This window comes from Vreelandella stevensii S18214 (assembly GCF_000275725.1).
GTDB classification, from domain to species: Bacteria; Pseudomonadota; Gammaproteobacteria; order Pseudomonadales; family Halomonadaceae; genus Vreelandella; species Vreelandella stevensii.
Map to the genome: position 1 here is coordinate 1 of NZ_AJTS01000045.1, position 47408 is coordinate 47408.

The 47408-nt window shown below is 59.4% G+C and carries 42 protein-coding genes, 1 CRISPR repeat array and 1 riboswitch; of the genes, 19 read left to right on the forward strand and 23 right to left on the reverse strand.

Features of this window, described 5'->3' with window-relative positions:
- The 3 genes from thiM to HSS18214_RS0113465 all read right to left on the reverse strand — a co-directional run.
- Positions 1-684 (reverse strand): hydroxyethylthiazole kinase (gene thiM / locus HSS18214_RS0113455; RefSeq protein WP_016915799.1); only part of this gene is annotated, 684 nt, incomplete at its 3' end.
- A gap of 26 nt (positions 685-710) precedes the next feature.
- Positions 711-802: riboswitch (TPP riboswitch) on the reverse strand.
- A gap of 48 nt (positions 803-850) precedes the next feature.
- On the reverse strand, positions 851-1195 hold the full coding sequence (locus HSS18214_RS0113460; protein ID WP_016915800.1) for a hypothetical protein: 345 nt from the start codon (positions 1193-1195) through the stop codon (positions 851-853).
- A 120-nt stretch (positions 1196-1315) separates the two neighbouring features.
- Complete coding sequence (locus HSS18214_RS0113465; protein ID WP_016915801.1) at positions 1316-1690, reverse strand: DUF2237 family protein; 375 nt, start codon at positions 1688-1690, stop codon at positions 1316-1318.
- A 204-nt stretch (positions 1691-1894) separates the two neighbouring features.
- Here HSS18214_RS0113465 and gloA point away from each other — a divergent pair, with 204 nt between their 5' ends.
- Entirely contained in the window at positions 1895-2428 is a 534-nt protein-coding gene (gene gloA / locus HSS18214_RS0113470; protein WP_016915802.1) for a lactoylglutathione lyase, read from the forward strand.
- Position 2429: 1 nt separating this feature from the next.
- Complete coding sequence (locus tag HSS18214_RS0113475) at positions 2430-2795, forward strand: DUF6164 family protein (RefSeq protein WP_016915803.1); 366 nt, start codon at positions 2430-2432, stop codon at positions 2793-2795.
- Here HSS18214_RS0113475 and HSS18214_RS0113480 read toward each other — a convergent pair.
- Entirely contained in the window at positions 2776-3468 is a 693-nt protein-coding gene (locus HSS18214_RS0113480) for a cupin domain-containing protein (protein ID WP_016915804.1), read from the reverse strand. The genes HSS18214_RS0113475 and HSS18214_RS0113480 overlap by 20 nt on opposite strands.
- Before the next feature lie 139 nt (positions 3469-3607).
- Entirely contained in the window at positions 3608-4792 is a 1185-nt protein-coding gene (gene ampC, locus HSS18214_RS0113485; RefSeq protein ID WP_016915805.1) for a class C beta-lactamase, read from the reverse strand.
- Positions 4793-4940: 148 nt separating this feature from the next.
- Here ampC and HSS18214_RS0113490 point away from each other — a divergent pair, with 148 nt between their 5' ends.
- Entirely contained in the window at positions 4941-5828 is an 888-nt protein-coding gene (locus tag HSS18214_RS0113490) for a LysR family transcriptional regulator (RefSeq protein ID WP_040461200.1), read from the forward strand.
- A gap of 20 nt (positions 5829-5848) precedes the next feature.
- Here the strand turns inward: HSS18214_RS0113490 and HSS18214_RS0113495 are convergent, their stop codons facing one another.
- The 5 genes from HSS18214_RS0113495 to HSS18214_RS0113515 form a co-directional block, all read right to left on the reverse strand.
- Positions 5849-6973: a metal ABC transporter solute-binding protein, Zn/Mn family gene (locus HSS18214_RS0113495; RefSeq protein ID WP_016915807.1), complete on the reverse strand. Its 1125-nt coding sequence runs from the start codon at positions 6971-6973 to the stop codon at positions 5849-5851.
- A 22-nt stretch (positions 6974-6995) separates the two neighbouring features.
- On the reverse strand, positions 6996-7886 hold the full coding sequence (locus HSS18214_RS0113500) for a metal ABC transporter permease (RefSeq protein ID WP_016915808.1): 891 nt from the start codon (positions 7884-7886) through the stop codon (positions 6996-6998).
- Positions 7870-8604 (reverse strand): metal ABC transporter ATP-binding protein, encoded by a 735-nt coding sequence (locus tag HSS18214_RS0113505; protein WP_016915809.1) that lies wholly within the window; start codon positions 8602-8604, stop codon positions 7870-7872. The genes HSS18214_RS0113500 and HSS18214_RS0113505 overlap by 17 nt, the downstream gene beginning before the upstream one ends.
- A complete protein-coding gene (locus tag HSS18214_RS19265; RefSeq protein WP_167385702.1) occupies positions 8601-8750 on the reverse strand; it encodes a hypothetical protein in 150 nt (49 codons plus the stop codon). The genes HSS18214_RS0113505 and HSS18214_RS19265 overlap by 4 nt, the downstream gene beginning before the upstream one ends.
- 158 nt (positions 8751-8908) lie before the next feature.
- Positions 8909-9526 carry a hypothetical protein gene (locus HSS18214_RS0113515; RefSeq protein WP_016915811.1) on the reverse strand — a complete coding sequence of 206 codons (618 nt, stop codon included), beginning with the start codon at positions 9524-9526 and terminating at the stop codon, positions 8909-8911.
- Between the two features lie 212 nt (positions 9527-9738).
- Here HSS18214_RS0113515 and HSS18214_RS0113520 point away from each other — a divergent pair, with 212 nt between their 5' ends.
- Positions 9739-12414, forward strand: coding sequence for a CRISPR-associated helicase/endonuclease Cas3 (locus tag HSS18214_RS0113520; RefSeq protein ID WP_016915812.1), 2676 nt, complete (start codon positions 9739-9741; stop codon positions 12412-12414).
- 5 nt (positions 12415-12419) lie between these two features.
- Here HSS18214_RS0113520 and HSS18214_RS0113525 read toward each other — a convergent pair whose 3' ends face one another.
- Positions 12420-12941, reverse strand: coding sequence for a DUF29 domain-containing protein (locus HSS18214_RS0113525; protein ID WP_229800760.1), 522 nt, complete (start codon positions 12939-12941; stop codon positions 12420-12422).
- Here HSS18214_RS0113525 and casA point away from each other — a divergent pair.
- The 8 genes from casA to HSS18214_RS0113570 all read left to right on the forward strand — a co-directional run bounded on the left by casA (position 12940) and on the right by HSS18214_RS0113570 (position 27427).
- Positions 12940-14640 (forward strand): type I-E CRISPR-associated protein Cse1/CasA, encoded by a 1701-nt coding sequence (casA, locus tag HSS18214_RS0113530; protein WP_016915814.1) that lies wholly within the window; start codon positions 12940-12942, stop codon positions 14638-14640. The genes HSS18214_RS0113525 and casA overlap by 2 nt on opposite strands.
- Entirely contained in the window at positions 14640-15305 is a 666-nt protein-coding gene (casB, locus tag HSS18214_RS0113535) for a type I-E CRISPR-associated protein Cse2/CasB (RefSeq protein ID WP_016915815.1), read from the forward strand. The genes casA and casB overlap by 1 nt, the downstream gene beginning before the upstream one ends.
- Before the next feature lie 60 nt (positions 15306-15365).
- The gene (gene cas7e / locus HSS18214_RS0113540) at positions 15366-16457 is read left to right on the forward strand and encodes a type I-E CRISPR-associated protein Cas7/Cse4/CasC (RefSeq protein ID WP_016915816.1); all 1092 of its coding nucleotides are present in this window, start codon (positions 15366-15368) and stop codon (positions 16455-16457) included.
- A 9-nt stretch (positions 16458-16466) separates the two neighbouring features.
- Positions 16467-17216, forward strand: a complete 750-nt coding sequence (gene cas5e, locus HSS18214_RS0113545; RefSeq protein ID WP_016915817.1) for a type I-E CRISPR-associated protein Cas5/CasD — start codon at positions 16467-16469, stop codon at positions 17214-17216.
- Positions 17216-17905, forward strand: a complete 690-nt coding sequence (gene cas6e / locus HSS18214_RS0113550; RefSeq protein ID WP_016915818.1) for a type I-E CRISPR-associated protein Cas6/Cse3/CasE — start codon at positions 17216-17218, stop codon at positions 17903-17905. Before cas5e ends, cas6e begins: the two co-directional genes overlap by 1 nt.
- A gap of 8 nt (positions 17906-17913) precedes the next feature.
- Entirely contained in the window at positions 17914-18834 is a 921-nt protein-coding gene (cas1e, locus tag HSS18214_RS0113555; RefSeq protein WP_016915819.1) for a type I-E CRISPR-associated endonuclease Cas1e, read from the forward strand.
- Positions 18835-19128 carry a type I-E CRISPR-associated endoribonuclease Cas2e gene (gene cas2e, locus HSS18214_RS0113560; protein ID WP_016915820.1) on the forward strand — a complete coding sequence of 98 codons (294 nt, stop codon included), beginning with the start codon at positions 18835-18837 and terminating at the stop codon, positions 19126-19128. It begins immediately after the preceding gene.
- A gap of 110 nt (positions 19129-19238) precedes the next feature.
- Positions 19239-26166: direct repeats of the CRISPR family, unit length 29 nt; unit sequence CCGATCCCCGCACGAGCGGGGATGAACCG.
- A 98-nt stretch (positions 26167-26264) separates the two neighbouring features.
- Positions 26265-27427, forward strand: a protein-coding gene (locus tag HSS18214_RS0113570) for an IS3 family transposase (protein WP_156808521.1) whose coding sequence is annotated in 2 segments (ribosomal slippage) — positions 26265-26520 and positions 26520-27427 — 1164 coding nt in all. Because the reading frame shifts where the segments join, the coding sequence is not laid out codon by codon here.
- 659 nt (positions 27428-28086) lie between these two features.
- Here the strand turns inward: HSS18214_RS0113570 and HSS18214_RS0113575 are convergent.
- Positions 28087-28404, reverse strand: a complete 318-nt coding sequence (locus tag HSS18214_RS0113575) for a hypothetical protein (RefSeq protein ID WP_016915823.1) — start codon at positions 28402-28404, stop codon at positions 28087-28089.
- Positions 28405-28543: 139 nt separating this feature from the next.
- Between HSS18214_RS0113575 and HSS18214_RS0113580 the strand changes: the two genes are divergently transcribed.
- On the forward strand, positions 28544-30163 hold the full coding sequence (locus HSS18214_RS0113580; RefSeq protein WP_016915824.1) for a sensor domain-containing diguanylate cyclase: 1620 nt from the start codon (positions 28544-28546) through the stop codon (positions 30161-30163).
- Here the strand turns inward: HSS18214_RS0113580 and HSS18214_RS0113585 are convergent.
- A complete protein-coding gene (locus HSS18214_RS0113585; protein WP_237718627.1) occupies positions 30133-31071 on the reverse strand; it encodes an alpha/beta hydrolase in 939 nt (312 codons plus the stop codon). The genes HSS18214_RS0113580 and HSS18214_RS0113585 overlap by 31 nt on opposite strands.
- A 126-nt stretch (positions 31072-31197) precedes the next feature.
- On the opposite strand from HSS18214_RS0113585, the gene HSS18214_RS0113590 reads away from it, so the two are divergent.
- Positions 31198-32223, forward strand: coding sequence for an acyltransferase family protein (locus HSS18214_RS0113590; RefSeq protein ID WP_016915826.1), 1026 nt, complete (start codon positions 31198-31200; stop codon positions 32221-32223).
- A gap of 92 nt (positions 32224-32315) precedes the next feature.
- On the opposite strand, the gene HSS18214_RS0113595 is transcribed toward HSS18214_RS0113590, so the two are convergent.
- On the reverse strand, positions 32316-32933 hold the full coding sequence (locus HSS18214_RS0113595) for a hypothetical protein (RefSeq protein WP_016915827.1): 618 nt from the start codon (positions 32931-32933) through the stop codon (positions 32316-32318).
- Between the two features lie 588 nt (positions 32934-33521).
- Between HSS18214_RS0113595 and glnA the strand changes: the two genes are divergently transcribed.
- From glnA to ntrC, 4 genes are all read left to right on the forward strand, one after another.
- Entirely contained in the window at positions 33522-34928 is a 1407-nt protein-coding gene (gene glnA, locus HSS18214_RS0113600) for a glutamate--ammonia ligase (protein ID WP_016915828.1), read from the forward strand.
- A gap of 152 nt (positions 34929-35080) precedes the next feature.
- The gene (locus HSS18214_RS0113605; RefSeq protein WP_016915829.1) at positions 35081-35560 is read left to right on the forward strand and encodes a DUF4124 domain-containing protein; all 480 of its coding nucleotides are present in this window, start codon (positions 35081-35083) and stop codon (positions 35558-35560) included.
- A 186-nt stretch (positions 35561-35746) separates the two neighbouring features.
- Positions 35747-36808, forward strand: coding sequence for a nitrogen regulation protein NR(II) (gene glnL / locus HSS18214_RS0113610; RefSeq protein ID WP_016915830.1), 1062 nt, complete (start codon positions 35747-35749; stop codon positions 36806-36808).
- Positions 36801-38228 (forward strand): nitrogen regulation protein NR(I), encoded by a 1428-nt coding sequence (gene ntrC, locus HSS18214_RS0113615; protein ID WP_016915831.1) that lies wholly within the window; start codon positions 36801-36803, stop codon positions 38226-38228. The genes glnL and ntrC overlap by 8 nt, the downstream gene beginning before the upstream one ends.
- A 113-nt stretch (positions 38229-38341) precedes the next feature.
- Here the strand turns inward: ntrC and HSS18214_RS0113620 are convergent, their stop codons facing one another.
- The 8 genes from HSS18214_RS0113620 to HSS18214_RS0113655 all read right to left on the reverse strand — a co-directional run bounded on the left by HSS18214_RS0113620 (position 38342) and on the right by HSS18214_RS0113655 (position 44975).
- Entirely contained in the window at positions 38342-39310 is a 969-nt protein-coding gene (locus HSS18214_RS0113620; RefSeq protein WP_016915832.1) for a tripartite tricarboxylate transporter substrate binding protein, read from the reverse strand.
- Positions 39311-39357: 47 nt separating this feature from the next.
- Positions 39358-40869 carry a tripartite tricarboxylate transporter permease gene (locus tag HSS18214_RS0113625; protein WP_016915833.1) on the reverse strand — a complete coding sequence of 504 codons (1512 nt, stop codon included), beginning with the start codon at positions 40867-40869 and terminating at the stop codon, positions 39358-39360.
- A gap of 1 nt (position 40870) precedes the next feature.
- On the reverse strand, positions 40871-41287 hold the full coding sequence (locus HSS18214_RS18285; RefSeq protein WP_237718625.1) for a hypothetical protein: 417 nt from the start codon (positions 41285-41287) through the stop codon (positions 40871-40873).
- Between the two features lie 285 nt (positions 41288-41572).
- Positions 41573-43021, reverse strand: coding sequence for an IS66 family transposase (gene tnpC, locus HSS18214_RS0113635; protein WP_016915835.1), 1449 nt, complete (start codon positions 43019-43021; stop codon positions 41573-41575).
- A gap of 141 nt (positions 43022-43162) precedes the next feature.
- Positions 43163-44056 carry a ChaN family lipoprotein gene (locus tag HSS18214_RS0113640; protein WP_237718626.1) on the reverse strand — a complete coding sequence of 298 codons (894 nt, stop codon included), beginning with the start codon at positions 44054-44056 and terminating at the stop codon, positions 43163-43165.
- 3 nt (positions 44057-44059) lie between these two features.
- Entirely contained in the window at positions 44060-44236 is a 177-nt protein-coding gene (locus HSS18214_RS19130; protein WP_016915837.1) for a DUF6435 family protein, read from the reverse strand.
- A 90-nt stretch (positions 44237-44326) separates the two neighbouring features.
- Complete coding sequence (locus HSS18214_RS0113650) at positions 44327-44839, reverse strand: alpha/beta fold hydrolase (RefSeq protein WP_016915838.1); 513 nt, start codon at positions 44837-44839, stop codon at positions 44327-44329.
- Between the two features lie 4 nt (positions 44840-44843).
- On the reverse strand, positions 44844-44975 hold the full coding sequence (locus tag HSS18214_RS0113655) for an entericidin A/B family lipoprotein (RefSeq protein WP_016915839.1): 132 nt from the start codon (positions 44973-44975) through the stop codon (positions 44844-44846).
- Between the two features lie 696 nt (positions 44976-45671).
- Here HSS18214_RS0113655 and HSS18214_RS19695 point away from each other — a divergent pair.
- Positions 45672-45803, forward strand: a complete 132-nt coding sequence (locus HSS18214_RS19695) for a hypothetical protein (protein WP_016915840.1) — start codon at positions 45672-45674, stop codon at positions 45801-45803.
- Positions 45804-45872: 69 nt separating this feature from the next.
- Here HSS18214_RS19695 and HSS18214_RS0113665 read toward each other — a convergent pair whose 3' ends face one another.
- Positions 45873-47318 carry a sodium/glutamate symporter gene (locus HSS18214_RS0113665; RefSeq protein ID WP_016915841.1) on the reverse strand — a complete coding sequence of 482 codons (1446 nt, stop codon included), beginning with the start codon at positions 47316-47318 and terminating at the stop codon, positions 45873-45875.
- Positions 47319-47408 lie beyond the last annotated feature (90 nt).

Below are 47408 nucleotides of genomic sequence, written 5' to 3' on the forward strand. Positions count from 1 at the left end.
GCCTGCCAGATTGAAGTAGGTCAGGGCGCCAAGCGTGGCGGCCAGCGGGGCGTGACGGTTGGCCGCCACGAAACCGGCGACCAGCGCGCTGAGCCCGCAGCCCAGGGTGGTTATCCGTGGCATCAGCGGGTGGCCGCCAGTCAAACGATACAGCGACTGGCCATCGGTGACGATATCGGTGGCCCCGGTCATGGCGACGACACACTGATACCGACGCGCCAGGGTGATGGCCGCCTGGGTGGCATCGTCGGTGCTGACCGTGGCATCCACGCCCCGGCCCTGGTGGGCAAGGCCGCTCAGCGCCATGATTTCCGAGGCATTGGCACGAATCACGCTGGGCTGGTAAGCCAGCAGGGACAGGCAGGTTTGCTGGCGCAGCCGCGTGGCACCTACGGCGACCGGGTCCAGCACCCAGGGCACCGCGTGGGCCTGGGCAGAGTGGGCGGCCAGCTGCATGGCCTCGGCCCAAGGGGCAGAGAGCGTACCGATGTTGATCGAGAGCGCTCCCGCAATGGCGGTAAATTCCGCCACTTCTTCCTGGGCATGCAGCATGGCGGGGGAGGCCCCGGCTGCCAGCAGCAGGTTGGCGGTACTGTTCATGGCAACGTAGTTGGTGATGCAGTGTACCAGCGGGGTCTGGTCACGCAGCGCGAGCAGCGTCTCGCGTGGGCTGGGTAGGGTCATGGCTTCCTCCCGGCAGGGAGGTGGTGAATGAAAGCACCACGACTCCCTACGCCGGTGCTATCCGGTTCAGGTTCAAAGGGTGCTTCTCAGCCGCATCGCGGCGCCCCTGTCGTAGGCGTACTATCCTCGGCCAGGCGGGATGTGTAAAGCCAATGGCGCGGAAAGATCAGCGAAACGCGATGCGCGTGCCGTAGGTCAGCATTTCATCGGGCGTCATGGCGCTGCCCGCGACGCCGATCATTTCGTCGCCGCACTGGTCAGAGAAGGTCAGCACGCCGTGGGTCAGCCCCAGCTGCCCCAGCGCATCGCGAATCTCTCCGGTGCCCAGAAACGTACTGACTTCTCCCTGGGCGTTGCTCAGGTCCGAGACGCCATGAGCATGATGAAAGCGAACCTTGTAGATGCCATCCATCGAGACGACCTCCACGATGGGGGAAAAGCCGTTCTGTAGCGCGTTGGCCAACTGCTTCAACGTCAGGCGATCATCTAGCGTCATTTCAATGTCGGTCATGACACACTCCCAGGCTAACGATACGCTGAATGTACAGCTATAGAGATAGTAGTGTAGAAGAGTTGCATAGAAAATCCACTGCGACCGATGCCGGGGGGAGCGCCCCGTGCGCTGGCAGGCCTAGTGCACTGCATCCAGAGCGTGTTGCTGCAGTTTGATCAGCGGAATGATGTCCAGCGTGCGTGCATTGGTGCCTGACAAAATCACCGGTGGGGCCAGGCCCACCTCTTCAGCCTCTGCCCAGCGGTGGGCACACAGACACCAGCGGTCGCCGGGCTGTAGGCCAGGGAAGCCGTACTCGGGGCGCGGGGTGACCAGGTCATTGCCCTGCGCGCGTGAAAACGCCAGAAACTCCTCGGTGACCATGGCACATACCGAATGAATGCCCACATCGTCGGTACCGACTCGACAAAAGCCATCACGGTAAAACCCCGTCTTGGGTGAGTGACAGCAGGGGGTGAGCGGCTCACCCAGTACATTGAGATCACGTGACATGCGGCCTCCTCAGGCAGGGGCTAGAATTATCGCAGCGCCGCCCTCATACATAAGCCAAGGGTTCGGCGGCGGATTCGATGGGGTTCGCGTTAGCAGCAGCCTAAAGCCTTGTACATGGTACGGGGTTCGTCAAAGTATTTACGTACCAAAGTGCCTGCCTGGTTACCACCATGCAGAGACATCACGCAGCAACAGGAGAGAGTCATGTCGTTTTCAGGTGAACAGCATCCCGGTGTTGCCCCCGCGGCTCCCCAGACCCAAGGGTTTCGGTTGAATCACACCATGCTGCGGGTCAAGGACCCGGAGCGCGCGCTGGCGTTCTATTCCCGCGTATTTGGCATGCAGGTGCTGCGGCGGCTGGATTTCGAAGAGATGCAGTTCTCGCTCTATTTTCTGGCCAACGTGGAAGCCGACGACAAGGTGCCGGAGGACCAGAACGCTCGCACCGCCTGGACCTTCAGCCAGAAGGGCCTGCTGGAGCTGACCCACAACTGGGGCACCGAGACCCAGCAGGACTTTGCCTACCACGACGGCAATGCCGAGCCCCAGGGGTTTGGCCACATCTGCTTCAGCGTGCCGGACCTGGAGGCCGCCCAGGCCTGGTTCGACGAGCACGATGTCACCTTCGTGAAGCGTGCCGACCAAGGCAAGATGAAAGACGTCATTTTCGTCAAGGACGCGGACGGCTACTGGATCGAAGTGATTCAGGCGGATCGCATGGCGGCATTGGGCGGCTAACATGGCACATTTGCTGTTCCGGTTGCGCCACGTGACCGATGAAGAGGCCATGGAAGTGCGCCAACTGCTGGATGAACACGGCTTCGACGTGTATGAGACCCAGGCGGGGTTTTTCCGCCTGGGGGTCGATGCCATCTGGCTGCGCAACCCGGCCCAGCGAGATGACGCCGAGGCGCTGCTGGCGCAGTACCAGGTCGAACGCCAGGCCAGCGCGCGAAAGGCCCACCAGGAGGCGGTGGCCCGCAACGAAGCACCGACCTGGGGGAAGCGGTTACGGGAACAGCCGATTCAGATCGCGCTGGTGATGGTCGCTGTCATCCTGATCGCACTGCTGACCCTGCTGCCGTTCATTGGGCTGGCGCGTTAGCCTGGCACACCGCATCCGTCAGGTGCCCGCGCTTCATGTACATCATGACGCCATGTTCACCGGCGCGCAGCGATGGAGTAGCCCCAGGTGGGAAGCGGCACCAGCTGCCCTGCGGGTATTCGTTGCCCGCCTCGTAGAGCGAGCCTTCCAGTACCAGCAGTTCCAGCCCGCCCGGTAGCGCAGGGTAATCGATGGCCACATCGTGCTCCCAGCGTTCCAGACTGACCTTCTCCTGTGCGTAGGTGTGCAGCATTTTGTAGCCGATGCCTGGCCGCCGGTCGGGCTGCCAGGGCAGGCGGTGGGCAGGAATGGCCAGCTGCAGCAGGTCGTTGTCATCGAACTGATGCAGTTTCACCAGAATCAGCGCACCTTCTTCGCCAATATGGGGCGTATGGCCAGTGCCAATGGGATTGCGCAGGTAGCTGCCCGCAGGGTAGCGGCCATGTTCGTCGGCAAACACGCCCTCCAGCACCAGAATCTCTTCACCGCCGCCATGGGTATGGTGGCTGAACTGGCTGTGCGGCGCGTAACGTACCAGGCTGGTGGCGCGGGCGACTTCCTCGCCAATCCGGTCCAGCATCATACGTTCCACGCCTGCACTGGGCGACGCGACCCAGTGATACTGCTCCGGCGTCATACAGGCAAAGTGGCTAAAATCGGCGTTCAGGCGCATGGGCTTGGCTCTTTGCAATGAGTGAGATGAGCAGGGAGAGGGGCTAGTCTCCTTTATCAGCGCTGCAAAACGCAATCTTCCCTCATGCTTGACCTCGTCATTTGCAAACAAACCGCCGCTCGAAAGCGGCGGTTTTTCATTACGGGGTGTCGGTCAGCGCACTGAGAATATGGTGAGCCGTCTCGATACGCGCCTGATTGGGGTAGTTGCGGTTTGCCAGCATCACCATGGCGATCTGCTCGCTGGGCACGAAGACCACATAGCCGCCGAAGCCATTGGTTGAGCCCGTCTTGTTGTAGTAGGCCGCTTGCCGAGGGGCTTGCGGTGGCGTGAGGCGATGTGCCGGGTTGGGCGCCAAAATCATCTCGAGCGAATTGCCTTCCAGCAGTGTCTCCAGGGTCACCGGGTAGTGATAGTGCTCCCAGCCCAGGCCCTGGGTCATGGGGCCAACGTCGAAGTAGCCTGTGCGTGTCGTTGCCAAGGCGTCATCCAGCCGTTCCGTCGTGCCGCTGGCATTGGCCGGGTCTCGCATGTTCGCCTCCAGAAAGGTCAGCACGTCGGCGGCATTGGCTTTCAGCCCGTAGGCCTGGGCATCCAGCACGCCTGGGTTCACCCGAATGGGCTCATCCTCCTTCGAGTAGCCGTAGGCATAATGTGCCCGTTGCGCGTCGGGCACTTGAAAATGAGTGTGTTCGAGCCCGAGCGGTATGAACAGCGTTTCTTCCATCAGCGTCTCGAAAGGTCTGCCCAAACGTTGCGCGGTGAGATGGCCCAGCAAACCGATGCTCGGATTGGAATACAGACGTTGTGCCCCTGGAGCAGATTCGGGTTGCCATTGGCGGTAGTAATCGATCATTTGCTCTTCTGATGGCACCGAGTCCGGAAACTGCAGCGGAAGCTCGCCTGCCGTGTAGGTGCCCAGTTCCAGCAAGGTGATCTCATCGAAGGCACTGCCTTCAAGGGCTGGCCAGTAGCCGCTGGCGGGGTCAGAGAGGGAAAGGGCACCGCTAGACTGCGCGTAGCCTGCCAAGGCCGCCGTGAAAACCTTGCTGATGGAGCCTAGTTCGAAAAGCGTCTCATCCGTGACCGGCTCCTCCGTCTCCAGGTTTGCAAGCCCATAATTAAAGTAATACCGCTGTCCCTGAATGCTTAGCGCGACAGCCATGCCGGGGATACGATACTGTTCCATCAACGGGGTGATCGTGCTGTTCAGCAACGCTTGAAGATCGGCGTCTTGAGGCTCTTCAAGCGCCCAGGCTGCCCCGCTGAAAAGTAAGGAGGAGGCCATGAGAAGACAATGGCGTGCTGAAAACGGCGTGCGCATGCAAAACTCCTGTTGCGATAAGGTCATGTCGGTGGAAGGCAGCTTTGGTCGATACAAAAGCCACGGGTGACTAAAATAAAGAGCGCGATAGGTCTCCACAAATGGCAAGATTTTGCATGAGCTATTAGAAAAATTTGGGGGTGGCGCGGTGCGTTCCTATTTGCCGTTAAAGGCTCTGCGGGCCTTTGAGGCATCGGCCAGACACTTGAGCTTCACGCGTGCAGCAGAAGAGCTGCACGTGACACAGGCAGCCGTGAGCCATCAGGTCAAGCGCCTGGAAGGGCTATTGAAGGTGCCCCTATTCACACGTTTGCCCCGAGGGCTAATGCTGACTCAGGAAGGCGAGCTGCTGTTGCCTGTGCTGAAGAATGCGTTCGATCAGATGTCGCACACGTTGGAGCGGTTAGGCGAAAGCCGTCATCGTGAGGTCTTGAACGTGGGTGTGGTGGGTACGTTTGCCGTGGGTTGGCTGCTGCCACGGCTGGCCGACTTTCATGACGCGTATCCGTTCGTCGATTTACGGCTCTCCACCCACAACAATCGTGCCGATTTAGCCGCTGAAGGTCTCGATTTTGCGATTCGCTTTGGCACAGGCGCCTGGCATGGCACGGCGGCTCAGCCACTACTGCCTGCATCGCTTTCGGTGCTGTGTGCTCCGGATATTGCTGTACGGCTCGACACGCCAGCCGATGTGTTGCATGAAACCTGGCTGCGTTCGTATCGTGCCGATGAGTGGGCCGAGTGGTTGTTGGCCGCCGGATTGCCTCGTAGCCTTCCCACGACCCAGAGCATCGTCTTCGACTCTTCCATTGCCATGGTGGAAGCCGCGCTTCAAGGGGTGGGCGTGGCATTGGCGCCACCGTTGATGTTTTCTCGGCAGCTGAGCAGTGGTGCGCTGGTGCAGCCTTTCGACACCACTGTCAGTCTAGGGGGGTACTGGCTGACACGCCTGCAAGCGCGGGCAGAAACCCATGCCATGGCGTCTTTCAGGCAGTGGCTGCTCACCACGATCAACCTGCGTGAGGGCGAGCGGTAAGCAGCCGTTGACCTCAATGATCAGTGACGATGACCATGATCACCGTGGTCGTGGTCGTGGTCGTGGTCGTGGTCGTGGTCGTGGTCGCCATGACCATGATCATCGTGGCCTGGTTCGGCCAAGGCGGCGTGGAGTACCGTGGCGTTGTGGCGCATCATGCCCAGGTAAGTGCTGGCATCGCCCTCACTGGCCAGCGCATCCGCGTAAAGCGTGCCAGCAATGGGCAGGCCGGTTTCTTCGGCCAGTTGCACGATAATGGATTGGTTGGTCATGTTCTCGTGGAACAGCGCCTGAACGTTCTCCTGCTCGATCACGTCCACTAGCGCTGCCATGCTGGCGCCGCTGGGGTCTGCTTCGGTAGAGAGCCCTGCCGGAGACAGGAAGTTGACCCCATAGGCACGGGAGAAGTAACCGAAGGAGTCATGGCCGGTGATGACGCTGGCGGAAGCCGGGATCTCACTGATCAGCGCACGAATCTCGGCATCCAGCTCCGCCATGTCAGCCAGGTAGCGATCAGCATTGGCCTGATACTGCTCGGCGTTGTCCGCATCGACTTCCATCAAGCCGTCGCGGATGTTCTCGACGTAGACCCGCGCCTGGGTCATGTCCTGCCAGGCATGGGGATCATCGTCGCCGTGCTCATGGTCATCATGGCCATGACCATGTTCATGATCGTCGTGCCCGTGATCGTGGCTGTGTCCATGATCGTGGCTATGCCCATGATCATGCCCGTGATCGTGTCCATGGTCGCGATCGTCATGCCCATGATCGTCATGCCCATGATCGTCATGGCCCGCGTAGGCCAGGGCGTTGATGCCATCCGTCGTGGTGACCACCGGGCCTTGATAGTCGCTGGAGTCGATCAGTCGCTCCATCCAGCCTTCGAACAGCAGGCCGTTGAAGACCACCAGATCGGCCTCGGCCAGCGCACGGGCATCACCTGGGCGCGGCGAGTAGACGTGTGCATCGCCGTCAGGGCCGACCAGGGAAGTGACCTCGACATGCTCGCCGCCCACGTTCTCGACCATATCGGCCAGAATCGAGAAGCTGGTGACCACCTGCACACGCTCATTGGCGATGGCGGCAGGTAGGGCCAGCATGGCCGAAACGCCTACCAGCCAGCGGGACGTATGGGAAAGGGACATGACAAACTCCTTTAGTGAATGATCAGGATGTCTGCTCCAGGGCGAGTGGCGTGGTCTTGCGTCGCAGCTTGGCCGCTAAGCTGTGATAGCGGCCAAACAGCGCTGACAACAAGTAAGCCACCCCTGCGAGCAGGATAATGCTTGGCCCCGAAGGGGTATCAAAATGGAACGACAGCAGCAGCCCGCCAGTGCTCGACACCATGGCCAGCACCACCGCGATGCCGATCAAACCTTCCAGCCGCTTGCTCCAGAACCGGGCCGCCGTGGCGGGCAGCATCATCAGCCCCACGGCCATCAGCGTGCCCAGGGTTTGGAAGCCCGCCGTCAGGTTCAGCACCAGCAGGCCCAGAAACACGCTATGCACCCAGCCACTGCGGTGGCTTTGGCCGCGCAAGAACAGCGGGTCCAGGCACTCCACCACCAGCGAACGGAAAATGACCGCCAGCGTGACCACGATGAGCGTGCTGATACCGGCAATCAGCAGCAGGGCGGTCGAGTTGATGGCCAGAATGGAGCCAAACAGCACGTGGGTTAAATCCACGCTGCTGCCGCCCATGGAAATCAACATGACGCCCGCCGCCAACGAAATGATGAAAAAGCTCGCCATGGCTGCGTCTTCCCGCTGGCCGCCCATTTTGGAAACGGCCCCGGCCAGTAGCGCCACCAAGAGCCCGAACAGCACGCCGCCCACACTCATCACCGGCAGCGAAAACCCCGCCAGCAAGAAGCCCAGCGCCACCCCCGGCAAAATGGCATGGGCCATGGCATCGCCAATCAGGCTCATGCCGCGCAGCACCAGAAATACGCCCAGCGGCGGCGCGGCCAAGGAAAGTGCCAGCCCACCCACCACGGCGCGGCGCATGAAGCCGTAGTCGAACGGCGCGATAAACCACGCGTCAAGCAGTGCCAGCATGACGACCTCCCAACGAGAAGGGCACCACCTGGGCGGGGGCGTGATGCGTGTGCAAGGCACTCGGTGCCACCCAACGGCCATGGCCGCCGCTCAGCATCAGCACCTCATCGGCCAGGCGGCGCAAGTGGTCCATGTCGTGCAGCACGATGATGATCGTCACGCCTTCATCGGCCATCTGGCGCAGGATACGGATCAAGATATCCACCGTGTCGCTGTCTACGTTGGCGAACGGCTCATCCAGTAGCAGCAGCTCGGCTTCCTGCATCAGCGTGCGGCCAATCAGTGCCCGCTGGCGCTGGCCGCCGGACAGCTCGCCCAGTGGCCGATGTGCCAAATGGGAGATGCCCAGCCGCGCCATGATCTCGCGACCCTTGCGGTAGTGCGCCGCGCAGTAACCTTTCATGGCTCCATGGCTTGGCCAACTGCCGGTCATCACCAGCTCTTCCACGCTCATGGGGAAGGTCAGATCCAGAGCCAACTGCTGCGGCAACCAGGCACGACGCGCCTTGTCTACCGTGCACACCACTTTGCCGCTGATGGGCCGGAGTTCGCCCATGATGGCCTGAATCAGGGTGCTTTTACCTGCACCGTTGGCACCAATCAGCGCGGTGATCGCGCCGCGCTTGATGTCGCCGTCCACATGCTCCAGCACGGTGCGACCACCCTGTGCCAGGTGCAGGTCGTGCAGTTGCAGGCGCGAAGAGGAACGCTCACTCATAGCGGCCACCCGCCTGCCCACGCCACCAGCCCCCACAACGCCAGCAGGGGAAGGGCAACCAACCCCAGCCGTTTGGTGGCCGACAACGACATCAGCGAAAAATGACAAGGACCTTCCTTGTTATGGCGATGCATGTGCTCACTCATCGAGCAACCTCACTCACGAATAAATAAGTTATAACATAACGAATAGAGAAACAAAAAAAGAGCCGCATATTTTACGCGCTCATGCGGCCCTGACAACGACAAGCGTACCTATAAAAAGTGCCCGGCAAGCCGAGCACGAAAAGCAGTCTGGCCTACCTTCAGAACCGCCAGGTCGCGCTCAGCTGTTGAGGGGTAACCAGCAGGGCATATTCGCCTTCCAGCGTGACCGGGCCCAGCGACACACGGGCCGGTTGGAAGTGATTGATCGCGCGGGACGCCTGATTAGGCTGGGTCCAGATCTGTAATTCATTGATCAGCATGCCGGTGGCAAAATTGACCGCGCCATCCCGCTCCCGGCCATCGGCCGCAATCACCGCGCCGGCCACGCTGTTCACCACCAGGGAGCTGACCCGCGCTTCCCAGCCACGGCGTTCGCGTTCTGCCTGGGCCAACTGCAGGCCCAACGCCTGCACCCCGCTCAACTCGCCCTGGGCCTTCAGCCGCTCATACTCTGCCAGCGCCGCCCGATGTGGCTGGCGATCGGTGAGCGTCCCCGCCAGCGCCAGCGCCGACTTCACCACGCCAATGCGTGCATCGAAACGGTCATCGCGGCTACTGGCCTCGCTGGACTGGTAGGCATCGACCACCAGGCTGGCCGCGTAAATGCCGCTCCAGCCCGCCTCCCACCACTGCGCCTGACGCGCCCCGTTCTCGAACACGCGGTCGTACGTGGCCCATTCATCCCCAGTTTGCGCCTGGGCGGGCAGTGTCAGCATTAGCAACGCCCCCGCCGCTAACATCTTCTGTACACGTTGCCGTAATTGCATGGCCAAACACCTGAGTCACCGAAACGATAGTGCTAAGCGTAGCACGGCGGAAAGATGCCATGAGCGTGGAAAGTGGGTAGGCAAAGCGTGATGAGGATCAATGGTGTTTCAGGGCGAAGAGTGCTTAGATAGGGTGTGTCTAATCAGGCAAGGAGGCAGCAGTGACTTACTACCACTACTGGGGAAAGGCACACGCCAAGGGGAAAAGTGTCGAGTGCCATTTATTGCCGTATCACAGCCTGGATGTGGCTGCGGTGGGTTGGCTATTGCTTTCGCCGGATAGGCCGCTAACACGGCGCTTGGCAGCACAGCTAAGCCTGGAACCTGAGCCGCTGCGCAACCTATTGGTTTTTTGGTTAGGTTTGCACGATATCGGTAAGTTCTCACGCGCTTTTCAAGGACTTTTCCAACCGACCTCGAACGTGAAACTAGTCCCTCGTGTTGCGCAATACGTTTATACCGAGCGCCATGACCGGTTAGGCGACGTGATTTGGGGGACAAAATATCTGGACTGGTTGGAAGATGGCACGTTGAAGTGGACAACAAGCTTGACGCGCGCTGAGCGCAAAGCGCTTCGCGCAGCTTTTTCTGTTCTCTCACCCCCCTTTTTTGGTCATCACGGCCAGCCAGTAAGCGCAGGCAATATCGGCATAGAAAGGTTTTTTTGTCGTGATGAACACGCTGATGATGTAGAGGCAACGCGGCAGTTTATTGCCGATTGGGCCAACGTCGTTCCGCCAGAGTGGCCAATCGAGCAGCTGTTTTCAGAAGAGTGGGTTTATGCCCTGCAGACGCTAAGCTGGTCAATCGCAGGCTGGGCAACCTTAAGCGACTGGTTGGGTTCGAACCAGGATCACTTCCCCTACCTTCAAGAGCAGCTACCTCTCGCCGATTATTGGCAAATTGCGTTACACAATGCTGAGAAAGCATTGGAAGAAACAGGGTTTAACAAGGTTTCCGAACCATTACCTTACGCGAGCATGACCGACTGGTTTGGCAAACAATCCTTCACGCCAACGCCTTTGCAGCATGCCGCCGAGACAGTGGCACTAACGGATGTGCCGCAGTTGTTTATCCTGGAAGATGTCACCGGGTCAGGCAAAACCGAGGCCGCCTGTATTCTGACGCAACGTCTATTGGCGGCAGGCCACGGCGATGGGCTTTATTTTGCACTGCCCACCATGGCCACCTCGAACGCCATGTATTCGCGGCTGGGCAATTTGCACCGCCGCTTTTACACCGCTGAATCTACCCCCTCTTTTGTTCTTGCTCACGGCGCGCGAGAGTTAAACGACGATTTTATCGCCGCCGTTTCCGCACCTCAGCCTACCGATTTGGATTACACCGCTAGCGAGCTGTCGGCCACTAGTCGCTGCAATCAATGGCTAGCGGATTCGCGTAAAAAAGCGCTACTTGCAGAGGTCGGTGTCGGCACCATCGACCAAGCATTGATGGCCATTTTGCCGTTTCGCCACCAATCGCTGCGTTTATACGGGCTAGCGCGAAAGGTGCTCGTCATTGATGAGGTTCACGCCTACGACAATTACATGCAGACCCTGCTGAGCCAACTGCTGAGCTATCACGCTCGACAGGGCGGTAGCGCAATTCTGCTGACCGCCACGCTTCCGCGTGCCATGCGCAGTGCCTTGATGGCTGCTTGGCAAACAGGGCTTGGGCTGTCACCAACGAAACCACAAAAAGAGGACTTTCCGTTACTGACCCATGTGAGCGAAGGGCAACCGTTAGAGCTGCCGCTGGGCTCGCGCAAAGAGGTGTCCAGGAGTGTTGAAGTCGCTTGGCTAACCGAAGAAGAACAGGCGATAGAGGCGGTGCTGGCAGCAGTAGAGGCCGGTGAGTGCATCGCCTGGGTGCGCAATACGGTAGATGACGCTATTCGTGCATTCGAAGCCATCGCTGCCCTGCACCCTGATCCTGAACGCTGTCTGCTGTTCCACAGCCGCTTTGCCATGGTGGATAGGCAGCGCATTGAGTCCCAGGTCATCGAGCGCTTAGGCAAAGACTCAACGCCTGAAATACGTCAGGGTCAAGTGTTGATCAGTACCCAGGTATTTCAGGAGTCTCTCGACTGCGATGTGGATGTGATGATCAGCGACATTGCCCCCATCGATCTATTGATCCAACGAGCAGGGCGGTTACAACGCCACCAGCGTGGTGAGCGCTGCCAGCCGCGCCTGCTGGTGCTAGCACCTCCTTGGGCGGATGATCCCGATGAGCATTGGCTCAAGCGCACGCTGCCAGGTACCCAGGCGGTTTACCGCGATACCTCGTTAAGCTGGTTAACCCAAGGAGTATTACGTCACCTGGAAGCGATACGTATGCCCGAAGAGGCAAGAGATCTTATTGAAGGTGTATATGGCTCAGTACCTGACGATATTCCTGATGCTCTGCAGGGAGCGCGCTACGAGCAAAAAGGAATGCAGAGAACGGCAGGCTCTATGGCGAATTTCAATGCGCTCAACCTGGAAGAGGGCTATATAAAAAGCGATCAGTGGCAGGAAGAGCAAGAGATAGGCACAAGGCTGATGGATGAGCCTACGATCAATGTTTTGTTGCTGTTACTCACCGACGATAACGAGCTGTCGCTGTGGGCGGGAGAGCGCCGCCATGCCGATATGCTCAGCCAGGTAAAGTTACGCCAAAGCCAGGCGTCAAAGCTCGCATCCCTACCGTGTCGCTACGAAAGCCAATGGCTTACCCTGCAAGAGCGCCATAAAGCGCTGAAGTATGTCCAGCCCTGGCTGCCTAGCGATGATCCTAATTGTGACTACGACACCCAGTGGGGAGTTAGGCTAGGCAGTAAGGAGCCAGCGCCATGAGGCAATCAATGTTCGCTAGGTTGAAAACTCATGGCTTCTTCGAAGCTGTACAGACACTGCTCCGGAAATTCCTGCGGCTCTCGGTCAGTCTCAATCGCAGCGGCACGGCGAGCATCGTCGTAAGCTTCGCTCATCAGTTCAGGCAGCGATGCCTTGAGGCTAGGGTTATCTTTCAGCAGGCGATTCACCTTGGTTTGAGCATCCTGAATCGTCAACCGCCAGCTACGCGAACGCCGCTCGGGTTGGTGATCCCATTTCAGCAGGTGCATCAGCAAGCGGGCCAGTTGGCTAATCAAGGCGCGTCGCTCGCTTTTCCCCATGCTCTCAATCTCCTCGGCAAGATGCTCAAGATCCAGCTTGTCCACTTTTCCAGCGCGAAGGAGCCCGGCCTGTTCAAGCGCCCAGGCATAGGCATCCTGCTCGTAATGAATCGCCATTGTCCTGCCCCTCTCCGCCTTATGAATAATCCTAATATTTTTCAGTGTAAACGAAGCGCCGACACCAGACGACACTATCGAGGTGTACATGAATTTACTTGAAGACTCCTGGCTACCCTTTCTATTGAGAAATGGGGAGGTAGAGTATCTCCCCCCTTCTGCGCTAGCTGATCCTGATGTAATCAACCTCGCCCTGCCGCGAGCAGACTTTCAGGGAGCGGCCTACCAGTTTCTGATCGGCCTGCTACAAACGGCGCTGCCGCCTAAAACCCATGATGACTGGCTTGATGTGTTAATGGAGCCACCCAGTGTAACCGCGTTGGATAAAGCCTTCGCGCCTTTCAGTAGCGCTTATGAACTGGACGGCGATGGCCCCCGATTTATGCAGGACCTTGATCCGCTGGACGATGTTAAAAACGCGACCGTCAGTGGTTTATTGATCGATGCCCCTGGCGCTAACGGCATCAAAAATAATACCGACTTTTTCGTCAAGCGCGGCCGTGTTGAGGTGATGTGTGACGCCTGCGCGGCCATAGCACTGTATACCATGCAGATTAACGCCCCTGCGGGCGGTGCTGGTATCCGTGTGGGCTTGCGTGGTGGTGGCCCACTGACAACGTTAGTGATGCCTGAGGCATCAGATGCCAGCCTGTGGGAGCGTCTGTGGCTAAACGTCATCACACAGAAAGAGGCCACCCAAAAAGGCCAGCAGTGGACAGCGCCGCATCCAAAAGAACCTTCGCTATTTTTCTGGATGACCAATACGCGGGTAAGCGATAAAAAAGGCACCGAGGTGCTGCCTGAAGATACCCACCCCCTGCACGCTTACTGGTCAATGCCGCGCCGCTTTCGGCTGCTATTTGAAGAAGCCGATGAGTGCCCGTGTGATATTTGTGGCCGAAAAACCAATCGTGTGGTGCGCGAATTACGCGCCAAGAAACAGGGAGCCAACTACGACGGCCCTTGGTTACACCCGCTAACCCCCTACCGACGTGATCCAAAAAAGCCTAATGAACTGCCGCTTTCCAGCAAAGGTCAGCCGGGTGGGCTTGGCTATCGGCACTGGTCAGGCTTTGTGCTTAACGATGAAGAAAGCAGCGGCGCAATCGCGGCTGCAGTGCTGAAAAGTTACCTCAACAAACAAAAGCTAGTGACACAAGAGCGAAGTCGTGGAGAAGACATTCAGGCGCTGCTGAGAGAGGCACGTTTATGGGTGTTCGGCTACGACATGGACAACATGAAGCCGCGGGGCTGGTATAGCGTCGAAATGCCTTTGGTGGAAATACCACAAGGCCAGCAGGAAAAGCTGCGTGCCTGGGTTCACCAACTGACCGAGCTGTCGCGCAATATCGCCTGGATGGTACGTACCCAGGTTAAAAACGCCTGGTTCTCACGGCCATCGGATGCCAAGGGCGATATAAGCGCCATTGATAACCAGTTTTACGATGCCACTGAGCCTGAATTTTTTAAAGCGTTGTTAGCCCTGCAGCAGGTGCTGCAACAAGACGCGCCGCCACCGCATATCCCTCCTGACATCGCTGAGCGCTGGTACTTCACCCTTAAGCGCGAAGGCATGCGTGTATTCGAAGACTTGGCACTCAGCGGTGCTCAGGAAAGCATGGATCTTGAACGTGCCACTGCTGCTCATAGGCAGTTGCAAAGCTTTCTTGGTGGCAAGAGCAAAGGTAGCAAAGTGGTGAGTGACTTTATCCAACAGGGTGATTTTGACCCCTCCGCGAAGGCCAAGCGTAATGCGGCCTCTGCTGCAGCAACGACAGGAGACGCCTGATGAATGATGTGGAGACGCCAGAAGCAGTCGAGAAAGAAGATATTTTGTCCGAGGCGGAGAAAAAAGCGCTCGTCGCTTTGAAGTTGGATGAAGCTGTCGCCCTGCGCCGCTGGTGGCAGCGGTTGACGTTAACCCCACAGGCCTTGAAAGCATTTACCCCTCAGCCACCACTGCCCCGTGGTGTGAGAGCAGTACTGCGACGTTGTGATACTGCCGAGGCCGCCATGTTAACCCAAGGTTTTCGTGAGCTATGGGCGATGCTGCCAGAAGCGACGAAACAAACGGATTATCGCGATGAAAAGCTACAAGTGTGGGCATGCATTGCGTTAATAGCTGCGGAGTTGCGCGAAGAAAAGAAGGGCGCATCGTTAGCCTTGCGCCTTGGCCAGCAAAAAGAGCAAACCAAAAAACCGCTGATGAGTGAGCTGCGTTTTCAGCAACTTCTTTCCTGCCGTACGCCGGAAGAGTTCATTCAGCGCTTACGCCGGGCGCTGGCGCTTGCAGACAAGAAAGATATCAGTGTCGTGCTGCTGGCGAGTGTTATCGCGCTCTGGTGGCGTGAGCATCGTGGGCGTTTATCTGCCAAGCCCACTCACCGTCTTGGGTTTGTACTGGCAAATGACTATTTCGCTGCAACATCTCGCTATAGCCATGGCAGCGACTGATTTTTACGACTGACGATCAACCCTCCTAGCTTCACATAGACATCACGAATGGAGTTATTCATGAGCCACTTTATTCAACTGCACCTGCTGACTTCTTATCCGCCCGCCAACCTCAACCGCGATGATTTAGGCCGTCCCAAAACTGCCTTGATGGGTGGTGCCAAGCGCCTACGTGTTTCGTCGCAAAGCCTCAAGCGTACCTGGCGTACCTCTGCTCTCTTTGAAGAAGCACTGGCGGGGCATGTGGGTACACGCACCAAGCGTCTAGGCTCTGAAGCCTATAAAGAACTGAGAGAAAACGGGCTGGATGAAAAAATGGCGGGGGCTTGCGCAGAAAAAATAGCCGGTGTGTTTGGCAAGCTGCGTAAAGTAGAAAAAGGCGAAGCTAAAGAGTTTGAGATTGAGCAGCTAGTGCACGTTGGCTTGGAGGAGCGCCAAGCGATCAGCGCATTGGTTGAAACGCTGGCGGCAGAGAAGCGTGAGCCAAATGATGATGAATTAAAGCTATTGCGTCACAAACCTGCCGCCGCCGATGTCGCTCTGTTTGGCCGTATGTTAGCAGCGGTGCCTGAATATAACGTTGATGCCGCCTGCCAAGTGGCCCATGCGATCACTGTGCATGCTGCCGAAGTGGAAGATGATTACTTTACCGCTGTTGATGACTTAAACACCGGCGATCAAGACCGGGGTGCGGCGCATATTGGCGAATCGGGTTTTGGTGCTGGGCTGTTCTATCTCTATATCTGCATTGACCGGCAGCAGTTGGTTGAGAACTTGCAGGGCAACAGTGAGCTAGCCGATCAGGCGATTGCTGCATTGGTGGAAGCTGCGGCTAAAACGTCACCCAAAGGCAAGCAAAACAGCTTCGGTTCCCGCGCCCATGCGAGCTACGTGCTGGCTGAAAAAGGCAACCAGCAACCGCGTTCACTCTCCACTGCTTATTTGCGTCCGGTCGCGGGGCAAGATCAAGCACTCGATGCTATTAAGCGTATTGAAGAGCAGGCTAACGCGTTTGATAGCGCTTATGACGCAGGTGCTGACAGTCGCTTTGTTACCAGCGCCGAGATCGGCTATGAAGAACCGCAGCTAAAAGGCAATGTTCAAAAAGGCAGCCTTACAGAGCTGATCGCTTTCTTAAAAGCCGATCAGTAAGGAGGCGGCATGACCGACTATCTTATTTTTCGGCTCTATGCGCCGCTTGCCAGTTGGGGCGAGGCCGCCGTTGGTGAAACGCGCCCTACGGCGACTTATCCGGGCAAAGGGGCTATTTTGGGACTGCTGGGGGCCGCTCTAGGTATTCGTCGTGATGACGATGCAGGCCAAATGGAGCTGCGTGACAGTATTGCCATGGGCGTAAAACAGTACACCTCCGGTATGTTAATGCGCGACTACCACACGGTTCAGATGCCTGCCGCACAGTCAAAAGTGAGCTACCAAACCCGCAAAGAAGAACTAGGCGGGCTGCGCGATGCGTTGAAAACAATCCTCTCTAGCCGGGATTATCGCTGCGACGGTCTATGGACAGTAGCCGTCTGGCTAACGCCAGAAGCAACTTTGACGCTTTCTGAACTGGAGCAAGCGCTAAAAACACCCCATTACCCGCTTTATTTAGGGCGCAAATCCTGCCCGCCCTCTGCGCCACTTGCACCTCAATTGCGGCAGTGTGCCACGCTTAAGGAAGCCCTGGATGTGGTGTTTCCTAAACTGGCGGTTAACTGCCAAGAAGACAGGAAGGCACTGCGATTTCCTGATGAAGCGTTATACGCATGGGAGGGCGAGGCGAGCGGTTTAGATGGCAGCCAAGTGGCAGAGTACAACGATGTATGGGATTTGCCGCTAAATCGCCGCCGTTGGCAGTTTGGCCCTCGGTTAGAGTTTCGCCGCTCAGTAGCAGCAGAGGAGGCACGCTAATGTATCTCTCACGCGTACGTGTCGACCTGAACGGGCTGTCTCGTGACAAGCTATTTGATGTGATGAATGCAGAAGCCTACACCGCGCATCAGCTTTTGTGGCAGCTATTTCCCGAGCATGAAGGCCCCCGCCCGTTTCTTTTCAGGCAGGAAATAGAAGAAGCCGAAGAGGGTAAAGCCATAAAAGGGTTGCCGCTCTTTTATGTTCTTTCAGACCGTGAACCTGTATCAGTGGCAGGCTTGCTTACTGCAGAGAGTAAATCTTATGCACCTGAGCTAAAAGCGGGAGATATGTTGGCATTCCGCCTGCGTGCTAACCCCACGATGGCAGTGCATGTGCCGGGGCAACGTGGCCAACGTGCCGATGTGTTAATGGTCGCCAAAAAGCCATTCGCGCCGGGGCAGCGTACTAGCCAAGCTTGCGTTGAGGCGATGAATAGTAAGGCCCGTGAGTGGCTCGAAAGCCGTGCTGAAACGTGGGGCTTTCGCCTACCGGTGACGCCAGAACTAGGTGCCTACCGTCAACATGTATTGAACAAAGGTAGCGGCAAGCCAGTTCAATTCTCCACGGTGGATTACGAAGGTCTGCTGGAAGTGACCCATCCAGGAAAGCTGATCGAAACCATGGCTCACGGTATTGGGCGGGCCAAGGCATTCGGTGGAGGTTTGCTACTACTGCGCCGACCTTAGGAGGCAACATGGGCTTTATTCCACTAAAGCCCATTCCCGAAAAAGACCGTATGTCGATGATCTTTATCGGGATGGGGCAGATAGACGTGCGTGACGGTGCTTTCGTCGTCATTGACGAGGTGAACGGCGAGCGAATGCATATCCCGGTTGGCTCAGTGGCTTGTCTGTTGCTGGAGCCGGGCACCCGGGTTTCGCATGCAGCCATTAAGCTAGCGGCCACGGTAGGTACGCTACTGATTTGGGTAGGCGATGCTGGCGTACGCCTTTATAGTGCTGGGCAACCCGGCGGCGCACGGTCAGACAAATTGCTTTACCAAGCGCAGCTGGCGTTGGATGAAAAGCTGCGTCTTAAAGTGGTACGCAAGATGTTTGAGCTGCGTTTTGGTGAAGAGCCACCTTCTCGTCGCAGCATCGAGCAACTGCGTGGTATGGAAGGCGCAAGGGTGCGCAAAACCTACCAACTATTAGCCAAACAGTACGGCGTTAAATGGAACGGACGCCGTTACGATCCAAAACAGTGGGATGCATCGGATGTCGCTAACCAATGCCTATCCGCAGCAACGGCCTGTTTATATGGGATTACCGAAGCCGCTATTTTGGCCGCAGGCTATGCCCCAGCGATTGGGTATCTGCACACCGGTAAGCCGCTGAGCTTTGTGTACGATATTGCCGACATCGTGAAGTTCGAAACGGTAGTGCCCGCAGCTTTTAGAGTCGCTGCGCGTAATCCGCCTCTGCCGGAAAGAGAAGTTCGTATCGCTTGCCGCGATGCATTCAAGCAGTCTCGCATTCTCCAGCGCTTGATTCCCATGATCGAAGATGTGCTGGCCGCAGGCGAGATTCAGCCCCCACCTCCAGCACCTGATGCTGTGCCACCTGCAATTCCAGAACCACCGTCGGTCGGTGATGCCGGGCACAGGAGTGGATAAATGGCGATGCTTGTAGTGGTTACAGAAGCCGTGCCTCCACGCCTACGTGGCAGGTTAGCAGTGTGGCTTTTAGAGATTAGAGCCGGTGTTTATGTGGGTGATGTAAGCAGGCGCATCCGCGAGATGATTTGGGAACAGGTCGAAGCGTTGGCCGAAGATGGCAACGTCGCCATGGCCTGGGCAAGCAACCATGAATCGGGGTTTGAATTCCAAACCTACGGTGAAAACCGCCGGGAGCCGATTGATCATGACGGATTGCGTTTGGTGCGTTTTTTACCGCCCCAAGTTAACTAGCTGATTTTATTTGCTCTTTAACAATTTGAAGTGGTTAAAAAGTAAGCAAAATAGCTGGTGGAATTTTTATCTGCTATTTTCTTCATGTAGATCAAGTATCTACAACAAGTCCGATCCCCGCACGAGCGGGGATGAACCGCCGAGTTCATCGAGGCGTTCCGCGACAAATACCCGATCCCCGCACGAGCGGGGATGAACCGTGGCCCCGCCGGACCTGCCCGCGCTGGATGCCCCGATCCCCGCACGAGCGGGGATGAACCGCGCTCGCCGTTCGCGTCAAACACCACGGTATCCCGATCCCCGCACGAGCGGGGATGAACCGTGGCCACGCCGGACCTGCCCGCACTGGACGCCCCGATCCCCGCACGAGCGGGGATGAACCGAGATCCACTTGGCGCTAGACGAAGAAATGGAGCCGATCCCCGCACGAGCGGGGATGAACCGTCGCTGCCATTCAGGCGTTTGCCGATCTCGATCCGATCCCCGCACGAGCGGGGATGAACCGGCGGTCTTTTCGGGTACTTGGCCACCCAGCACCCGATCCCCGCACGAGCGGGGATGAACCGCCCGACATGGAGGCGTTGTTTTCGACCGCGATCCGATCCCCGCACGAGCGGGGATGAACCGGTGAGCAGCACACCTGCCGTGCTGGCCAGTGCCCGATCCCCGCACGAGCGGGGATGAACCGCGGTGGTGCACCAGCGAGTAGGCGGCGCTGTGCCCGATCCCCGCACGAGCGGGGATGAACCGTTGTCCTTCGCCAGTTCGCTGAACAGCAGCACCCGATCCCCGCACGAGCGGGGATGAACCGGCGGCGGTAAGAGCTGCAGCGACGCCCGCTGACCGATCCCCGCACGAGCGGGGATGAACCGCCCTGGCCGCGGCCGGGATCCCTGCCTGGACGCCGATCCCCGCACGAGCGGGGATGAACCGCCGCCGATGCCGCCCATAGCACCGCCGCCCATCCGATCCCCGCACGAGCGGGGATGAACCGGGCTTGATTAAAGCTCAAATGGGAGAGGCAAACCGATCCCCGCACGAGCGGGGATGAACCGCCAGATAGTGGCGTTGAAGGTGCTGAAATTGACCGATCCCCGCACGAGCGGGGATGAACCGCGAAACTGGGGATACTGCGGGCTGGCCTCGGGGCCGATCCCCGCACGAGCGGGGATGAACCGAAAACCCACCCAGCCAGACGTAGCCATGCCAGCCGATCCCCGCACGAGCGGGGATGAACCGACGAGGCTTTGGGCCAGCGTATCGACTCGGTACCGATCCCCGCACGAGCGGGGATGAACCCGAAGCCACTACCCGGGCCTCAGAAGATGAGGCCCGATCCCCGCACGAGCGGGGATGAACCGGGTAATGGCTCAGCCGTCGTTGGCGGCGTCGCCCGATCCCCGCACGAGCGGGGATGAACCGGTGACCTGGTAATCAAACGTGCCAGCGTCGATCCGATCCCCGCACGAGCGGGGATGAACCGTATGGCCGCAAGGCAGGTACCTGGCACCGCATCCGATCCCCGCACGAGCGGGGATGAACCGCGGCAAGATCGCCCCGACTGGGCAGGTGTCTGCCCGATCCCCGCACGAGCGGGGATGAACCGCCGCATACCTGGCAACCAATCGGCAGCGAGCGCCGATCCCCGCACGAGCGGGGATGAACCGTCGCTATTAATGGCGGCATCGTAGCGCACATCCCGATCCCCGCACGAGCGGGGATGAACCGGAAGCCACCACGCTGGTAGATGACACGGGCGACCGATCCCCGCACGAGCGGGGATGAACCGTACGCCGACGCACGCGACGGCACCATCAGCGCCCGATCCCCGCACGAGCGGGGATGAACCGCCGGTCCTTACGCATGATCTGCTGGGCCTGCACCGATCCCCGCACGAGCGGGGATGAACCGAACGGCAAGCTGTGCCCGGATGGCCACTGGCGCCGATCCCCGCACGAGCGGGGATGAACCGGCTCAAGGAAGGGATGTGCTTCCCTAATGGCCCCGATCCCCGCACGAGCGGGGATGAACCGTGGGGCCAGAGGCGGGCGTGCATGGCCCCGTGCCGATCCCCGCACGAGCGGGGATGAACCGCGATGGGTAACGCCGCTGGGGCCACTGATGAGCCGATCCCCGCACGAGCGGGGATGAACCGGCACTTCAATCGTTGCCACGGCGTCACCGTCACCGATCCCCGCACGAGCGGGGATGAACCGACTATGCCAGCGATGTGGCGGCGCTGGGCGTTCCGATCCCCGCACGAGCGGGGATGAACCGCCGATTTTGTGCAGCTTTCCGATGCGGCGGTGCCGATCCCCGCACGAGCGGGGATGAACCGCGTTGTACCACAATTTGAATATGCGCAGCGGTCCGATCCCCGCACGAGCGGGGATGAACCGGCTACTCATCGTCACGCTTTGGCTTTTCAGTACCGATCCCCGCACGAGCGGGGATGAACCGCGCCAGCAAACCGCCCTGACCAACACCGGAGGCCGATCCCCGCACGAGCGGGGATGAACCGGCCAGGACAGCCTGCGGGCGGCCGATGCCGATCCGATCCCCGCACGAGCGGGGATGAACCGTTGCTAGACCACTTCATGATAGTGGCCCTATCCCGATCCCCGCACGAGCGGGGATGAACCGCCTATTGTGCGGCCTATGCGCGGTGGCGAAAGCCGATCCCCGCACGAGCGGGGATGAACCGCGTTTGGCCGCCGGTAATGCGGTAGAACCCCGCCCGATCCCCGCACGAGCGGGGATGAACCGCCATGTCAACGCTGCGCCGCCAGCTGAAAGAGCCGATCCCCGCACGAGCGGGGATGAACCGCGCCCGATCATCGCTAAACCCCATCTCTCTTGCCGATCCCCGCACGAGCGGGGATGAACCGCCGCTGCCGAGCGCATGAAGGTCGTGGGTGGTCCGATCCCCGCACGAGCGGGGATGAACCGGCCTACCTTGACCTGGCCATGGATGCCAAAAACCGATCCCCGCACGAGCGGGGATGAACCGTAGTCGATGTTCTTACCGGCGGCGTTACGCGCCCGATCCCCGCACGAGCGGGGATGAACCGTCCGAACGCGGGCGCAGCTGTCGATCTTCACTCCGATCCCCGCACGAGCGGGGATGAACCGGCTCATGCCCACGCTGGCACCTCTCCTTACCGCCGATCCCCGCACGAGCGGGGATGAACCGTTGCTTTGTAGCGCTTTGGCGCTGCGTCCGTTCCGATCCCCGCACGAGCGGGGATGAACCGGCTTGGCGCGCTTCCAGCTCCGTCAGCTGAGCCCGATCCCCGCACGAGCGGGGATGAACCGCGTGGATGAAAGCCGACCTAGTGCAGATGCTCCCGATCCCCGCACGAGCGGGGATGAACCGGGTTACGCTTTACGTCGACTTCTCGGTACAGGCCGATCCCCGCACGAGCGGGGATGAACCGCGCCGCTTAGCCCATCAGATGGAGCTATCCGCCCGATCCCCGCACGAGCGGGGATGAACCGTCACGGTGGGGCTGGGTGATCGATTTGCGCAGCCGATCCCCGCACGAGCGGGGATGAACCGCACCCCGGAAATGCGCTTTGGTCCATCCATCCCCGATCCCCGCACGAGCGGGGATGAACCGCGGATAGAGCGGCTCGGCAATGACATGGAGACCCGATCCCCGCACGAGCGGGGATGAACCGCGCGTCTGCCAGCCCGCTAACGGTTTCAATGCCCGATCCCCGCACGAGCGGGGATGAACCGTCATAGCACCGGAGAAGAGTAGATGCGCGAATCCGATCCCCGCACGAGCGGGGATGAACCGGCCGCTCAAGCGCCCAATCATTGATGAAATGGCCGATCCCCGCACGAGCGGGGATGAACCGTGCGGGGGTTTTTGAATGTTCTTCCAGCCCATCCGATCCCCGCACGAGCGGGGATGAACCGTTCGCCTAGCGATTTATGCTCGGCAGCCGGATCCGATCCCCGCACGAGCGGGGATGAACCGGGATCGACGGCCTGACCGTCACGCTGGCGGGACCGATCCCCGCACGAGCGGGGATGAACCGCGGTAACCGTGCATTTCTGCGACTTGTTCTAGCCGATCCCCGCACGAGCGGGGATGAACCGCGCCCTGAGCAGTGCCGAACAGCAGGCCCGTACCGATCCCCGCACGAGCGGGGATGAACCGATAACAAAAATTTGAACGATCATCACGATTAGCCGATCCCCGCACGAGCGGGGATGAACCGATTTGGCGCTAGGTCACGGGGCGATAAGCGCACCGATCCCCGCACGAGCGGGGATGAACCGCCAGCGGCGACAAGCTCCCCCAGCAGCATCAGCCGATCCCCGCACGAGCGGGGATGAACCGTTCGGCGGCCATGAGGAGAGCTTCGACAACGCCCGATCCCCGCACGAGCGGGGATGAACCGCGACGCGCTGTCCATGCCGCCATTTGGCTCTGCCGATCCCCGCACGAGCGGGGATGAACCGGCTTTCAGACGTGGCAGATGAAGCGCGGCAATCCGATCCCCGCACGAGCGGGGATGAACCGGCAGTGATTATGAAGGGTATTGCGCGGTGCTGCCGATCCCCGCACGAGCGGGGATGAACCGGCATGGATAGCGTGACGGTCTGGTGGTATGAGCCGATCCCCGCACGAGCGGGGATGAACCGCATGCTCGACCAGCTACCCAACGCCCGCCGCACCGATCCCCGCACGAGCGGGGATGAACCGATATTGTAGAGTGCATCTATGCGAGCTTGCATCCGATCCCCGCACGAGCGGGGATGAACCGTTCCAAACACCTGGCTGAACATCAACATTTGTCCGATCCCCGCACGAGCGGGGATGAACCGAAAGGCGACCCGGCCACGTTTAACCCGCCGGGCCGATCCCCGCACGAGCGGGGATGAACCGATCGACTTTGAGTCGAAATCTTGGGCCGGTGCCCGATCCCCGCACGAGCGGGGATGAACCGCTGGAATACGACAACGATGAGCTAAATAACACCCGATCCCCGCACGAGCGGGGATGAACCAGTGGCTGAGATCGAGTGGGAATACGCGACGAGCCCGATCCCCGCACGAGCGGGGATGAACCGCGACAACATCGCCTGCCGTTGACGCCCATGGCCCGATCCCCGCACGAGCGGGGATGAACCGACGCAATGCCCAACCGAGACCCGAACAACTGGCCGATCCCCGCACGAGCGGGGATGAACCGGTAAACGTATCGCCTAGCGTTAACTGTGACGCCCGATCCCCGCACGAGCGGGGATGAACCGTACTCAATCCCCCATGCTTCGGCCTACCTGGTCCGATCCCCGCACGAGCGGGGATGAACCGCGATCCGGGGTGGACCACCACTCGTACACGAGCCGATCCCCGCACGAGCGGGGATGAACCGCGGCGAGAAGAGGGCAAGCCGAGATCGAGCGTCCGATCCCCGCACGAGCGGGGATGAACCGATCGCTCTCCTATTTCTGATGATTCTCGTCTTCCGATCCCCGCACGAGCGGGGATGAACCGATCGCTCTCCTATTTCTGATGATTCTCGTCTTCCGATCCCCGCACGAGCGGGGATGAACCGGCGCTACAGGCGCTGCTACGGGAGCCGTATGACCGATCCCCGCACGAGCGGGGATGAACCGGAGACTGGCGGCGTTGAGACCGTGAAAACCAACCGATCCCCGCACGAGCGGGGATGAACCGTATTGTTAATAACTTTAATATTCTCACATGGACCGATCCCCGCACGAGCGGGGATGAACCGGGCAGGTCTAGCGGTTCTGGCTGGATCACTAACCGATCCCCGCACGAGCGGGGATGAACCGCGGAGAAGGCCACGGAAGAGAGCAAACCCAAGCCGATCCCCGCACGAGCGGGGATGAACCGTTCCGCGACGTGGTTCTGCAGAACGCGGTACTCCGATCCCCGCACGAGCGGGGATGAACCGTCAGTGCGTAGCAGCGGGTTGACGTGGTTAATCCGATCCCCGCACGAGCGGGGATGAACCGGCGACAGGCAAGTTGTTCGGGCAGCGCATGCTCCGATCCCCGCACGAGCGGGGATGAACCGAAAGAGTGGCCGCCGCATCCTGGTATGAATGCCCGATCCCCGCACGAGCGGGGATGAACCGTTCGATACGCTGATAACAATGCAGGCGCACCACCGATCCCCGCACGAGCGGGGATGAACCGGTGAACCCGTTGGTGGGCGTGAACGCCGAGGACCGATCCCCGCACGAGCGGGGATGAACCGTCACCAGCCGCCGCGAAACTGCGCAGATGATGCCGATCCCCGCACGAGCGGGGATGAACCGGCGATGGCTGACGAGTATGGTATTAAGCGCGACCGATCCCCGCACGAGCGGGGATGAACCGCTTGGGGTGAAGCCATGTACCTTGAAATGAGCCCGATCCCCGCACGAGCGGGGATGAACCGGCTCTGTGTGTTAGCGGCGGTGGATGCCGCGCCCGATCCCCGCACGAGCGGGGATGAACCGCCTATCTACTAACTCGATGGCGGCAGGCATGTCCGATCCCCGCACGAGCGGGGATGAACCGGACGCTGAATGCCGCTCTGGCAGCCAGCAAAGCCGATCCCCGCACGAGCGGGGATGAACCGAGCGTATTCCAACAGGCACCGATAACGGCCAACCGATCCCCGCACGAGCGGGGATGAACCGCCAGGCTTCCGACTTCGCTGGCGATGCATGGCCCGATCCCCGCACGAGCGGGGATGAACCGTCGGTACGTCAGCGTGATTTGCTCGTTGGCTTCCGATCCCCGCACGAGCGGGGATGAACCGTTGGGAAAACTTCCTGGTGGCATGGCGTGAGGCCGATCCCCGCACGAGCGGGGATGAACCGCATTTTAGGCGATACTTGAGGGGTCGAAGCAGCCGATCCCCGCACGAGCGGGGATGAACCGGCCGGCCGATTGACCTGGGCGGGCGGCGCCGACCGATCCCCGCACGAGCGGGGATGAACCGCGAAGGTGTTGGTGCCTTTGATGGTGCCAGTACCGATCCCCGCACGAGCGGGGATGAACCGGCCTGGCCGTGCTTCGCCGGGCGGCCGCGCCCTGTAGTGGTTCAATAAAACCGGGCACCAACGTAGGTGGTAATATTGCCACCAGAAGCGAGGTGTCTGATGACCAAGAAACGACGTACTTTTTCTCCTGAATTCAAGCAGGAAGCAGCCTGCCTGGTGTTGGACCAGGGCTACACCACTCTCGAAGCATGCCGGTCGCTCGGTGTGGGTGAGACAGCTCTACGACGCTGGGTACAACAGCTGAAAGATGAACGTGAGGGCATCACCCCAAAGGGCAAAGCCTTAACCTCCGAGCAGCGCCGGATTCAGGAACTGGAAGCCCGTTGCAAACGGCTTGAGATGGAGAAAGAGATACTAAAAAAGGCTACCGCTCTCTTGATGTCAGACGACATGAATCGTACGCGCTGATAGACCAGTTGAGTGAGCAAATGCCTGTTGAAATGGTCTGTAACGCGTTTGATATTAGCCGCTCCAGTTACTACGAGTACCGCCAGCGGCGGCACCGTGTGGATGTTGAGCGTCTGGCCTTAAAAGCTCAGGTAAGCCGCCTTTTCAAAAAGAGTCGCCGCTCAGCGGGCAGCCGCTCAATCAAGGGGTTGCTCAGCGAAGAAGGCGTCACCATCGGCCGTTTCAAGGTTCGGCGTTTGATGAGCGAAATGGGGTTGATCTGCAAGCAACCAGGCCCTCATGCCTACAAGCAGGCGACTGTTGAGCGGCCTGATATTGCGAATCATCTTGGCCGCAAATTTACACCAGACCAGCCCAATCAGGTCTGGTGTGGTGACATCACTTATATCTGGAGTGGCCAGCATTGGAGCTATCTGGCCGTTGTGTTGGATCTTTATGCTCGTCGTGTTGTTGGCTGGGCCATGTCGTCCAGCCCGGATGCAGATCTTGTTGTGAAAGCACTGGATCACGCTTGGGAACAACGTGGTCAGCCCAAGCGCGACATGTTCCATTCCGATCAGGGTAGTCAATATGCAAGCCGTAAGTTCCGCCAAAGACTTTGGCGCTATCGAATGAAACAAAGCATGAGCCGACGTGGCAACTGCTGGGACAACTCGCCGATGGAAAGGCTGTTCCGGAGCCTGAAATCAGAGTGGATACCGGCATGGGGATATCGAAATCTACCTGAGGCCAGGAAAGACGTTAGTAGCTATCTGATGGGGTACTACAACCAGCAGCGCCCTCACTCGTTTAACGATGGCCTGCCTCCCGTGGTGGCTGAGGAAAACCTTAAATTACTGTCCGGAATTAGTTGACCACTACACCCCCGATCCCCGCACGAGCGGGGATGAACCGCGCTCTGCCAGGCGCGTGAGAAAGTGGAGATCCCGATCCCCGCACGAGCGGGGATGAACCGCTCGAGCCCTCCCCCGCTAACATGAAAAAAGCCCGATCCCCGCACGAGCGGGGATGAACCGCGCTCTGCCAGGCGCGTGAGAAAGTGGAGATCCCGATCCCCGCACGAGCGGGGATGAACCGCTCGAGCCCTCCCCCGCTAACATGAAAAAAGCCCGATCCCCGCACGAGCGGGGATGAACTGGGCACCAGCATGGAGGGTGTGGGCATCTATGACCGATCCCCGCTTAGGATATAGTTCATGTGTGCGAGGCTTTGCAGTGAGAATCAGCTTTTCTACCTGTCGTTATTCCATGGAGCCTAGCCGATATTTTGCTTACACTTCTTCAGATAATGCGAGAGACCAATATTCGCCTGGTGTGTCCTGTGAGAACAGATGAGGCATTTGGGGATGGCGAGCCAACCTCGCATTACGCCTACTTCTTGGAAAGGTGCAGCTTTTCATCGAAGTGTATGACTGGCTGACCGATGTAAGCTGACACCTTTTCTAGAGATCAAATGCACTAGCCTAGTGTGCTTAACCCCCCACCCCAACATGTCGCCCGAGCGGGGGCCGTGGTTACTCTTTTTCGTCCTCTTCTTCCTCTTCCCAGTGTTCCATGGCGCGTTTGTCGTCGGGTAGGCGCACGATGTCGCCGATGTCGATTTTCTGGTGTGATTTGAAGCGGTGGCCGTGTTCGTCGAGGATAGCGGCGACGCTGCCGATGCTGACGGCATCGTCGTCGCGGTAGGCTTCTACTTTGACGCGTACGATGCGGCCCTGGTAGCGGGCGGAAAGGATAGCGCCGGGGTAGGGGGAGGTGTGGTCAGGGTCGTTCTTGAAGTACTCCACCACGCTCGCGCTGCCGGGGTCGTCCCATTCAATGTGTTTATGCATAGGAAGGCTTCCTTTCGTGGGTCTAAAAAAGGGTTCCTTTTCAGTGTAGTTTGCGTTGGTAGAAGTCAACCAGTGTTCGTGGACACTGTCGACGGATCCGCTTAACTTAACCGTTTACGAACCAGGGAGCGGAGCGCCCATGCACTTATACCATGCGCTGTTCGAGCAGTCGGCGACCCCGCTGTTTGTGATGACGTGCGATGGCCAGACGTGCGTTCAGGGCAACGCGGCGTTTCGGCGTACGGTCGGTTGGCAAGCCATGGGGTCAGAAGCCGCCCTGGAGCGCTGCTTTCCATTGGATGGGACGAGCGTGCTCGACGCCATTCGCCGCTGTGATGAACAGCAGCAGCCTTGCACGTTAACGGTCTGCTGGGGGGAAACGGGAAGGTCATGGCAACTGCAGCTTTCTCCCGTGCGCGATGGGGGCCAGCGAGCGGTATATGGCGAGCTGAGCCAGTTGATGCTGCCGTTTGGCGAGTCGCTGGACGACCTGCTCTCGCAGCTGCCGGGGTTCGTCTACCAGCTGCATCTCTCGCAGGAGGGGGCGTGGCGCTACACCTACGTGGGCCAGCGGGTCACGGAGCTGTTTGGTGCGTCGGTTGAAGAGGTGCTGGCAGATGCCCAAACGCTGTTGGCCAACATTCATCCCAGTGACCGCGATACGGTAATTGAAGGGTCGCTGCAAAGTGCGCGTTCCTTGACGCCCTGGCGAAGTGAGTTTCGCATGTTTCGCCTTGATGGCGAGATGCTCTGGGTCGAGGCCCACGATCGTCCTCGCCGCCAGCCCGATGGCAGCCTGCTATGGACAGGCTACGCCAACGACATTACCCAGCGTAAGGCGCTGGAGGCCGCGCTGCGCTCCAGCGAGCAGCGTTTTCGCCAGCTGGTCGAGCAGGCCAACGACATCATCTACACGCTGAATGCCGAAGGCACGCTTACCTACGTGTCGCCGAACTGGCCGCGCATTCTGGGCCATGAGGTCGAGGAGGTGCTGGGGCAGAACATGAGCTTCGTGCTGCACCCGGAAGACCTGGAAGCCTGCCAGCGGTATATCGAAAAGGTTTACCGCACCGGGGCGCCCCAGGGGTTGATCGAGTACCGGGTGCAGCACGCCAACGGCGAGTGGCGCTGGCACTTTACCAACGGGGCACCGCTGCTGGACGAGCAGGGGCAGGTGATGAGCTTCCTGGGGATTTCCCATGATGTGACGCCGCGCCGGGAAATGGAGCAGAAAATGCTGCATCTGGCCCAGCACGATACCTTGACCGACTTGCCCAACCGGTCGCTGTTTTTCAGCCACCTGAGCAGTGCCATTGCTCAAGCCAAGCGGAGTGATATACCGCTGGCGCTGCTGTTCATCGATCTGGATGATTTCAAGCCGGTCAATGACCGTTTTGGCCATGGTGTCGGTGACCAGTTACTGCAGGCCGTGGCTCAGCGCCTTCTGCAACGGCTGCGCGGCGGTGACCGCGTGGGGCGCATTGGGGGCGATGAGTTCGTGGCCATGTTGGGCGGGCCCGTGGCCGCCGAGGAAGCCTTGATGGTGGCCGACCAGCTTTGTCAGGCACTGGCAGCACCGTTTACGCTGCCGGTAGGGGACGTCCACGTATCGGCCAGTATTGGAGTGGCGCTGTTGCCTCTGCACGCTGCTGAAGAGTCCACGCTGATCCACTGCGCCGACCAGGCGATGTATCAGGCAAAGGCGCAAGGGCGTAATCAGGCGGTGCTTTATGCACCTGCGTCGTCAGATGCGTCGTGACCCACGTACTGGAACAGGAAGTTGAGCGCGGCGGGTAGGCTGGCGCGCCACACACGCCAGGTGTGCCCACCGGGGTACAGGTCCAGCCGCACCAGTCCTGGCTGAATGCGTTCCATGGTCTGGCGTAGCTGGCGCGCGTGGTATTCGGCGTCGTACACGTCGCTGCGTCCGGCGCTGATGTAAAGCGGCACCGGCGGGGTGTCACTCTGTTCGGCAGTAGGGCGCGGCGTGACCTGCAGACGATAGTGCTCCAGATGAGCGGTGTAGTTGAGACGCTCCCATTGTGCCTGGTCGAACTGGCCCCGCTCATCCAGAAAGGCGGGGTGGCGGTGCGCCGAGGAGTTGCTGGGCGGCGTGGGCACGTAGCTGGCGGGGCTCAGCGCGGCGGCGGCGGCAAACATTTCGGGGTGTTCCAGCGCGAAGTTGAGCGCGCCGTAGCCGCCTGCCGAAAGCCCAGCCACCCCTCGCTGCTCACGAGTGGTGCCCACGTGGTAGTGGGCTTCGATGTGAGGCATCAGGTCGTTGAAAAAGGCGCTGCGGGCGGGTTCGTTATGGCCATCTACCCACCAGCTGCGGCTGCCTGGCATCACGAATACGGCGGGGGGAATATGCCCTGCCTGAATCAGTCGGTCTGCCACTTGTGGCAGGTTGCCCCGAGTAGCCCAGTCCAGCTCGTTACCGAAAGAACCGTGCAGCAGGTAGATCACGGGGTAGGGCGTTGTCGCTTGGCTGTCATAGCCATCGGGTAAATACAGCGTATAAGGGTAATCGTAGCCCAGCGTGGGGGAGTAGAACTGCTCGCGCACCACCTCGCCTGCCAGTGCGACGTTGCTCAACACCAGCCAGCCAAAGAGCCCGGCCAAGCGTCCAGCCAGCAGAGCAATGCGTTGCAAGGCAGTTCTTCTGATCACGGGGCCTCCGGAATTTACGGGCATTTACAAGGTCGGACAGCAGGCGGCTCGCGGGTGTTCACTCTCGGCCGCTATTAACAGGATAGCGGCTAGGCGGTGCGCTGGGGGAAACCGGGAGGCTGGATGCAGAAAATCGAGGAAATCTACTGGCTGCGTGCTTACGGCTGCATTGCCGTTTTTTTGTTTCATTGGCTGGACCATTTGAACCAGCGGGTAGATAACCTGGCCACCGACCTCATGCGGATTCCCCTGGTGTTGGGCACTCCCGTGTTCCTGTTCATCTCGATATTCGTTTTCGCCGTGCGTTACGACAAGCAGATCCCGCCGGGCTTTCTGCTCCAGCGGGTCAAGTACGTCATGCTGCCTTACCTGATGTATGGCTTTATCTATTCGACGGCAGAGTGGTGGCGGTTGGCGGGCAGCGACGATGCTGTGGACTTTTTGGCCAACGCACGCAGCTACTTCATCTATGCGGGCTGGCACGGGTATTTCTTGATCATCGCCATGCAGTTCTATGCGGCATATTGGGCATTTACCCGCTGGCAGCTGTGGCGGGTGAATCCGGTGCCCTGGCTGTGGGTGGCATGTGTAGTCAGCATGGCCTACTGGGGGCTGGCGTACTGGTTCCAGGTAGAGCCCCCAGGCTACTTGCTGTGGATCGCGCCCCTGGGGTGGGTGTATCTCTTCTTTCTGGCGCTGGTGCTGGTGCGCTATTACCCGCTGGCGCCTCGTGCCGTGCTGCAGGAGCGCCCCGTGTGGCTGCAAACGCTGTCGCAGTCCCGTTGGCTATGGGGGTGGGTGGCGCTGATCGTGATGGCCACCTTTGCTCATTGGCTGGCGTTCTCTTCCAAGGAAGTCTGGGTCATTCCCTTTTTCGTGCTGTTCGTGCTGGTGACCATGCGCCGCTTGAAGGGGCGCCGAGCGCCTGGCTGGGTGCGCTATATCAATGCCTACTCCTTCGGTATTTACCTGGCCCACCCGATGTTTTTTGCCATTACCGATACCTTGGTCGGCGTGGAAACGCTGCCGCTGGTGCTTTACGCACTGCTCTTGATCGTGGTGGCCAGCGTGGGCTCGGTGCTGTTGAACAAGGCGGTGAACACCACCACTTGGGGCGCCATGCTGTTTGGCAAACGCCTGAAAGTATGAGGCTGGCGTTAGGTAAGCCTCGCTGGGGTCGTTCAGTATGCCTTGTGGATTGGGGAAGGCGTTGAAGAGTGATGAAGGGACGAGGGCGACGATCAGTGTGGGGGGGGTTCGGTAGAAAAGCGTGCTTTCAACGCGCTCAGTGGAGAGCCTCGCGGCAACCCCAGTGCTTGCCCGCTGAGGGTCTTCAGGCGGGTAGGGCAGGCATGCAGGCGCTGTAGCAGGTCGGTCATTGCCGTGACCTCCAGCTCGGGGTCGAAGCCTCCCAGGCGTTCCAGCCAGGTTCGGCTGATGGCCATGTAAGGGGGCAATGCGGCGTTAGGGCCACGTAGCTGCTGCCAGAGGCGCTCTGGCAACCGAGGCGTCATCGCGCTGATGATCAGCGCATCCAGCGTTTGCGTATCTAGCTCGGGGTACAGCAGGGGCCATAGCTGTGCAGGCAATACCTGTTTGTGCATGGCCACCAGCAGCCATTCTGCTTGGCTGACATACGCCGCCTGATTCAGGCGAGCGCCCAGTTTCTTCTCTGGGGTGACGAGGCAGTGGGCGTGAAAACGGTGCTCCAGGGTCGCGAAGCGCTCATCCAGAAACGCGGCGGTCACGATCACGGGCACGAGATGCTCGGCCAGGCCAGATTGACGAATGGAGCGCAGGTGGCGAGGAAGCCAGGCTCCCGCCACGGAAGCATCGACGATAAAGCAAACCGTACCCATGAAAGCGGCTTCCTTCGTAGTAACAACTTTCCGTTTTGTAATTTATTGTAGGCATTGGTTTCTTTTCGTAGCAAGGAGAAATGGTGGAGAAAAGCATAAAAATAGACTGCCTTGCTATGCACTGATTTTGTGCAATAAGGGAATTTTTTGTATTTTTTTGGTGCATATTGAGCTTGAGACGTGCTTCATGCAGTAGCGTAGTGGGTAAATGCTACATCAGGAGGCATCGGAGAAAATGATTTTTGCTTTTTGAATCATGCTGTTATTTTTTCAAAAGCCATATTGGTGCAAAGTTGGCATGCTACGTGCTTATATTTCGTGACAGCTTCGTAGGCAGTTTCATGAACAGTTTCATGGGCCGTTTGTCAGTCGCTAGCAGGCCATAGGCAGAAGCCGCTTGGCGTGCTACAACGATAGCCGGTCTGAAATGATCGCTGGGCGATTTGTTATCCATGGTCAAGCAAACGTAAAGCGAACAAAAAAGACAAACGCGCCACGTGCCAAGGCATGTAGACGATTTGTTGAATAACACTTTTATCGATAGCTTATTGTTTCAAGCTCTAAGCCACGCTCATACCGGAGGACACTATGTCAGCCAAGACTCTTGCGCTAATCGAAGAACATGACGTTAAGTGGGTAGACCTGCGTTTCACCGACACACGCGGTAAAGAGCAGCACGTGACCGTGCCTGCGCGTGACGTGAACGAAGAGTTTTTTGAAAACGGCCAGATGTTCGATGGTTCTTCTATCAATGGCTGGAAAGGCATCAACGAGTCTGACATGATCCTGCGCCCGGAAGACGGCACCGGCTTCCTGGACCCCTTCACCGAAGACGCCACCCTGATTCTGCGTTGCGACATCATCGAGCCTGCCACCATGCAGGGCTACGACCGCGACCCGCGTTCTATCGCCAAGCGCGCTGAAGCCTACCTGCAGTCTACTGGCCTGGGCGACACTGCGTTCTTTGGCCCGGAGCCTGAATTCTTCATCTTCGACGAAGTGCACTGGAAGTCTGATATTCAGGGCTCCATGTACAAGATCACTTCCGACGAAGGCGCCTGGGCCACCGACAGCAAGGTCGAGACAGGCAACCTGGGTCACCGTCCGCGCGTCAAGGGCGGCTACTTCCCGGTTCCGCCGGTCGACAGCTTCCACGATATCCGCGGTGCCATGTGTAACACCCTGGAAGCGATTGGCCAGACCGTCGAAGTACACCACCACGAAGTGGCCAACGCTGGTCAGAACGAAATCGGCGTGAAGTTCAACACGCTGGTGAAGAAAGCTGACGAAGTTCAGGAAATGAAGTACGTGATCCACAACGTGGCGCACGCTTACGGCAAGACCGCTACCTTCATGCCGAAGCCGCTGGTAGGCGACAACGGTTCTGGTATGCACGTACACCAGTCGTTCTGGAAAGATGGTCAGAACCAGTTCGCAGGCGACGAGTACGCAGGCCTGTCTGAAATGGCTCTGTACTACATCGGCGGTATCATCAAGCACGCCCGTGCTCTGAACGCCTTCACCAACGCTTCTACCAACTCGTACAAGCGTCTGGTACCTGGCTTCGAAGCGCCGGTCATGCTGGCCTACAGCGCCCGTAACCGTTCTGCTTCCATCCGTATTCCGTACACTGCCAGCCCGAAAGGCAAGCGTGTCGAAGCGCGTTTCCCTGATCCGACGGCGAACCCCTACCTGGCGTTCTCTGCCATGCTGATGGCGGGTATCGACGGTATCAAGAACAAGATTCATCCTGGCGATGCCATGGACAAGAACCTGTATGACCTGCCGCCGGAAGAGGGCAAGTCGGTTCCCACCGTGGCTCACAGCCTCGATCAGGCCCTGGAAGCACTCGATGCTGACCGTGCGTTCCTGACCGAAGGCGGTGTATTCACCGACGAGATGATCGACGCTTACATCGAACTGAAAATGGAAGACGTCGAGCGTATCCGCATGACGACTCACCCGATCGAGTTCGACATGTACTACAGCTGCTAAGCTGATGGCATGACTGCTAAGATCACCCTTGCGGTGTGACGAGCCAAAACCCCGCCTCGGCGGGGTTTTTTTATGGGCAGAATAGTTGAGGAGGCAGCATGGTGAGTAAGCGGCGTGTTGCATGGTCAGCCATATTATCCACAGGGGTTTTCGTGGCCGCCTGCCTGTGGGTAAGCGCTGCCAAGGCACAAACGGTGTACCGCATCGTCGATGCCCAGGGCAACGTGACCTTTACCGATAACCCCGAGCGCGGCGGCGAAGTGTTGCGGCTGGCTCCTCTGCCCAGCTTGCCCGCTGCACGCCCAGCCGCGCCCTCGGCGGCACGCCCTGCAGGGCGCCCGGGCCAGCCGTTCATGCCCTATGACCGGTTCATCATCGTTGCCCCCGCGCCTGGGGCTTCTCTGCGCGGTGGCATGACGCCCGTGGAGGTCAGCGTTTCCCCTGCGCTGCGTGAGGACCACCAGATCCAGCTGCTCGTCAACGGCGAGCTTAGCCAATCTCCTCTGCACAGCGATGCTTTTTGGCTGGCAGGCTTGCCCCCGGGGCAGCATCGTTTGCAGGCAGAGCTGTTGGACAGCCAGGGGCGCATTCAGCATCGCACCGATCAGGTGACGATTTTTATCGCTGATTAAGTGTATGCACTATAATGGTGCGTTGAATTAGCTAAATCTTCCGTCCCTTGCGCTATAAACGCCCGAGCGGTATCGGTAGGCTGCCCCTAAGCCGTGCATGGCGCCGTTTTGGGTAACCTGGCGCGCTTTTTGCACTTCCTCAGCTAAATCACTAACGCTACGGTTAGCGACGCTTCAGGACACGCCATGTATCAGCGCTTATTGGAACACCTCACCACGGCGGTATTGCTGCTGGACGGCGAACTTCGGGTTCGCTGGATGAATCCGGCCGCCGAGGCGCTGCTGGCGGTGAGCTTCAGTCGGGTACAAGGCATCAGTCTGGACACCCTGCTGGGCGGTGACGAGAGTATCGATGACGTGCTGGCCAAGGCGCGCGATGCGTTTCACCCTTACACCCAACGCGAAGCGCGTATTACGCCGCTCAATAGTGACCCCCTGACGGTGGACTACACCGTGACGCCGCTGTCCGCCGACGAGCTGCTGCTGGAGGTGGAGCCCCGTGATCGGCTGATGCAGATTTCCCGGGAAGAAGCGCTGACCACTCGCCAGGAGACCATCAAGGTGCTGGCACGTGGGCTGGCCCATGAGGTGAAAAACCCCTTGGGCGGTATCCGCGGCGCGGCGCAGCTGCTGGAGCGCGATCTGGACGACCCGGCCTTGCGAGAGTTTACCCACATCATCGTCGAGGAAGTGGACCGTTTGCGCGATCTGGTGGACTCCATGCTGGGTCCCAACCGCATCATCAAGCATGAGCCGGTGAACATTCACAAGGTGCTGGAGCGCGTGCGTGCGCTGCTGTTGGCCGAGCACCCGCAGGTCACCGTTAACCGCGATTATGACCCCAGCCTGCCGGACCTTTCTGGCGACGAGTCGCAGATGATCCAGGCCGTGTTGAACGTGGCCCGCAACGCGGTACAGGCCATGAGCGAAGCCGACACGCCGTCCCCCACGCTGACCCTGCGCACCCGTGCCCGTCGCCAGTTCACGCTGGGGGCCGAGCGCCATCGGCTGGTCAGTGAGGTGGGCGTGATCGATAACGGCCCCGGCATTCCCGATGCGTTACGTGAAACGCTTTTTTACCCCATGGTGTCAGGCCGCGCGGAAGGCAGTGGCCTGGGGCTATCGATTGCTCAGTCAATTTTGCACCAACATCAAGGATTGATCGAATGCGATTCCCGACCCGGACACACCGAATTTCGTTTACTGATTCCATTGGTTATTAATTTACCGGAGATGCGTCATGACTGAGGCGACACGTACCGATGTTGCACGGGTGGTTATCGTCGATGATGACCGCGCTATCCGCTGGGTGCTGGAGCGCGCGCTGGCGCAACCCGACCTGGATGTAGAGTGTATCGAGCGGGCGGATACGGCGCTGGCTCGGCTGCTGGAAAATCCACCAGATGTGCTGGTCACCGATATTCGCATGCCGGGAATCGACGGCCTGGACCTGATGTCTCGCGTGCGTGCGGCTCACCCCGATCTGCCGGTCATTGTCATGACCGCCCACTCGGACCTGGATAGCGCGGTGGCCTCTTACCAGGGGGGAGCTTTCGAGTACCTGCCCAAGCCCTTTGATGTCGACGAAGCGCTGGCGCTGGTGCGGCGCGCGGTGGCTCATGCCCGGGAGCGCCAGCGGCCGGTCAGCGTACCGGAAGGGCTGAGCGCCGAGATCATCGGCGAAGCGCCTGCCATGCAGGAGGTGTTTCGCGCCATTGGCCGCTTGTCGCACTCCCATATCACGGTATTGATCAACGGGGAGTCGGGCACCGGTAAAGAGCGGGTAGCCCAGGCGCTGCATCAGCACAGCCCGCGCTCCGGCAAGCCGTTCATTGCCCTCAATATGGCGGCGATTCCTCGTGACCTGATCGAGTCGGAACTGTTCGGCCATGAGAAAGGCGCCTTTACCGGTGCCGCCCAGCAGCGCCAGGGGCGTTTCGAACAGGCCAACGGCGGCACGCTGTTTCTGGATGAAATTGGCGATATGCCCGCCGAGACGCAAACGCGCCTGCTGCGGGTGCTGGCCGATGGCGAGTTTTACCGGGTCGGCGGCCATACGCCGGTCAAGGTGGATGTGCGCATCATTGCCGCTACCCACCAGAACCTGGAGTCTCTGGTGGATGAAGGGCGTTTTCGTGAGGATCTGTTCCACCGCCTGAACGTGATTCGGGTGCACCTGCCGCGCCTGGCCGAGCGCCGTGAAGACATCCCCCGCCTGACTCGCCATTTCCTGGCGGAGGCGGCCAAGGAGCTATCCACCGACATCAAGGTGCTGACCACCGAGGCAGAGGCTCACCTGACTCGGCTGCCGTGGCCGGGCAACGTTCGCCAGCTGGAAAATATCTGCCGTTGGCTCACCGTGATGGCGTCTGGCAGGGAGATCCTGATCGAGGACCTGCCGCCTGAGCTGCGCTCGGTCAGCGCGCCGGAAGGGGGCGCTTACGGTGATTGGCGTTCGGCCTTCCGGGATTGGGCCGACCACGCCCTGGCCGAAGGGCATACGCACCTGCTGGAAGAAGCAGTGCCGGACTTCGAGCGCATCCTGATCGAAACCGCCCTGAAGCACACCGGGGGGCGCAAGGGGGAAGCGGCCGAGCTGCTGGGCTGGGGGCGCAATACCTTGACGCGCAAGCTCAAGACGCTGCTGCCCGCGCTTGCCGATGAGTAGCCCTCTTGGCAATCGCCGTCGGCTCGGCGATGCTGGCCCGGAACCACTAAAAAGCCCGCTGACACGGTCAGCGGGCTTTTTCATGCCATCCTGTTCACGGCATGCGGGGCAGCTTAGTCGTCTGCACCCGGTACGCCGCCCAGCTCTTCGATCAGCGCCTTGTAGCTTTCGGTCTGCTCGGTGAGGGTCTGGGTGACTTCGTCTTCCGACAGGTACACCACCGGCATCAGGATGCGCTCTTCGGTGATCTCGATGAAGCGCTCATCCTGAGTGGCGGCTTCCAGTGCTTCTGCCAGGCGCTCGACGTGGGCATCCGGCGTATTGTTGGGCACCATGACCACGCGAATTTCTGCCGGGTTGATGTCATAACCGGCTTCTTGCAGGCTGGGCGCATCCGGGAAGGCTACCAGACGGTCTTCTGCCAGGCTCAGCAGTACCGGCATTTCACCCGTTTCTGCGTAGCCGGAGTGGGTGCCGCCGCTATAGGCGAAGTCCACGTCGCCAGAGAGAATCAGCGGTGCCATGCCAGCGCCGCCTGCCGTGGGCACGATGCGCAGGTCAAGACCTTCCTGCTGGGCAATGTACTCGATGATCATGCGATCCAGGGCGGTCTGCGTGGCGTAGCTGGTGCCGGGGTTTTCGCGGGCATACTCCACCAGCGACTCCCAGCTGTCACCAAAGGGGCGATTCTCGCCGGTCACGATAGCCGACTGGCCCAGCGTCACGCCCGCCACGTAGCGGAAGTCGTCCAGCTGGTAGGCGGTTTCCGTGGCCAGCGGGCCGTAGGTGATGGTCATGGAGGTGCCAAAGGCAAAGGTGTAGCCTTCGTCGTTATTGTTGGCCAGGCGAGTCAAGGCCACGCCACCGCCCGCGCCCGGCTGGTTGACCACGTTCACCGGCTGGCCCAGCTCTTCTTCCAGTACGTTGGCCAGCACGCGGGCTTGAATGTCGGTGCTGCCGCCTGCGCCAAAGCCGACGACCATGGTCAGCGGCTTGCTGGGGAAGTCATTGGCCTGGGCGGTGCCTGCGGCCAGGGTCAGCGCCGCTGAAACGATGGCGGTGGTCAGAAGATGCTTTTTCATGGTGGTTTCCTCGATGGTTTTTTCTTGGTAGTGAAGGTTGCTCGGTATTAGCCGTGTTGCCGACGCAGCCGGTACTGGCGATAGCTGCTCCACAGCAGGTGCAGTACCAGCAGGCCAGTGGCGACCACAAACGTCAGCGCGATGGGGCGCTGCATGAGAATGCCGATGTCGCCCCCGGAAAGAATGACCGACTGGCGCAGGTTCATCTCCAGCATGGGCGTGACGATGAAAGCGACCAGGAAGGTCACGAAGGAGTAGTCATGCTTTTTCAGGAAATAGCCGAAGATCGCAAAGCCAAACACGGTCAGCAGGCCAAACGTGCCGTAGCCCTGCACTTGAATGCCGGCCAGGCAGAGAAAGATCACCACGGGGATGACGATGTTCTGCGGCACATCCGTGACGCGGGCAAAGATACGTAGCCCGTACCAGCCTACGGCCAGCATGATCAGGCTAGCGACCACCATGCCTGCAAAGATGGTGAACAGCATTTGTGGATGGTCGCGCAGCATCAGCGGGCCGACCTGAATGCCGTGGATCATGAAAGCACCCACCAGCAGTGCCGCCGACACGCTGCCGGGAATACCCAGCCCGAACAGCGGAATGTAGCTGGCGGGAATGACGGCGTTATCGGCAGCCTCGGCGGCGGCAATGCCATTGGGGTTGCCCTTGCCGAAGCTATCCGGGTCTTTGGCGCCGCGCTTGGCGAGCCCATACGCCATGAACGAACCTACCGATGGCCCCAGGCCCGGCAGTGCGCCAACGAACGCCCCGACGCCGGTGCTTTTAAAGATGGTCGGCAAGGTGCTTTTAAACTCTTTAAAGGAGAGGTCGTCTTCCGGGTTATGGCCAAGTTTGACGGAGCTGGCGCCTTTATTACGCCGATAAGCTTCCAGTTGTACGAACATTTCCGAAAGAGCCAGGGTGCCGATCACTAAAGGGAGAATAGGCACGCCTTCCATCAGCTCCGCGTAGCCAAACGTAAAGCGCATGGCGCCGGTTTCCGGGTCTAACCCAACCGTTCCTAAAATAACGCCCATGCCTCCGGCGGCCATGCCCTTTAAAAAAGAGCCTCCGGCCATTCCGGCAATAAAGACCAGTGCAAAAATGAGAATGGCAGCCAGTTCATAAGGGCCAAACTTGAGGGCAATCGAGGCAAAGGGAATAACGACGACGATCAATAGCAGTGTCGATAACAGGTCGCCGACCACCGACGCCAGTAGCCCTACCTTGAGCGCCTTGCGAGGCTGGCCATTGTTGGCCATGGGGTAGCCATCCAGACAGGTGGCTGCCGACGAGGGCTCGCCCGGGGTGTTGAGCAAAATGGCAGAAACGGCGCTGCCCGCTGCCGTGCCCTTGGAGAGGCCAATCAAAAAGGCGATGGCGGCATAGGCCGACATGTAGAAAGTGAGCGGTATGGCAATGGCAATGGCCACCGAGCGGTTCAGGCCGGGAATGACGCCCACGATATAGCCCAGTAAAACGCCCCCTAGAATGACGCTGATAGAGTGCAGTGTTAATGCATCGCCAAAGGCACTGGTAATGGCACTGAATTCTGGCATCTTAAACAATTCCTATGCGCATGAGTTGCACGGTCAGTAAGTAAAGTGCTGCGGTAGGAATCGCGGCGGAAAGTGCAATGACATACCAGCGCCGTTCACCCAGTAGTGCAACGAGACAACCTATAATAAAGGGAGCCAGCCACGTTAAAGGGATAAAGTTAGCGAGTAGGATAAAGAGTAGTACATATAAGAAAGGCCAGGCTTGATGCCATAAGTCAATAAGTGATAAACGGTTGAAGAGAGGGGCGTGTTGTTGCTTCAAACGAATAAAACTGATGACCATGAGCGTGGCGGCACACAGCAGCATGACCCAGGCGCCCAGCGTCGCCAAACGCTGTGGATGCATGCCAAACGCCATGCCCGAGCCACCGTAGCGTGGAATCAACCAGACCAGCAGCCAGCAGGCAACCAGGGTCACTCCGAGTCCAGACCACACGTTTCTTCGCTGTAATTGAGAGTCAGGTGTCATGGGGCGGTATCGGCAGATGAAGAAGCGTTCTACCGTATGAGCGGCCGTCATTGTAATCAATTGGTAATACAGGTCTGATTAAACGGGACAGTCAACGCTTTTATGAGTAAGGAATGGTAAGCGGGGAGAGTAAGCGGGGAGAGTAAGCGCGCAGCATGATATCGAAGCGCTGCGTGATCGTGAATCGAGATATAAAGGGTCATGGCAGCGGCAACAAGTTTAAATGCTATGTAACTATTCAGCACCGGTTGGCTGAGTCGGGGCTTCTTGCTGCATGAAGGCTGGCACATCACCCGCAAACAGTTGCTCCAGTGCGGTATGCGCCGCCACCCCTTGCTTGACGGCGGTCGAGAGGAAGCTACGCATGCGGCAGAAGATCTCAGCACCCTCCCAGGAGCGGAAACAGCCCGAGATTTTCTGCTGGACCTTGGTCATTCGCAGATCGCGTTCCCCCTGGTTGTTGGTGAAGGGAGCGGCAGGGTCGTCGAGGAAGCGCAACACGTCGTCCTCGTACGCCTGGAGGCGTTCCAGGAGGTTGCGCGACTTGGTGCGCTTGGCCCGGCCTCGCGTTCCAGGTGGCGGTTTCACCGGCGGGGGGCTCTCGGCGTCCCCTTTCGCCAGGCAATCTCGATAGCGCTGCCGCCAGGCTCGGGTCTCATCGGCCGAGAGGCAGCCGTCGGCCACCTCCACGGCGCGATGCATCTCCAACAACAGGTCATGCAAGGCCTTGGCCCATGCCTGGCCATCGTTCTCCCAGGCCGCTGTCAGCTCCCGAAGGTGGTGCGCATTACAGAGCGCGTGCCGGCAATCCGGATAGCGGTAGTAGGGCTTCCAGTGATCATGCACCAGCACGCCACGCACGAAGGGCAATACGCCGATGGCGTCCATCGCTTCCTGGCCGCGCTTGGGGTGCGGGGCCAACCAGGTCAGGGCCTCGTTGGAGGCGCTGTGTAGCCAGTAGCGTTTGCCACCGACCTGCATTCCGGTTTCATCGGCATGGACGGTGGCTGCTTCACGTAGCGCCGGGATCACCCACTCGGCGAACGCCTCGGCCCGCTGGTAGGCCTCCTGGTTGAAGGCGAACAGGGTGCCGGTGCTCAGCGACAGGCCGCACTGCGAGGTGAGCAACTCGCGGATACGCGCATAGGGCAACAGCTGATACTGGGAGAGATAGACGACATGCGCCTTGAGGCGAGGGCCATACTGGATGGGGCGAGTCACGCCCTCGGGGAATGGCGCCACGTAGCGTTGCCCCTGATCATCTTCGAGGACCTCAGCCTGATATTCGGTGACCACGGCCTGGATTACGATGTCCTGCACTTGGCGCGTTTCGACGCCGACCGGGCGGTAAGAACGCCCCTTGGGGAGTTGCCGACGATCGACACGGAGCTTGACCACCTCGTCGGGGTCCGTCACCGGCGCCAACGTCTTACCCTCATGCCCTGGCTGTCCGCCGGGGCGCCGCTCGCCTTTGGCGCGCGAGCGGCGCTGGCGATTGGGATCCTGGGACGGTGGCTTGCTGCTGTTGCGGCTACTGGTGGCCAGGCGATCGGCCATGAGCTTGACCAGCAACATCAGCACATCGATGGCCGCACGCAGCGACGGAGAGACCGTCTGGTCTTCCTTGAGCTGCTGTCGGACCCGCTCCAGAGCCTCGTCGACGTTGATATCGCTGATGGTCATGTCACCGCATAGATATGCCGAAGGATTAGGCACACTATGCCAGAAAAATCAGGTGGTTGGCGACAGGCTATCCGCAACCACCTGAATAGTTACAATGCTATTAGTTAGCTAATAAACGTTATGAGTTTGATGTGTGTTGAGTCACGGGCCGTTAGCTGCCGGTGATGATGTGGTCAACGGGGTGGGCACAATGAAGATCGCATCGCTCAAGGTGGGGTCGGGAAGCGCGCACTCCTCCAGCTCCCAGGGCAAGAGACTGAGCGTATCTTGAATGCCCAGTCCTTCCAATTGGTGCGCTACGCCATGGCCATGCACGACATGCCCAAGGCCCATCAGGCCCACGGCCAGGGTGCTCTCTTGGGTAGCGTCTGCCAGCCCCTGCGCCATGGCAATGTCCCAACTGAGTTGCGCTCGAATGAAGCGTTCCAGCATGTCGGGGTTGTCTTGCCCCATGGCATGCTGGTCGAAGACCTCCTCCAGGTACGTCTGGTAGGCGTCATTGGCAGGTCGCGGCGCGGGTATACCGTAACGCTGCTCTGGGGGAATGTGGCCGATCTCTTCGCTGGTCAGCCGCTGGCGTAAGGCTGGAGTAATGTTGAGCGCCTTCAGTGGAATGCGGTTCAAGCGTGCAAAGTGAAGGATGGGCCAGTAAAGCTCAGGATCGAACCCCCAGGCTTCCTGCCAGTCGCTCTGCTCCAGAAACTCCTCTTCGGATAGCTCTCCCGCCACCCAGCGTTCCAGTACCGGCTGCGCTTCTCTGGGCAGCATCTCGAGGCCAATCACCATATCGCTCTCATGGGCGTACAGGCCTGCCAGGGTATGCAATTGCCAGCGGTGGTGTTCCATGGCGTCGTGCCGTTCCCCTAGCAGCACCACTGGCCGTTGCGCTGCCAGGTTGAGCACCGCATCGGCAGTCACGGCCTGACCCGATTGCCACCAGCGCCCCTGAAGCTGGCACGTTTCTGTTGCCTGTGCCTGTGACACCATGCCCAGGGCCAGCATCAGGCGGCACACGCCTCTTGGCAAACGGCCCATGGGCTAGCGGCCTTCGTCCTTCAAACGGTTGATTTCCTGCAACAGCGCTTCGGCTTCGGCGGTCAGGGTCGCATTGGCGCGCATGTCGCCATTGCGAGACGCTTGCATGGCCTCGGTGAGTTTGCGTTCGTAGTCCTGCTGAAGTTTCTTTTTGGGGTCGCGCTTGAAAAGTCCAAACATGAGCTATCTCCTATTGTGTGTATATTATTTGTATAGGTTTATGGTGCCCATGTCGAGGTTTTGGCAAGCTAATCCTGGCGTGTGCGAGCATCAGCTGGCACAGGTGGCCAAAAATCGTGTGAAATCCGCCAGGATGACCTCCAGGCTGCTGTGTAGCCGATGGTCGTCATCCACCATGCGCAGCGAGAGCCGCTGGCGCTGGGCGTGCTCAATGACCGGGCCTGGCAGCACTACGTCATCCTGCCAACCGTGAATGATATGGGTGTGTTGGGCCTGAATGATGGGGGAGGTTTCCGGGTAGCGGGGCATGCCGAGCGCGGGAGCCAACAAGAAGCAGCCGAGTACGGGCGTTTCGGCACTCAGTGCCGCACTGATCCATCCGCCCAGGCTAGACCCCGCCAGAATGCATCGGGATGGGTCATCGCCTCGGGCATTCAACGTCTCACGTAAATGAGCCAAACGGGCTGCAGGCTCGCTCATGCCGCGATAATCCATGACCACGGGCTCACAGTCATCTACATGCTCTGCGACGCCTTTTAGCGCCTGTATCTTCAAGGCGCCGGGGCCGCTCTCCAGGCCGTGGGAAAGAAAGACCGTCATCATGGGGTTACTCCGCCGAGCGCTGAATGGCAGCACCACCCCGCTCGATATCCTGGCCCATGCCGCGAACCGTATTACATCCGCTGATGACCAGCAGGGTCGACATCAAGAGTATGCCAAGCAGCATGGAGCGTTTCATGAGCGTGTCCTCAGTGGGGCCCATCCCCGAGAGTGGGGCATTCGATGTATAACATAAGCGTTAACGGGGAGGCCCGCCACTGGTCGTGATGCCTGGGTGACGCAAACGGCGGTGGCAGGCTAAAAATGCGCTATACGCATTTGTCGCATGTGTCACTTTTACACAGGTTTGGGCGGCTCAGAACACTGCGTTGGCATAGATGATGCTCCTTTTTATTTAAATCAAGCAATTGTTTTTAATGTATTTTTTAATTTTTTTGCAAGTATTGGTCCGCCTTGTGCAGCATCATAGTTAGTAGCATAAACTGCCTCGGGCTCACAGGAAGTGACCCCTTTCTTCATCGACAGCGTGGGCAGGCTAACAGGCAGTCATGGAGGGCAGGACGCCCAGAAAGCATCAAGGACGTGTAGGGACATCGAGCCTGCTCACTCTTGCCAGTACCCGGATGTGCTGGCCATCAAAGCCAAGGATTGGCAGCGATGCAAAACAGCCATCTCGCGTGCGTGGGGTGGTTTTTTTGCGTTATTTTTGTTGTCTCAAGTAACTGATTTTAGATAATTTTACAAATCCATCCCTGCGTCTGTACAGTAATGGTACAGATGGGCGCAGTGTTTTGGTCTATCCTGTCGTGTAGACCAAATTTCAGCGGTGAGAAGACGTCAACGCAACGGCCGCACACTGACAGGGACACGCGTTATGGCGATGGTATTGATGTTATGCATGTTCGTGCTCTTCCTGGGGTTTTCGGGGGTAGGCCTGTATATGGCGTTCAAGACGTCATTTTCAGGGGGCCTGGAAGAGCGTGACGACATGCCACCTGATATGTAAGTCCTCCCTTGCAAGACATCCGTCCCAATGCAAAACGCCCGCTATTGCGGGCGTTTTGCTATCCGATGTTTACTTGCCTTGCCATCGACCCTTGCCACGGTCGGGCACCATCCTGCCAAAGTAGAGCAATCCGAATGCCAGCCAACCGACGGTCAGTATGGCGGTCAATCCCAGCACGGCGGGTGCGCCAAACTGGGCAATCAGCGGTAACGCGGCGGCGGTGAACAGGCCGCCCCCCACCACGGGTTCGAACATCAGCTGTTTGTAGCCAAAACTCTCCAGTGCGCCGGACTTGTTCTTGGGGTCTGCCATGCGCATCAGCAACAGCCCCGTGACGGTGACCCCCATGGATTGGCCGAAGTCACCAATACCGCGTTCGAACCAGTTCTCGGGGATCACGCGAGGGGCGATCACGATCAGCACGAACAAGCCCCAGGCAATCCCGGCCAGTGCCAGCAGCAGGAACGGGATGAGGTAATCACCCAGCGTGGTCAGCGAAAGCGTTGCGAGGGCGGCCACAATGGTGAAATCCAGCGCGGTGCCTGCAATACGTGACATGGTGCGGGTGGATACGTGCCGTTCCAGCCCAAAGCACATGACACACAGCTGTACGATCACCCCGCCAATCATGGCAATGGGAAACAGCGGCACGTGGGCGAGTATTTCCAGCCCGCCGTCGCGTGCCCAGGTCATCTGCTCTACCCACTGCAGGCCTGTCAGCAGCAGCCAGCCAATCACGATGGCGATACCCACCAGCCCGATATGCAGGCTCAAAGGGTCGGTGGTGCCTGCCTCTTGTGCCAGATCCTTTTTGAATTCGCTGAACTCCTCCGTAGAGGGCCGCTCGTCTTCACGCAGGCTTTCATCCGGCTGGTCTTCTTCACGGGTGGGCTTGACCACGCCTCTGCGTGCCGCGATGTTGATCATCACCGTACCGATCAACACCCCCGAAACGATTCCGACGGTGGCCAAGCCAAGCGCCAGGTCGGCGCCTTCCTCAAAACCGAGATCGGCGAAAGTGTCGGCCATGCCCGCGGCGGTGCCGTGCCCCCCTTCGAAACCGATTTCAATCAGCGCCCCTACCATAGGGTTCATGTTGAAAAGCGGTACCAGCACCAGCAGGGAAAGGCTTAGCCCGACCACATACTGGCCCCAGGCCATGGTCTGACCCACCACGACCTGGGGCCCTGCGCGTAGCCAGATGGTGCGCAGCCCAGGGATGGCCTTGCCAATGAAAAGGGCAGCAAAGACGACGTTGATCAGCAGCCCGGGCAGCGCCGACCAGCTCTCCTGGACGTAAGCGGGGAACAAGCCGGGGCTATCTTCGAACAGCGTGGGCATGAAGCGCCCGATGACATCGGGGCCGAGCAGCAGCAAGAGCAGCCCGCCAATCACCGAGCTGGGGAGAAACAGGCGGCGCAGCCAGGGCAGCCAAAGGCGCAGCGCGTTACTGACCAGCAGCACCAGCGCAATGAGCACCAGCGCGATAAACAGTTCACCAACGGTCATGGTCATCTCATCGCTCCTTGATGATTCGAAAAGGGTAATGAGTTGACGTCCTCCCCGCCCTAAAGGACGGGGATTCCAACTTCTTGAGGGCAACGT

Coding starts and splice junctions, on each gene's coding strand:
- HSS18214_RS19130 (WP_016915837.1), bottom strand. CDS start 44,236: ATGTTTGGACTTTTCAAGCGCGACCCCAAAAAGAAACTTCAGCAGGAC.
- HSS18214_RS0113595 (WP_016915827.1), bottom strand. CDS start 32,933: ATGGGTACGGTTTGCTTTATCGTCGATGCTTCCGTGGCGGGAGCCTGG.
- cas1e (WP_016915819.1), top strand. CDS start 17,914: ATGGGCTTTATTCCACTAAAGCCCATTCCCGAAAAAGACCGTATGTCG.
- HSS18214_RS0113480 (WP_016915804.1), bottom strand. CDS start 3,468: ATGCGCCTGAACGCCGATTTTAGCCACTTTGCCTGTATGACGCCGGAG.
- HSS18214_RS0113500 (WP_016915808.1), bottom strand. CDS start 7,886: ATGCTGGCACTGCTTGACGCGTGGTTTATCGCGCCGTTCGACTACGGC.
- HSS18214_RS0113620 (WP_016915832.1), bottom strand. CDS start 39,310: ATGAAAAAGCATCTTCTGACCACCGCCATCGTTTCAGCGGCGCTGACC.
- HSS18214_RS0113625 (WP_016915833.1), bottom strand. CDS start 40,869: ATGCCAGAATTCAGTGCCATTACCAGTGCCTTTGGCGATGCATTAACA.
- HSS18214_RS0113495 (WP_016915807.1), bottom strand. CDS start 6,973: ATGTCCCTTTCCCATACGTCCCGCTGGCTGGTAGGCGTTTCGGCCATG.
- HSS18214_RS0113580 (WP_016915824.1), top strand. CDS start 28,544: ATGCACTTATACCATGCGCTGTTCGAGCAGTCGGCGACCCCGCTGTTT.
- cas5e (WP_016915817.1), top strand. CDS start 16,467: ATGACCGACTATCTTATTTTTCGGCTCTATGCGCCGCTTGCCAGTTGG.
- HSS18214_RS0113475 (WP_016915803.1), top strand. CDS start 2,430: ATGGCACATTTGCTGTTCCGGTTGCGCCACGTGACCGATGAAGAGGCC.
- cas7e (WP_016915816.1), top strand. CDS start 15,366: ATGAGCCACTTTATTCAACTGCACCTGCTGACTTCTTATCCGCCCGCC.
- HSS18214_RS0113665 (WP_016915841.1), bottom strand. CDS start 47,318: ATGACCATGACCGTTGGTGAACTGTTTATCGCGCTGGTGCTCATTGCG.
- cas2e (WP_016915820.1), top strand. CDS start 18,835: ATGGCGATGCTTGTAGTGGTTACAGAAGCCGTGCCTCCACGCCTACGT.
- HSS18214_RS0113525 (WP_229800760.1), bottom strand. CDS start 12,941: ATGTACACCTCGATAGTGTCGTCTGGTGTCGGCGCTTCGTTTACACTG.
- HSS18214_RS19265 (WP_167385702.1), bottom strand. CDS start 8,750: ATGAGTGAGCACATGCATCGCCATAACAAGGAAGGTCCTTGTCATTTT.
- HSS18214_RS0113460 (WP_016915800.1), bottom strand. CDS start 1,195: ATGACCGACATTGAAATGACGCTAGATGATCGCCTGACGTTGAAGCAG.
- casA (WP_016915814.1), top strand. CDS start 12,940: ATGAATTTACTTGAAGACTCCTGGCTACCCTTTCTATTGAGAAATGGG.
- ntrC (WP_016915831.1), top strand. CDS start 36,801: ATGACTGAGGCGACACGTACCGATGTTGCACGGGTGGTTATCGTCGAT.
- HSS18214_RS0113590 (WP_016915826.1), top strand. CDS start 31,198: ATGCAGAAAATCGAGGAAATCTACTGGCTGCGTGCTTACGGCTGCATT.
- glnL (WP_016915830.1), top strand. CDS start 35,747: ATGTATCAGCGCTTATTGGAACACCTCACCACGGCGGTATTGCTGCTG.
- HSS18214_RS0113650 (WP_016915838.1), bottom strand. CDS start 44,839: ATGATGACGGTCTTTCTTTCCCACGGCCTGGAGAGCGGCCCCGGCGCC.
- gloA (WP_016915802.1), top strand. CDS start 1,895: ATGTCGTTTTCAGGTGAACAGCATCCCGGTGTTGCCCCCGCGGCTCCC.
- tnpC (WP_016915835.1), bottom strand. CDS start 43,021: ATGACCATCAGCGATATCAACGTCGACGAGGCTCTGGAGCGGGTCCGA.
- ampC (WP_016915805.1), bottom strand. CDS start 4,792: ATGCGCACGCCGTTTTCAGCACGCCATTGTCTTCTCATGGCCTCCTCC.
- casB (WP_016915815.1), top strand. CDS start 14,640: ATGAATGATGTGGAGACGCCAGAAGCAGTCGAGAAAGAAGATATTTTG.
- HSS18214_RS0113515 (WP_016915811.1), bottom strand. CDS start 9,526: ATGCTGACACTGCCCGCCCAGGCGCAAACTGGGGATGAATGGGCCACG.
- HSS18214_RS0113640 (WP_237718626.1), bottom strand. CDS start 44,056: ATGGGCCGTTTGCCAAGAGGCGTGTGCCGCCTGATGCTGGCCCTGGGC.
- glnA (WP_016915828.1), top strand. CDS start 33,522: ATGTCAGCCAAGACTCTTGCGCTAATCGAAGAACATGACGTTAAGTGG.
- HSS18214_RS0113655 (WP_016915839.1), bottom strand. CDS start 44,975: ATGAAACGCTCCATGCTGCTTGGCATACTCTTGATGTCGACCCTGCTG.
- HSS18214_RS0113505 (WP_016915809.1), bottom strand. CDS start 8,604: ATGAGTGAGCGTTCCTCTTCGCGCCTGCAACTGCACGACCTGCACCTG.
- HSS18214_RS19695 (WP_016915840.1), top strand. CDS start 45,672: ATGGCGATGGTATTGATGTTATGCATGTTCGTGCTCTTCCTGGGGTTT.
- HSS18214_RS0113465 (WP_016915801.1), bottom strand. CDS start 1,690: ATGTCACGTGATCTCAATGTACTGGGTGAGCCGCTCACCCCCTGCTGT.
- cas6e (WP_016915818.1), top strand. CDS start 17,216: ATGTATCTCTCACGCGTACGTGTCGACCTGAACGGGCTGTCTCGTGAC.
- HSS18214_RS0113575 (WP_016915823.1), bottom strand. CDS start 28,404: ATGCATAAACACATTGAATGGGACGACCCCGGCAGCGCGAGCGTGGTG.